General features: G+C 70.1%; 56 protein-coding genes and 4 tRNA genes (1 of these 60 only partly in view). 21 read left to right on the top strand and 39 right to left on the bottom strand.

Translation table 11 applies throughout. The annotated features are described in order from the left end of the window. Positions 1–222: 222 nt before the first annotated feature. On the top strand, positions 223–1,041 hold the full coding sequence (locus AB0O93_RS12680) for a site-specific integrase (protein WP_363343877.1): 819 nt from the start codon (positions 223–225) through the stop codon (positions 1,039–1,041). Between the two features lie 154 nt (positions 1,042–1,195). On the opposite strand, the gene AB0O93_RS12685 is transcribed toward AB0O93_RS12680, so the two are convergent. Together AB0O93_RS12685 and AB0O93_RS12690 are read right to left on the bottom strand one after the other, a co-directional pair. Beyond that, positions 1,196–1,286: transfer RNA gene (locus AB0O93_RS12685), tRNA-Ser, on the bottom strand. A gap of 101 nt (positions 1,287–1,387) precedes the next feature. Beyond that, a complete protein-coding gene (locus tag AB0O93_RS12690; protein ID WP_363343879.1) occupies positions 1,388–1,912 on the bottom strand; it encodes a pyridoxamine 5'-phosphate oxidase family protein in 525 nt (174 codons plus the stop codon). Positions 1,913–2,034: 122 nt separating this feature from the next. Between AB0O93_RS12690 and AB0O93_RS12695 the strand changes: the two genes are divergently transcribed. The 3 genes from AB0O93_RS12695 to AB0O93_RS12705 all read left to right on the top strand — a co-directional run bounded on the left by AB0O93_RS12695 (position 2,035) and on the right by AB0O93_RS12705 (position 5,247). After that, a complete protein-coding gene (locus AB0O93_RS12695; RefSeq protein WP_363343881.1) occupies positions 2,035–2,853 on the top strand; it encodes a universal stress protein in 819 nt (272 codons plus the stop codon). Positions 2,854–2,959: 106 nt separating this feature from the next. Continuing rightward, positions 2,960–4,606: a GAF domain-containing protein gene (locus tag AB0O93_RS12700; RefSeq protein WP_363343883.1), complete on the top strand. Its 1,647-nt coding sequence runs from the start codon at positions 2,960–2,962 to the stop codon at positions 4,604–4,606. Beyond that, positions 4,603–5,247, top strand: a complete 645-nt coding sequence (locus tag AB0O93_RS12705) for a response regulator transcription factor (protein WP_363343885.1) — start codon at positions 4,603–4,605, stop codon at positions 5,245–5,247. The genes AB0O93_RS12700 and AB0O93_RS12705 overlap by 4 nt, the downstream gene beginning before the upstream one ends. A 31-nt stretch (positions 5,248–5,278) precedes the next feature. Here the strand turns inward: AB0O93_RS12705 and pdxH are convergent, their stop codons facing one another. After that, entirely contained in the window at positions 5,279–5,929 is a 651-nt protein-coding gene (gene pdxH / locus AB0O93_RS12710; protein WP_363343887.1) for a pyridoxamine 5'-phosphate oxidase, read from the bottom strand. Positions 5,930–6,062: 133 nt separating this feature from the next. On the opposite strand from pdxH, the gene AB0O93_RS12715 reads away from it, so the two are divergent. Next, complete coding sequence (locus AB0O93_RS12715; protein WP_363343889.1) at positions 6,063–7,013, top strand: L-lactate dehydrogenase; 951 nt, start codon at positions 6,063–6,065, stop codon at positions 7,011–7,013. 46 nt (positions 7,014–7,059) lie between these two features. After that, positions 7,060–8,424 (top strand): DNA repair protein RadA, encoded by a 1,365-nt coding sequence (gene radA / locus AB0O93_RS12720; protein WP_363343891.1) that lies wholly within the window; start codon positions 7,060–7,062, stop codon positions 8,422–8,424. 22 nt (positions 8,425–8,446) lie between these two features. Here the strand turns inward: radA and AB0O93_RS12725 are convergent, their stop codons facing one another. From AB0O93_RS12725 to AB0O93_RS12745, 5 genes are all read right to left on the bottom strand, one after another. After that, positions 8,447–8,842 carry a hypothetical protein gene (locus AB0O93_RS12725; protein ID WP_363343893.1) on the bottom strand — a complete coding sequence of 132 codons (396 nt, stop codon included), beginning with the start codon at positions 8,840–8,842 and terminating at the stop codon, positions 8,447–8,449. A 194-nt stretch (positions 8,843–9,036) separates the two neighbouring features. Continuing rightward, positions 9,037–9,441: a dehydrogenase gene (locus AB0O93_RS12730; protein ID WP_363343895.1), complete on the bottom strand. Its 405-nt coding sequence runs from the start codon at positions 9,439–9,441 to the stop codon at positions 9,037–9,039. Positions 9,442–9,495: 54 nt separating this feature from the next. Then, positions 9,496–10,173: a hypothetical protein gene (locus AB0O93_RS12735; RefSeq protein WP_363343897.1), complete on the bottom strand. Its 678-nt coding sequence runs from the start codon at positions 10,171–10,173 to the stop codon at positions 9,496–9,498. A gap of 55 nt (positions 10,174–10,228) precedes the next feature. Further along, complete coding sequence (locus tag AB0O93_RS12740) at positions 10,229–10,732, bottom strand: amino-acid N-acetyltransferase (protein WP_363343899.1); 504 nt, start codon at positions 10,730–10,732, stop codon at positions 10,229–10,231. Between the two features lie 79 nt (positions 10,733–10,811). Beyond that, entirely contained in the window at positions 10,812–13,340 is a 2,529-nt protein-coding gene (locus AB0O93_RS12745) for an ATP-dependent Clp protease ATP-binding subunit (protein WP_363343901.1), read from the bottom strand. A gap of 205 nt (positions 13,341–13,545) precedes the next feature. On the opposite strand from AB0O93_RS12745, the gene AB0O93_RS12750 reads away from it, so the two are divergent. Together AB0O93_RS12750 and AB0O93_RS12755 are read left to right on the top strand one after the other, a co-directional pair. Further along, complete coding sequence (locus AB0O93_RS12750) at positions 13,546–14,166, top strand: hypothetical protein (protein ID WP_363343903.1); 621 nt, start codon at positions 13,546–13,548, stop codon at positions 14,164–14,166. Continuing rightward, positions 14,163–14,390 (top strand): helix-turn-helix transcriptional regulator, encoded by a 228-nt coding sequence (locus AB0O93_RS12755; protein ID WP_363343905.1) that lies wholly within the window; start codon positions 14,163–14,165, stop codon positions 14,388–14,390. The genes AB0O93_RS12750 and AB0O93_RS12755 overlap by 4 nt, the downstream gene beginning before the upstream one ends. A gap of 92 nt (positions 14,391–14,482) precedes the next feature. On the opposite strand, the gene AB0O93_RS12760 is transcribed toward AB0O93_RS12755, so the two are convergent. The 4 genes from AB0O93_RS12760 to AB0O93_RS12775 form a co-directional block, all read right to left on the bottom strand. Further along, complete coding sequence (locus tag AB0O93_RS12760; protein ID WP_363343907.1) at positions 14,483–15,421, bottom strand: hypothetical protein; 939 nt, start codon at positions 15,419–15,421, stop codon at positions 14,483–14,485. 182 nt (positions 15,422–15,603) lie between these two features. After that, on the bottom strand, positions 15,604–16,350 hold the full coding sequence (locus tag AB0O93_RS12765) for a hypothetical protein (RefSeq protein ID WP_363343909.1): 747 nt from the start codon (positions 16,348–16,350) through the stop codon (positions 15,604–15,606). 79 nt (positions 16,351–16,429) lie between these two features. After that, complete coding sequence (cls, locus tag AB0O93_RS12770) at positions 16,430–17,896, bottom strand: cardiolipin synthase (RefSeq protein ID WP_363343911.1); 1,467 nt, start codon at positions 17,894–17,896, stop codon at positions 16,430–16,432. A 51-nt stretch (positions 17,897–17,947) separates the two neighbouring features. Beyond that, on the bottom strand, positions 17,948–18,151 hold the full coding sequence (locus AB0O93_RS12775) for a hypothetical protein (protein WP_363343913.1): 204 nt from the start codon (positions 18,149–18,151) through the stop codon (positions 17,948–17,950). A 119-nt stretch (positions 18,152–18,270) separates the two neighbouring features. On the opposite strand from AB0O93_RS12775, the gene AB0O93_RS12780 reads away from it, so the two are divergent. After that, positions 18,271–19,440, top strand: coding sequence for a DUF4192 family protein (locus tag AB0O93_RS12780; protein ID WP_363343915.1), 1,170 nt, complete (start codon positions 18,271–18,273; stop codon positions 19,438–19,440). A 42-nt stretch (positions 19,441–19,482) separates the two neighbouring features. Here the strand turns inward: AB0O93_RS12780 and lysS are convergent, their stop codons facing one another. The 12 genes from lysS to tilS form a co-directional block, all read right to left on the bottom strand. Then, positions 19,483–21,009 carry a lysine--tRNA ligase gene (gene lysS, locus AB0O93_RS12785; RefSeq protein WP_363343917.1) on the bottom strand — a complete coding sequence of 509 codons (1,527 nt, stop codon included), beginning with the start codon at positions 21,007–21,009 and terminating at the stop codon, positions 19,483–19,485. 82 nt (positions 21,010–21,091) lie between these two features. Beyond that, positions 21,092–21,799, bottom strand: a complete 708-nt coding sequence (locus AB0O93_RS12790; protein WP_363343919.1) for a DUF2520 domain-containing protein — start codon at positions 21,797–21,799, stop codon at positions 21,092–21,094. After that, on the bottom strand, positions 21,796–23,544 hold the full coding sequence (locus AB0O93_RS12795; protein WP_363343921.1) for a PH domain-containing protein: 1,749 nt from the start codon (positions 23,542–23,544) through the stop codon (positions 21,796–21,798). Before AB0O93_RS12795 ends, AB0O93_RS12790 begins: the two co-directional genes overlap by 4 nt. Beyond that, positions 23,541–24,041, bottom strand: coding sequence for a PH domain-containing protein (locus AB0O93_RS12800; protein ID WP_363344221.1), 501 nt, complete (start codon positions 24,039–24,041; stop codon positions 23,541–23,543). The genes AB0O93_RS12795 and AB0O93_RS12800 overlap by 4 nt, the downstream gene beginning before the upstream one ends. 64 nt (positions 24,042–24,105) lie before the next feature. Next, positions 24,106–24,621, bottom strand: coding sequence for a DUF3180 domain-containing protein (locus AB0O93_RS12805; protein WP_363343923.1), 516 nt, complete (start codon positions 24,619–24,621; stop codon positions 24,106–24,108). Beyond that, positions 24,618–25,151 (bottom strand): 2-amino-4-hydroxy-6-hydroxymethyldihydropteridine diphosphokinase, encoded by a 534-nt coding sequence (folK, locus tag AB0O93_RS12810; RefSeq protein ID WP_363343925.1) that lies wholly within the window; start codon positions 25,149–25,151, stop codon positions 24,618–24,620. The genes AB0O93_RS12805 and folK overlap by 4 nt, the downstream gene beginning before the upstream one ends. After that, entirely contained in the window at positions 25,148–25,522 is a 375-nt protein-coding gene (gene folB, locus AB0O93_RS12815) for a dihydroneopterin aldolase (RefSeq protein WP_363343927.1), read from the bottom strand. The genes folK and folB overlap by 4 nt, the downstream gene beginning before the upstream one ends. Next, the gene (gene folP / locus AB0O93_RS12820) at positions 25,495–26,331 is read right to left on the bottom strand and encodes a dihydropteroate synthase (RefSeq protein WP_363343929.1); all 837 of its coding nucleotides are present in this window, start codon (positions 26,329–26,331) and stop codon (positions 25,495–25,497) included. Before folP ends, folB begins: the two co-directional genes overlap by 28 nt. Continuing rightward, positions 26,328–26,915: a GTP cyclohydrolase I gene (folE, locus tag AB0O93_RS12825; protein WP_301131944.1), complete on the bottom strand. Its 588-nt coding sequence runs from the start codon at positions 26,913–26,915 to the stop codon at positions 26,328–26,330. The genes folP and folE overlap by 4 nt, the downstream gene beginning before the upstream one ends. A gap of 9 nt (positions 26,916–26,924) precedes the next feature. Beyond that, the gene (ftsH, locus tag AB0O93_RS12830; protein ID WP_363343932.1) at positions 26,925–28,934 is read right to left on the bottom strand and encodes an ATP-dependent zinc metalloprotease FtsH; all 2,010 of its coding nucleotides are present in this window, start codon (positions 28,932–28,934) and stop codon (positions 26,925–26,927) included. Between the two features lie 135 nt (positions 28,935–29,069). Continuing rightward, a complete protein-coding gene (gene hpt, locus AB0O93_RS12835) occupies positions 29,070–29,621 on the bottom strand; it encodes a hypoxanthine phosphoribosyltransferase (RefSeq protein WP_053546537.1) in 552 nt (183 codons plus the stop codon). 59 nt (positions 29,622–29,680) lie between these two features. Further along, a complete protein-coding gene (gene tilS / locus AB0O93_RS12840; protein WP_363343934.1) occupies positions 29,681–30,676 on the bottom strand; it encodes a tRNA lysidine(34) synthetase TilS in 996 nt (331 codons plus the stop codon). Between the two features lie 159 nt (positions 30,677–30,835). On the opposite strand from tilS, the gene ppa reads away from it, so the two are divergent. Beyond that, entirely contained in the window at positions 30,836–31,369 is a 534-nt protein-coding gene (ppa, locus tag AB0O93_RS12845; RefSeq protein WP_363343936.1) for an inorganic diphosphatase, read from the top strand. A 96-nt stretch (positions 31,370–31,465) separates the two neighbouring features. Here the strand turns inward: ppa and AB0O93_RS12850 are convergent, their stop codons facing one another. Next, positions 31,466–32,959, bottom strand: coding sequence for a M23 family metallopeptidase (locus AB0O93_RS12850; RefSeq protein WP_363343938.1), 1,494 nt, complete (start codon positions 32,957–32,959; stop codon positions 31,466–31,468). 192 nt (positions 32,960–33,151) lie between these two features. On the opposite strand from AB0O93_RS12850, the gene AB0O93_RS12855 reads away from it, so the two are divergent. From AB0O93_RS12855 to AB0O93_RS12865, 3 genes are all read left to right on the top strand, one after another. Beyond that, positions 33,152–33,224: transfer RNA gene (locus AB0O93_RS12855), tRNA-Glu, on the top strand. Positions 33,225–33,252: 28 nt separating this feature from the next. Next, positions 33,253–33,326, top strand: a tRNA-Asp gene (locus AB0O93_RS12860). Positions 33,327–33,408: 82 nt separating this feature from the next. Then, positions 33,409–33,481 (top strand) — tRNA-Phe (locus AB0O93_RS12865). Between the two features lie 44 nt (positions 33,482–33,525). Here AB0O93_RS12865 and AB0O93_RS12870 read toward each other — a convergent pair. Together AB0O93_RS12870 and AB0O93_RS12875 are read right to left on the bottom strand one after the other, a co-directional pair. Continuing rightward, positions 33,526–34,575, bottom strand: a complete 1,050-nt coding sequence (locus AB0O93_RS12870; RefSeq protein ID WP_363343940.1) for an alpha/beta fold hydrolase — start codon at positions 34,573–34,575, stop codon at positions 33,526–33,528. Positions 34,576–34,648: 73 nt separating this feature from the next. Further along, positions 34,649–35,548, bottom strand: a complete 900-nt coding sequence (locus tag AB0O93_RS12875; protein ID WP_363343942.1) for an alpha/beta hydrolase fold domain-containing protein — start codon at positions 35,546–35,548, stop codon at positions 34,649–34,651. A 143-nt stretch (positions 35,549–35,691) separates the two neighbouring features. Here AB0O93_RS12875 and AB0O93_RS12880 point away from each other — a divergent pair, with 143 nt between their 5' ends. Next, positions 35,692–36,618 carry a LysR family transcriptional regulator gene (locus tag AB0O93_RS12880; RefSeq protein WP_363343944.1) on the top strand — a complete coding sequence of 309 codons (927 nt, stop codon included), beginning with the start codon at positions 35,692–35,694 and terminating at the stop codon, positions 36,616–36,618. Positions 36,619–36,635: 17 nt separating this feature from the next. On the opposite strand, the gene AB0O93_RS12885 is transcribed toward AB0O93_RS12880, so the two are convergent. From AB0O93_RS12885 to AB0O93_RS12920, 8 genes are all read right to left on the bottom strand, one after another. Then, entirely contained in the window at positions 36,636–37,523 is an 888-nt protein-coding gene (locus AB0O93_RS12885) for an ATP-binding cassette domain-containing protein (protein WP_363343946.1), read from the bottom strand. Beyond that, positions 37,520–39,490 carry a dipeptide/oligopeptide/nickel ABC transporter permease/ATP-binding protein gene (locus tag AB0O93_RS12890; protein WP_363343948.1) on the bottom strand — a complete coding sequence of 657 codons (1,971 nt, stop codon included), beginning with the start codon at positions 39,488–39,490 and terminating at the stop codon, positions 37,520–37,522. The genes AB0O93_RS12885 and AB0O93_RS12890 overlap by 4 nt, the downstream gene beginning before the upstream one ends. Further along, positions 39,487–40,428, bottom strand: coding sequence for an ABC transporter permease (locus AB0O93_RS12895; RefSeq protein WP_363343950.1), 942 nt, complete (start codon positions 40,426–40,428; stop codon positions 39,487–39,489). The genes AB0O93_RS12890 and AB0O93_RS12895 overlap by 4 nt, the downstream gene beginning before the upstream one ends. A gap of 144 nt (positions 40,429–40,572) precedes the next feature. Then, entirely contained in the window at positions 40,573–42,141 is a 1,569-nt protein-coding gene (locus AB0O93_RS12900) for an ABC transporter substrate-binding protein (protein WP_363343952.1), read from the bottom strand. A gap of 190 nt (positions 42,142–42,331) precedes the next feature. After that, positions 42,332–43,174 (bottom strand): fumarylacetoacetate hydrolase family protein, encoded by an 843-nt coding sequence (locus AB0O93_RS12905; RefSeq protein ID WP_363343954.1) that lies wholly within the window; start codon positions 43,172–43,174, stop codon positions 42,332–42,334. After that, complete coding sequence (locus tag AB0O93_RS12910; protein WP_363343956.1) at positions 43,171–44,046, bottom strand: fumarylacetoacetate hydrolase family protein; 876 nt, start codon at positions 44,044–44,046, stop codon at positions 43,171–43,173. The genes AB0O93_RS12905 and AB0O93_RS12910 overlap by 4 nt, the downstream gene beginning before the upstream one ends. Positions 44,047–44,080: 34 nt before the next feature. After that, complete coding sequence (locus AB0O93_RS12915) at positions 44,081–44,863, bottom strand: SDR family oxidoreductase (protein WP_363343958.1); 783 nt, start codon at positions 44,861–44,863, stop codon at positions 44,081–44,083. A 41-nt stretch (positions 44,864–44,904) separates the two neighbouring features. Continuing rightward, a complete protein-coding gene (locus AB0O93_RS12920; protein WP_363343960.1) occupies positions 44,905–45,690 on the bottom strand; it encodes an SDR family oxidoreductase in 786 nt (261 codons plus the stop codon). Between the two features lie 162 nt (positions 45,691–45,852). On the opposite strand from AB0O93_RS12920, the gene AB0O93_RS12925 reads away from it, so the two are divergent. Together AB0O93_RS12925 and AB0O93_RS12930 are read left to right on the top strand one after the other, a co-directional pair. Next, positions 45,853–46,389, top strand: a complete 537-nt coding sequence (locus AB0O93_RS12925) for a carboxymuconolactone decarboxylase family protein (RefSeq protein ID WP_363343962.1) — start codon at positions 45,853–45,855, stop codon at positions 46,387–46,389. Positions 46,390–46,432: 43 nt separating this feature from the next. After that, positions 46,433–47,227 carry an IclR family transcriptional regulator gene (locus AB0O93_RS12930; RefSeq protein ID WP_363343964.1) on the top strand — a complete coding sequence of 265 codons (795 nt, stop codon included), beginning with the start codon at positions 46,433–46,435 and terminating at the stop codon, positions 47,225–47,227. A 34-nt stretch (positions 47,228–47,261) separates the two neighbouring features. Here the strand turns inward: AB0O93_RS12930 and AB0O93_RS12935 are convergent, their stop codons facing one another. From AB0O93_RS12935 to AB0O93_RS12950, 4 genes are all read right to left on the bottom strand, one after another. Further along, positions 47,262–47,855, bottom strand: coding sequence for a TetR/AcrR family transcriptional regulator (locus AB0O93_RS12935; protein ID WP_363343966.1), 594 nt, complete (start codon positions 47,853–47,855; stop codon positions 47,262–47,264). 113 nt (positions 47,856–47,968) lie between these two features. Continuing rightward, positions 47,969–49,141: a cytochrome P450 gene (locus AB0O93_RS12940; protein ID WP_363343968.1), complete on the bottom strand. Its 1,173-nt coding sequence runs from the start codon at positions 49,139–49,141 to the stop codon at positions 47,969–47,971. Positions 49,142–49,151: 10 nt separating this feature from the next. Beyond that, a complete protein-coding gene (locus AB0O93_RS12945; protein ID WP_363343970.1) occupies positions 49,152–50,273 on the bottom strand; it encodes an FAD/NAD(P)-binding oxidoreductase in 1,122 nt (373 codons plus the stop codon). A 7-nt stretch (positions 50,274–50,280) separates the two neighbouring features. Further along, on the bottom strand, positions 50,281–50,481 hold the full coding sequence (locus tag AB0O93_RS12950) for a ferredoxin (protein ID WP_363343972.1): 201 nt from the start codon (positions 50,479–50,481) through the stop codon (positions 50,281–50,283). A 172-nt stretch (positions 50,482–50,653) separates the two neighbouring features. Here AB0O93_RS12950 and AB0O93_RS12955 point away from each other — a divergent pair, with 172 nt between their 5' ends. The 5 genes in view from AB0O93_RS12955 to AB0O93_RS12975 are tightly spaced (at most 30 nt apart) and all read left to right on the top strand, a layout consistent with a single transcriptional unit that may run on beyond the window. Beyond that, positions 50,654–51,190, top strand: coding sequence for a quercetin 2,3-dioxygenase (locus AB0O93_RS12955; protein ID WP_363343974.1), 537 nt, complete (start codon positions 50,654–50,656; stop codon positions 51,188–51,190). Next, entirely contained in the window at positions 51,190–52,023 is an 834-nt protein-coding gene (locus AB0O93_RS12960) for an alpha/beta hydrolase (protein WP_363343976.1), read from the top strand. The genes AB0O93_RS12955 and AB0O93_RS12960 overlap by 1 nt, the downstream gene beginning before the upstream one ends. A gap of 11 nt (positions 52,024–52,034) precedes the next feature. Continuing rightward, positions 52,035–54,389, top strand: coding sequence for an arylsulfatase (locus AB0O93_RS12965; protein ID WP_363343978.1), 2,355 nt, complete (start codon positions 52,035–52,037; stop codon positions 54,387–54,389). 30 nt (positions 54,390–54,419) lie between these two features. Then, a complete protein-coding gene (locus tag AB0O93_RS12970; protein ID WP_363343980.1) occupies positions 54,420–55,658 on the top strand; it encodes a family 1 glycosylhydrolase in 1,239 nt (412 codons plus the stop codon). An 8-nt stretch (positions 55,659–55,666) separates the two neighbouring features. Continuing rightward, positions 55,667–55,716, top strand: partial view of a sulfatase-like hydrolase/transferase gene (locus AB0O93_RS12975; protein ID WP_363343982.1) — the 5' portion only. 1,828 nt of this gene lie beyond the right edge of the window; 50 of the gene's 1,878 nt are visible here — the first part of the coding sequence; it begins with the start codon at positions 55,667–55,669; its stop codon lies beyond the right edge, outside the window.

Raw genomic sequence — 55,716 nt, forward strand, 5'->3', positions numbered from 1 at the left:
TGCTCATCCGTGAACACCCGAAACCGCGAACCCGTCGACCTCACCCCACCAGACTGCCGCGAGCCTCCCCGCGCATATGGGAGACACGCCCTAGAGGATCAGGCTGCGGTGCTCAAGCCCTCATCAATGCACCCACTGGGATCGGCCTGGCGCGTTCACGTGGAGCCGCGTTGGGGGAACGTTCGTGCGAGCGATGTGCGGTACAGCGACGTCCGCAGCTGGGTGACCGAACTGAGCGGTAAGCGCGGAGCAAGCACGGTGATCCGCGCGTATGGAATCCTCGCATCGATCCTCGACGTCGCTGTACGCGATCGGCGCCTTGGCGAGAATCCGATTCGCGGTATCAAACTGCCGAAGAAGACGCCCAAGCGTAGGGTCTATCTGAGCCACCGCCAGGTGGAACTACTCGCGCAGGAAGCGCGCTACCCCGCCCTCATTCTCTTTCTGTCCTATACCGGGCTGCGCTGGGGTGAGGCCACCGGGCTCCGAGTGCGGGATGTCGACCCTCTGCGACGCCGCGTGTATGTGCAGGAGAACGCGGTCATGGTCAACGGCGCGATACGCACGGGCACACCGAAAACTCACGCGAACCGATCCGTCCCTTACCCGGACTTCCTCGAAGGATTCGTGCGAGTCGATCTGCGCGGCAAATCACCCGAGCAGCTGATGTTCGGGGACGGCAACGATCACTTGCGGCTGCCAAACTCACAGGACGGCTGGTTTGCCCGCGCCGTCCGCCGCGCGCAGCGGACAGACCCCGACTTTCCTCGCGTCTCACCGCACGATCTGCGGCACACCGCGGCAAGTCTCGCGATCAGCGCCGGCGCCAACGTCAAGGCTGTGCAGCGAATGCTCGGTCATGCCAGCGCCGCAATGACGCTCGACACCTATGCCGACCTCTTCGATGACGACCTCGACTACGTGGCCGACGCACTCAGTCGAGCTCGCAGCGCGCAGCGAACTGTATTGATCGCCGAGGGTCCGACCACGGATCCCGGCGGCTTCCGAGAGCTTGATCGCGGTCGCACCCTCGACTCGTAGCGCCTTCGCGCCGAGGCCCGGCGCCCTTGGTCGGCCAAGCCCATTAACGCGCGTTCCGACACGGTTTTACTCGTTCTTTACTCACGAGCCCATTTCGGCGAAGACGAAAGCCCCGCGATCCCAGTGTTTACAAGGGACCTCGGGGCTTCGACGGTGGCGGTGACGGTGGGATTTGAACCCACGGTAGGGGGTTACCCTACACAACTTTTCGAGAGTTGCACCTTCGGCCGCTCGGACACGTCACCGCCGACCAGCTTACGACACACCGCCGGATGTCGCGAACTCGGACGCCCCGACCGCTCCGCCGGCGGCGTCCCGGGCCGCCGGCGGAGCGTCTTCGCGGGTGTCATCGCACCCGCGGGGACCCCGTGATCTGCTCTGCCCCCTGCGGAGCCGTCGCGGGGAACACGCGGAACCGGCGTCCCGATACCCGGTTCGGCGTGATGCGCACGAAGTCATGCTTCGGCGTCGGGGAGGAGGAGACGAGATCGAGGATCCCGGAGGCCTCGATCTCGTCGTCACGGTCGAGGCGTGCCGCCTGCCCCCGCACGACGACGCTCCAGCGGCATCCGTCGTCGGAGTCGTCCGTCTCGAACGCCACCTGCGGCCGTGCGGCGAGCGCCGCGAGTTTGGACCCCGGGCCGGAGCGGACGTAGAGACAGCCGTCGTGGACGGTGAAGTCCACCGGGTACAGGTCGGGCGCACCGTCGGCCGCGACGAGCGCCAGGCGTCCCACACCACCGCCCTGAAGCAGTGCCCAGCAGTCGCGTGCGCGCAGGATCTCCACGGCGTGCGCGGCGAGGCGAGCAGGCTGCGGCGCGGCGGCGATGGCCGCGCGGGCGGCGGGAGGGGCGGTGCGGGTGGCGTCCATGGCGTTCTCCTCGCCTCGATCGAACCGCAGAGCCGCACTGTCGAGAAGGGCCGAAGGTCCCCCCGCGCACCCGGGACCTTCGGCCCTCGGCAGGTGGATACACCGCGCGTAGCGTCGCGGACATGCGCACCATCACCCTCGGGTACGACGACGGCCCCGCCGCCCGCACCGCGCTGGACTGGGCCGCCCGTCGAGCCGCGCGCGACCGGTCCGTGCTGCACATCACGACCGTCACGAGCATGATCGGCGCGGACGCGCGGCGCGTCGATCGGATGCTGGAGGACGCGATCCGACGCGTCCACGACATCGCCCCGGGCGTCCACGTGGAACCCCACAGGATCGACGGGTCGATGCCGAAGGCCCTGGCCGAAGACGCGCGCAGCGCCGATCTCGTCGTGGTCGGCATCCGTCACGGCTCCCCGGTGAAGGCGGTCCTGGCGGGCAAACCGCTGCGGTTGATCGCACACGCGCACGGCCCGGTGGCGTTCATCCCCGAGGATTGGACGCCGAACGACGAACCGGTCACGGTGGGGATCGACGACGACGCGTCGTCGCAGACGGCGATCCTCCTCGCCGCGGCGGAAGCGAATGTCGCGGGCGCTCCTCTGCGCGTCGTCCACGCGTGGTCGATGCCGGTACCGACGCTCGAGGGGTCGGTGGCCCTGCTCTCCTCGCCGCTGCAGGTCAAGGATCAGCACCGGCGGATCCTGAAGGATGCCGTACAACGAGCGCGGGCCGCGGCATCCGGCGTCCGGGTCGAGGACGTCCTGGTCTCCTCCGCGCCGACGCCGGCGCTCGCGCACCAGGCGCCGCTGTCGTCGCTCCTCGTCCTCGGCACGCACCGGCGCGGGGTGGTCACCGGCGGTCTCCTGGGTTCCGTCGCGCAGGATCTGCTCGGACGCGTCTCGACGCCGATCCTCATCGCACCGAATCCCCGCTGACGCCCCCGCCCCGCGACAGCGCCCGGACCAGCGCGGCACCCCTGGCTAGACTCGCCCCACGAGGTCCCGACACGACACACGCCGAGACGCCGACGGGAGGCCGGGCATGGACGCCGCCGACGAGAGCTTCTCCCCGCGACGCCTCGGCGACCTCCTCCGCGTGAGCAGCTCGGTCGTCGAGCACCTCGACCTCGAAGAGGTCCTCGGCCGCATCGTCGAAGCGGGGATGTCCCTGGTCGGCGCCCGATACGGCGCGCTGGGGGTGCTCGGCGACGACGGCACGCTCACCCGCTTCGTCCACCGCGGCATCCCGGACGACACCGCACGCCGGATCGGCGATTTCCCGCGGGGCCACGGCATCCTCGGCGCGGTCATTGCCGCCTCCGAGCCTGTGCGTCTCAGCGATCTCGCCGCCGACCCGCGGTCGGTCGGCTTCCCCGCCCACCATCCGCCGATGCACTCCTTCCTCGGCGTCCCGGTGCGCGTGCGGGATGCCGTCTACGGCGACCTGTACCTGGCCGAGGCGGACACCGGGCGATTCACGGATGCCGACGAAAACCTCGTCGTGTCGCTCGCCGCGATCGCGGGAATCGCGATCGAGAACGCCCGCCTGTACGAGCGCGCCACGATCCGTGAGGAGTGGAGCGCCGCCATCGCGGACGTCATGGGCGCCCTCCTCGACGTCCGCGGCGACGACGCGCTGGAGGTGATCGTCGACCGGATCGCCCCGCTCGTGGACGCCGACCTCGTGACCCTCGCCGTACCGACGACGGATGCCGACACCCTCGGCATCGTCGCTGCGCGCGGCGCCGCGGCCGAGGCCCTCCTCGGCCGCGAACACGACGTCGGCGCCACCGCGGCGGGTCTCGCGATGACCTCGCGCCGTGCCGTGAGCGCCCCCACGCAGCCGGCGGATGCGGTCTTCCCCGGCCAAGCCGCGCAGGGCCCGACCGTCGCCGTCCCTCTGCTCGCCGGCGACGAGGTCCTCGGCGTGCTGACCGTGTCGCGCGCCCCCGGGGCCGCGGCGTTCACCGACGCCGACCTCGAGATGGCGTTCGTGTTCGCCGGGCAGGCAGGCGTGGCGATCGAGGTCGTCCGCGGCCGGGACGACCGTCGCCGACTCGAGCAGGCCGACGACCGCGCCCGCATCGCGCGGGACCTCCACGATCACGTCATCCAGCGCCTGTTCGGGGCGGGCCTTTCTCTGCAGGCCCTCGCCCACCAGCATCCGAACGCCGCGGACGACCTGTCGACGCAGATCGACACCCTGGATGCCGCGATCCGCGAGATCCGGACCGTCATCTTCGCGCTCGGCAGCGCCGGCGGCGCCGGACGCGGGGGCGCTCGCGACCGCCTCCTCTCGGTCGCGACCGAAGCGGGGCGCCCCTTGGAGACGAGCCCGCGCGTGAGTTTCCGCGGCCCGGTGGACAGCCTCGTCCCCGCCGCCCTCGTCGACGAGCTCACCGGCGTCCTCCGCGAGGGCCTCACGAACGTCGCCAAGCACGCGGATGCCCGCACCGTCGACGTCACCGTCTCCGCGGACGACGATGGGGTCCACCTCGAGATCCGCGACGACGGACGCGGTATCCCGCCGCACAGCCGCCGGAGCGGACTGGCGAACCTCGCCGAACGCGCCCGCCAGCGCGGCGGCGTATTCGACGTCACGTCGTCGGCGGCGGGCACGACGCTCCGGTGGAGCGCGCCGTTCGGAGGATCGCAGACCGCGCCGGAGAGAGAAGAGAGCACCCGATGACCCGTGTCTTCCTCGTCGACGACCACGAGATCGTGCGCCGCGGCATCGCGCAGCTCGTGGACGCCGAGCCCGACCTCGACGTCGTCGGCGAGGCGGGCGACATCGCCGAGGCCCTCCGCCGCATCGAGGCCACCGCCCCCGACGTGGCCGTGCTCGACGTCCGCCTCCCCGACGGCAGTGGCGTCGACCTCTGCCGCGAGGTGCGGTCGCGGCATCCGCAGATCGCCTGCCTCATGCTCACCGCGTACGACGACGACGAGGCCCTGCGCTCGGCCGCCCTCGCGGGCGCCAGTGGCTACGTGCTGAAGGACATCCGCAGCGCGGCGCTCGTCGACGCGATCCGCGCGAGCGCCGCGGGACGCACCGTGCAGTCGGCGCAGGCGCTGCGCACCGCCGCGCAGGCCGCCGCCGCCCCGGCCGTCGGCAACACCGCCGCATCACCGGATGCCGACCTCACCTACCGCGAGCGCCAGGTGCTCGACCTCATCGCCGACGGCCTCACCAACCGCGAGATCGGCGAGCGGCTCGGGCTGGCGGAGAAGACGGTGAAGAACTACGTCAGTGGGCTGCTGGCGAAGCTCGGGATGGTGCGGCGCACCCAGGCGGCGGTCTACCGCGCGGAGCACCGACGCGGGAGCTGACCGACGCGGGATGACCGGCGCGGGCGGAGCGTCACGGCTGCCGTCGGAACGACCTCCACGGCGCGTCCGCGGCGTCCCGCGCGAACACGATGCGGTCGTGCAGACGCGACTGTCGTCCCTGCCAGAACTCGATCTCCGTCGGCACCACCCGATACCCGCCCCAGTGCGGCGGTCGCGGAACCGTCACGTCCTCGGCGAAGCGAGCGGATGCCGCATCCATCCCCGCCTCGAGCTCCGCGCGCGAGCCCACCGGCTGCGACTGGTCGCTCGCCCACGCCGACAGCTGCGACCCCCGGGGCCGGGAGGCGAAGTACGCGTCGTCGCGGTCGGCGTCGAGGGGGGCCGCCTCGCCGAGCACGATGATCTGACGTTGAAGGGCATACCAGGGGAAGAGGAGCGAGACGCGCGGGTTCTCGGCGAGAGCGCGGCCTTTCCGCGAGGTGCGGTTGGTGAAGAACCAGAGCGCGCCGTCATCATCGACTCCGCGGAGCAGCACCGTGCGGGAGGTCGGCCGGCCTGCGACGTCGACCGTGGAGACGATCATCGCGTTCGGCTCGGGCAGGTCCGCGGCATCCGTCAGCCACCGCCGGAAGAGATCCAACGGGTCGGCGTCACGGGCGTCGTCGCCCAGCGCGTCGAGCGCGTAGTCGAGTCGGTGGGCGAGCGGATCCTCGGCGGTCATCCGGTGCGCTCCCTTCCGGCCGGCACCACCGTCGGGCGCGGGTGGACCCATCGTAGGGCCCGGCTCCGACGCGAGGGCGAGGAGGGACGTTCGTCCCGTCTCGGGCGCCCGTCGGCCCTGCCAGACTGGTGTCATGACTGTCATCGAGAACTCGAAGGTCACCGTCGTCGGAGCCGGCAGCGTCGGTTCGAGCACCGCGTACGCGGCGCTCATCCGGGGATCCGCCCGCCACGTCGCGCTGTACGACATCGCCACCGAGAAGGTGGAGGCCGAGGTCCTCGATCTCGCCCACGGGACCCAGTTCACCGGCACGAGCGACATCACCGGCGGCAGCGACATCTCCGTCGTCGAGGGGTCGCACGTCGTGGTCATCACCGCCGGCGCCAAGCAGCACCCCGGGCAGACGCGCATCGAACTCGCGGGCACGAACGCCGGCATCCTCGGCTCGATGATGCCCCAGCTGCTCGAGGTGGCCCCGAACGCCGTCTACGTCATCGTCACCAACCCCTGCGACGTGCTCACGGTGCTCGCTCAGGAGTCCACCGGGTTGCCGACCGAGCGGATCTTCGCCTCCGGCACGGTGCTCGACACCTCGCGCCTGCGCTGGAAGCTCGCTCAGCGGGCGGGGGTGTCGACCTCCAGCGTCCACGCCTACATCGTCGGCGAGCACGGCGACACCGAGTTCCCGCTGTGGTCCAAGGCCACGATCGGCACCGTCCCGATCCTCGACTGGGTGACCCCGCGCGGCGATCGCATGACGGTGGAAGAGCTGGACAGCATCGCCGTCGACGTCCGCGACGCCGCCTACAAGGTGATCCAGGGCAAGGGCGCCACCAACTACGCCATCGGGCTGTCGAGCGCGCGGATCATCGAGGCGATCCTGAAGGACGAGCACGCCGTCATGCCGGTCTCCCCCGTCCTGCAGGACTTCCACGGGATCGACGGCGTCGCCCTCTCCGTCCCGAGCATCGTCAGCGCCGCCGGCGCGCGCCCGGTCACCGAGACCGCGTTCGCGCCGAACGAGCTCGAGCTCCTGCACCGCAGCGCCGAGGCCCTGAGAGGCGTGGCCGACTCGCTGCGCTGACCCGCGGCATCCGCCCGGTGTCGGGGGCGCCGCCTACGCTGAGGGGATGGCGACCAAGCGCACCCCGACCGCTCCCTACCGGTGCACCGAATGCGGCTGGACGACCGCGAAGTGGGCGGGGCGCTGCGCGGAATGCCAGCAGTGGGGAACGGTCGTCGAGGCCGCCGAGCAGACCGGCATCCTCCGCGCCGTCACCCCGGTCGCACCCGGAGCGGCGCGCGCCGCCCAGCCCATCACGCGGGTCGAGACCTCCGACACCCCACGCCGCACGAGCGGGGTCGGCGAGTTCGACCGGGTCCTCGGCGGCGGCATCGTCCCGGGGGCGGCGATCCTCCTCTCCGGCGAGCCGGGGGTCGGCAAGTCGACGCTTCTGCTCGAGGTCGCCGCGCAGTCCGCGCGTTCCGGGCGGCGGGTGCTCTACGCCAGCGCCGAAGAGTCCACCGCGCAGGTGCGCCTGCGCGCCGAACGGACCGGCGCGCTCCACGACGAGCTGTATCTCGCCAGCGAGACCGACCTCGCGACGATCCTCGGGCACATCGACGACGTGCAGCCGCAGCTGCTCATCGTCGACAGCGTGCAGACGGTCGCATCGGGGCTCTCCGACGGCATGGCCGGCCAGCCGGCGCAGGTGCGCGAGGTCGCCTCCACCCTCATCCGCATCGCGAAAGACCGGGGCCTCCCCGTCATCATCGTCGGTCACGTCACGAAGGACGGGACGATCGCCGGCCCGCGCGTCCTCGAGCACCTCGTCGACGTCGTGTGCCACTTCGAGGGTGACCGGCAGACCTCGCTCCGGTTCGTCCGGGCGCTGAAGAACCGCTTCGGACCCACGGACGAGGTGGGATGCTTCGACATGACCGGAGACGGCATCGCCGAGGTCCCCGACCCCAGCGCCCTGTTCCTCGGCCACGGCCAGCCCGAGCCGGGAACGTGCGTGGCGATCGCCCTGGAGGGGCGGCGTGCGATGCCGGTCGAGGTCCAGGCCCTCACCATCAACACCGGTGCGCCGAACCCGCGCCGCATCGTCAACGGCGTCGATGCGGCGCGGGTGGCGATGGTGCTGGCGGTGCTCGAGAAGAAGGCCGACATCGTCACGTCGAATCAGGACGTCTACGTCTCCACCGTGGGCGGCATCCGCTTCACCGAACCCGCCGCCGACCTCGCCATCGCGATCGCCGTCGCAGGAGCCGTGCTGAACCACGCCACCCCGCGGACCCTCGCCGCGATCGGCGAGCTCAGCCTCGCCGGCGAGGTGCGCCCCGTGTCGCAGTCACCGCAGCGGCGCGGTGAAGCCGCCCGCCTCGGGTACACCGACGTCATCGACAACCGTTCCGGAACCCTGCGCGCCGCTATCGGCGACGTGCGGCGGCGTGTGCGATCCCGCCCCGGGGAGGCGTCGCCGAGCTTCTGAGACCAGGCCTCGGGCCGGGGCTTCAGAACGGCGAGACGACGAACAGCTCGAGGCCGCGGCATCCGTCGGGGAGGTATCCGTCGGCCGATGAGAACCCGCCGCCGAAGAAGACCTCCTCGCCGTCGACGTGGGTATCGTCGCGCCAGACAAGGGCGTCGCCGTCCATCTCGGCGTCGCCGGACGGGAACGTCAGTGCGACGTCCTCACCCGCTCCGTAGGGCGACTCGATGCGCACGCATCCAGCATCCGTGCGAAGCACTCCGCTGATGAGTGCTTCCATGCCGGCGTTCGGGCGGGGATGGATGCCGAGCGGCCCGTCCGAGGGGATCCCCGCGCCAGAACACCCGGCGAGGAGGAACGCACTCGCGGCGACGGCGACGGCGACGGCGAACGCCGCAGCGCGCCGTCGGAGAACCATCGGTGAGCGAATCAGCGCCGTGCGCGGTAGCGACGACGACGCTGGCTGGGCAGCGTACCGAGAGCGATCGGCACCGCGAGACCGGCGGCACAGACAAGAGCGACCATGACGAACTCCACCCCGAGAGAGTAGGCAACACCGGCGCCGTTGTCGAGTCCGCCGCGCGAACATGACGGTCGCGGGCGCGCCTCTGCTCAGGCCTCGAGGGCCGCCAGGAGGTCGGCCGGCGCCGCCTGCAGCGGATGGGGGCCGGCGATGTCGAAGAACACCGTCGTGATGACCTCGCCGTGGGTCGCGAGGAAATCGCGCAGCCACAGCGGCGAGTGCAGGCCGACGTGAGGAGGAAGGGTCGCGGGCTTGTGGGCGGCGTCGCTGAAGAGCAGGAGCGCGATGTCGCCCGTCGCGGGGTCGCGGTAGGTCCAGACCTCACCCGAGTCGCGCGGGTCGTCGCGGGACCCCGGACGCAGGAGAGGAACCACGGTCGGACCGTGGCGGAGGGCGAAGGCGACCGCAGCCATGTCCTGCGTCTGCAGGGCGTCGGTCAGCTGCGTGTTGCGGAACTCGGCCGAGACGTCCTTCGGCTTCTTCTTCTTGGCCATCCCACCAGCGTAGACGGCGCGGAGGCGGGTCCTCCAGGCGTGACGGCCGTCAGATCAGTAGAGCAGGAACTGCGCTGAGTCGGTCGACGGGATGCCGCCGATCTCGACGTCGAGGTGGTACGACGCCCCACCCGCGGGCGCCTGCGCGCGATCGGCGTCGCAGGTGTCCTGGGCCGACCGGGTGCGGTCCCACGCGACAGGCTCGGCGGAGGTGACGGTCTGATCGGCGGCGAGGAGGACCACCATGTTGCTGGGCTCGGCCTGGCAGTCGGTCGACCGCCACCAGACGTCCTCACCGCTGGAGACGGTGAACACCTGCGCGCTCGTCCCGACGTTCAGGATGCAGTCGTCGCCGGTGTTGGTGAGGCGGATCGACAGCTGCGGCTGCTCCCCCGAGCCGTAGGCGTCCCGGTCGGTGACCGCTTCGACCGTGACGTTGCGAGCGGCGCAGGCCGGGGCGACGGGTGTGCCGGACGGCGTCGGCGTGGCCACCGGATCCTCGGGAGCGGCGGTGGAGTCCTGCGCGTTCGATTCGGGCGCGGGGAGCGCGTCGGCGCCGTCGACGGACTCGCTCGCGGCCGGCGGCGTGCTCTCGGATGCGGACCCCTGCCACGGCTGCGCGATGAGGAGCCAGACGACCGCGACCACGGCAAGGAGCGCGAGGAGGACGACCAGGCGCCGCCGGCGGTAGACCGCGGGCGACGGACGCTTCCGAGGCTGCGAACCGCTCATGCCCTCCAGCGTAAGTCGGCGAGGCACGGCATCCCGCGCGGCGCGCGGCCGGCGGTCAGAGGCGCTTCAGCATCCGCGTGTTGCCGAGCGTGTTCGGCTTCACATGGGCGAGGTCGAGGAATTCCGCCACACCCTCGTCGGGGGAACGGACGAGCTGCGAGTACACGTCGGGATCGACCACCTGCTCGCCGATCGGGGCGAACCCGCGGCGCTGGAAGAACTCCACCTCGAACGTCAGGCAGAACAGCCGCGTGATCCCGAGCGTGCGCGCCGCGTCCTCGAGCTTCTCCACGATGACGCGGCCGACGCCGCGATGCAGCCACTCGTCGACGACGATGAGGGTGCGGATCTCACCGAGGTCCTCCCACATCACGTGCAGTGCACCGCATCCGATGAGCGTGCCGTGCTCGTCTTCGGCGACGACGAACTGCTGCACCGCCTCGTAGAGCACCACGAGGTCCTTGCCGAGGAGAATTCGGCGCTGCACGAACGGCTCGAGCATGCGCTGGATGCCGCGGACATCCCGGGTCGTCGCCGGCCGGACCGTGAAGTCGCTCATCCACCCAGCCTACGGTCCGCGTGCGCCGAACGAGGAAGGGGCGGATGCCGCAGCATCCGCCCCTTCCCGTGTCAGCGTGTCAGTCGCTCGTGATGGCGAGATCCGGCGTCACCGCGATGTCGGGGTTCGTTCCGACGCCGATCGCGACGCGGTCGCCGCGCGGGCCGTGCTCGAACGCGAACTCGCCGTTCTCGACGTCGACCTTCACGTGGTCGCCGGGCTCGAGCTCGCCGTGCAGGATCTTCTCGCTCAGACGATCCTCGATCTCGCGCTGCATCGCACGACGCAGCGGGCGGGCGCCGAGGGCGGGGTCGAAGCCGATCTCGATCAGCTTGTCCTTCGCGGCGTCGCTGAGTTCCACCGTCATGTCGCGGTCGAGCAGACGCTCGCCGAGGCGCTTGGTGAACAGACCCACGATCTCGCGCAGCTCGGGCTTGCTCAACTGCGGGAAGACGATGATGTCGTCGACGCGGTTGAGGAACTCGGGCTTGAAGTTGCGCTTGAGCTCCTCGTTGACCTTGCCCTTCATCCGCTCGTAGGTCGTGCCCTGGTCGCCCTCCACCTGGAAGCCGACGGGGCCCCCGGCGATCGCCGACGAACCGAGGTTCGTCGTCATGATGATCACGGTGTTCTTGAAGTCGATGACGCGACCCTGACCGTCGGTCAGACGACCTTCCTCGAGGATCTGCAGCAGCGAGTTGAAGATGTCCGGGTGGGCCTTCTCGATCTCGTCGAACAGGACGACCGAGAACGGCTTGCGGCGCACCTTCTCCGTCAGCTGGCCACCCTCTTCGAACCCGACGAATCCGGGAGGGGCACCGAACAGACGCGAGACGGTGTGCTTCTCGCCGAACTCCGACATGTCGAGGGAGATCAGCGCGCCCTCGTCGTCGAAGAGGAACTCGGCGAGCGCCTTGGCGAGCTCGGTCTTTCCGACGCCCGTGGGGCCGGCGAAGATGAACGAGCCCGAGGGACGCTTCGGGTCCTTGAGACCCGCACGCTGACGACGGATCGTCTTGGACAGTGCCGCGATCGCCTCTTCCTGGCCGATGACGCGCTGGTGCAGCGCCTTCTCCATGAAGACCAGGCGGCTGGACTCCTCCTCGGTGAGCTTGAACACCGGGATGCCGGTCGCCTGGGCGAGCACCTCCGCGATCAGGCCCTCGTCGACCACGGCGTTCGTGGCGACGTCACCGCTGCGCCACTGCTTCTCCAGGCGCAGACGCTCGGCGAGGAGGGACTTCTCCTCGTCGCGGAGAGAGGCGGCCTTCTCGAAGTCCTGCTCCTCGGAGGCGACTTCCTTCTGCTCGCGGACCTTGGCGATCTTCTCGTCGAACTCGCGCAGCTCCGGAGGGCTCGACAGGATGCTGAGGCGCAGGCGCGCCCCGGCCTCGTCGATCAGGTCGATCGCCTTGTCCGGGAGGAACCGGTCGGAGATGTAGCGGTCGGCGAGGTTCGCCGCTGCGACGATCGCACCGTCGGTGATCTGGACCTTGTGGTGCGCCTCGTAGCGGTCGCGCAGGCCCTTCAGGATGTTGATCGCGTGGGGGAGGCTGGGCTCGCCCACCTGGATCGGCTGGAAGCGACGCTCGAGCGCGGCATCCTTCTCGAAGTGCTTGCGGTACTCGTCGAGGGTGGTCGCACCGATCGTCTGGAGCTCACCGCGGGCGAGGAGCGGCTTCAAGATCGACGCAGCGTCGATCGCGCCCTCGGCGGCGCCCGCACCCACGAGGGTGTGGATCTCGTCGATGAAGACGATGATGTCGCCGCGCGTGCGGATCTCCTTCGTGACCTTCTTCAGGCGCTCCTCGAAGTCACCGCGGTAGCGGGACCCGGCGATGAGCGAGCCGAGGTCGAGGGAGTAGAGCTGCTTGTCCTTCAGCGTCTCGGGAACGTCGCCCTTCACGATCGCCTGGGCGAGGCCCTCGACGACGGCGGTCTTTCCCACACCGGGCTCGCCGATGAGGACGGGGTTGTTCTTCGAGCGACGCGAGAGGATCTGCATGACCCGCTCGATCTCCTTCTCGCGCCCGATGACGGGGTCGAGCTTGTTGTCGCGAGCGGCCTGGGTGAGGTTGCGGCCGAACTGGTCGAGGACGGCCGAGCCACCCTGGGGTCCGGATGCGCTCTGCTCGCCGGCGCCGGCCGCGACGCCCGCGGGCTCCTTGCCCTGGTAGCCGGAAAGGAGCTGGATGACCTGCTGGCGCACCTTGTTCAGGTCGGCGCCGAGCTTGACCAGCACCTGGGCGGCCACGCCCTCGCCCTCGCGGATGAGGCCGAGGAGGATGTGCTCGGTGCCGATGTAGTTGTGACCGAGCTGGAGGGCCTCGCGGAGGCTGAGCTCGAGCACCTTCTTGGCACGCGGCGTGAAGGGGATGTGACCGGTGGGCTGCTGCTGGCCCTGACCGATGATGTCCTGCACCTGCTCGCGCACGGCGTCGAGCGAGATGCCGAGGGACTCCAGCGCCTTGGCGGCGACACCCTCGCCTTCGTGGATCAGGCCCAGCAGGATGTGCTCGGTCCCGATGTAGTTGTGGTTGAGCATCTTCGCCTCTTCTTGGGCGAGGACGACCACACGACGGGCACGGTCCGTGAATCTCTCGAACATCGGCTTCACTCCTTCGGGCTCAGAGCCACAGGGGCGCACTTCCGGGCGCTTGTATCGAGGGTAACGAGCAGGCGGATGCCGCATGCCCGTGTTCGCCGTGGGCATACCGACGCGAGCGGATGCGGCATCCGAGGGTTGACTTCGTATCGAAAGTCGATAAGTTAACGATTGTCGTTAATAACGTTCATCGATATGGAGGTGCGAGATGTCCTCATCTGCAACGTCCGGAACGCTGTCCCGAGCCGATCGCGTCGGCGTGGTGGTGCTCGTCGGCGTCGGGCTCGTGCTGGCCGCGATCACCGTGGTGGGCGCGGTGATCCGGCTGGCCGAGACACTCGGCGGCGGGCCGATCCAGGTGTTCGCCGAGTTCGCCGGCACCCCCGCCGAGGCCCCCATCGGCGTGGACGGGGCTCCGGTGACGGTCGCGCTCGACACGGCGATCCTCAGCGTGTCCGACCTGCCCTTCGCCTCGGTGATCTCGCTGGTCGTCCAGCAGCTGATCCTCGTGACGGCGGTGGTCGTCGTCGCCGCCATGCTGGGGCTGCTGGCCCTCGGCATCCTGCGGGGGGTCGTGTTCAGCAAGCGGCACACGATCTACGTCGGGACGGCGTCGACGGCCGCGTTCTTCGGGATCGTGCTCTACCCGTTCTTCGGCAACATGGCCGCCAACGGCGCCTTCGCGGCGCTGTCGGACGGCACGTTCGAGAACGTGATCCTGACGGTCCAGCCCTTGACCTTCATCGTCGCGGCGTTCGTCGCCGCGCTCGCGACCACCGTCTTCTCGGTCGGGGCGCGGCTGCAGCGAGAGACCGAGGGCCTGGTGTGAGCCCCGCCGAAGACGAGGGTCCGAGCGGCATCCACTGCCGGCTCGACGAGCTGCTCGCCGAGCGCGGGATGACCCTCACCCGCCTGTCGGAGCTCGTCGGGGTGTCGGTGGTGAACCTGTCGGTGCTGAAGAACGACCGGGCCCGCGCGGTGCGCTTCTCCACCCTGGCCGCGATCTGCCGCGCCCTCGACTGCGAGGTCGGCGACCTCCTCATCCGCGCCTGACCCCCTCCCCTCCTCTGTCCCCCGGCCCCGTTGAGTGGCGCCTTCGCGTGGGTCCGCGCGCGCGACACCCGCACGAAGGCGCCACTGAACCCCTACTCACGCGCGGCCAGAGCGCGACGCACCCGCGCCACGAGCGTGCTGGGTGTCGAGAAGACGTCCCGTTTCGTCACACGGATGACGCGCCACCCCGCTTCGGCGAGCCGCTCGACACGCGCGATGTCCCGTGCCCATTGGGCAGGGTCCGTGAGGTGATACTCGCCCTCGTACTCGAGCGCGAGCCGATGCGCGGGATAGGCGAGGTCTACCTGCGCCAGCCACCGACCACCGACCACGACGTCGACGTTGACTCCCGGTGCGGGCATCCCCGCCTCGCGGAGGATGAGCCGAAGCCACGTCTCCGGCCGCGATCGAGCCCGCGGATCGATCAGGGGAAACGCGCGGCGGAGGAGAGCGATGCCTGTCCGGCGGCCCGCACCGAGCGCCGCGTCGAGCTGTGCCGGCGTCGCGAGCGCGGGCGGATCATTCGGATGCAGCGGCACACGAGTCACGGCATCACCCAGCGCCACGACATCCTCGATTCGCGGGAGGAAAGACGCCGACTGCGCCCAGAGGGAGGCCGGGGACGCCAGCGAGAATCCATGGCGCGGATGCGCCTGGGCATGGACCAGCTCGGCTCGAAGGCAGCGTCCGCGAACCGCGCGGCCGGCCGGTGCCCGACGTGGCCAATGCACTCCGACATCCAGTCGTTCTGCATCGAGGAGCGAGATCGGAATCGGAAGATCCCAGAGCACGGCAGCCGTGGCGTGGGTGAAGAACTCGTGCTCCGTCATGCGCTGGGCGTAGTGGTGCGCCCGCTCGCGGATGAGCCCCTCGGTACCGGGCGTCTCGACCCGCTCGCGCCGTGCACGAACGCCGCGGAACGGGATCTCGACGTCCTGCGCGCGCAGTCGAGACGCCGACACACCGGCGTCTCTCGCGTCGGCGAGCGAGAAGGCGGAGCCGAGGTGGACGGGAAGCGACGGGCGACGCATCGCGCCAGCCTGCGTCACCCCGCGCGCTCCCCGCGGTTGTCCACAGCTTCTCCACGAACCCGCCGTCGCAGCCGCGCCTGGGGAGGAGGCCGCCACGCCATTCGGTGGCGCCTGCGCGTGGGTGTCGCGTCTCCACACCCGCGCGAAGGTGCCACTGAACCGGGCGCGGGGGCCGGGGGGGTTTAGTTCGAGCCGAGGATGGGGGTGCGCACGTCGGTGAACTCGGGCGAGCCGGTGAGGACGAGCTCGACGCCGTCGTCCGCCTCCACCCCGTCCACGACGAGCACCGCGGCGCGCGGGGCCATGTCCATCGTGCAGACCTGGTCGGCGGGCGGCTCCTCGACGGTCGCGGTGACTTCGGCGGGGCCCGTCGCCACGACCTCCCGGAACACCGGCGGGCAGCTCGACGAACCCCAGGTCAGGACGACGAACTGTCCGTCCGTGTCGGTCCAGCCCGCGCTCGGCGCGTACTGCGTCTCGCCCCCGGGGCCGGCGAGCCCCGTCACCCCGTCGAGCTCGGTCTCGCCGCGGAAAGCCTCGCCGTCGACGACGATGTCGAGGTCTTCGGCGGGGTCGACCCCCTCGGGAACACCCACGAGACTCACGCGCGGCACGAGATCACGCGTGCATGCGGTGTCCTCCGGTTCGACGAGCGTCACCGTCAGCACACCGTCCGCGTACGTGGCGTCCTCGGCCATCGGGATGCACGTCGACGAGCCCTGCGTGACGATGCCGATCGACCGGCCGTCGTCGAGCCACGCGGCGTCGACCTCGACCGCGACCGGCGCCGACGCATCCGGGGTCGGCGCGGGTTCGGCCGTCCCCCCGCCGCCATCCCCGGAGCCCGCGGGCGTCGCGCACCCGGAGAGCGCCAGGACCAGAGCCGCGGCCACCCCGAACCCGGAAAAGACCATGCGCCGTCGCGTCATCTCGTTCGCCTCTCGATCGCGCCGGATGCCGCGGCCGCGGCATCCTCTCGGAGAAAGTGTCGCCCGCCGCCGGATCGTCTCACTGCAGTGCGGAGGTCAGTCGGGCGAGGTTGTCGAGGACGGTCGAGCGCAGCGGCTGCCGCATCCACTCCTCGAGGGTGAGCTCGCGCGAGAGCGAGCGATAGGTCGCTTCGACCTTGCGCATCTCGTCGATGAACTCCTCGCCGCGCACGAGCATGGAGATCTCCATGTTCAGACCGAACGAGCGCATGTCCATGTTGGACGAGCCGATGATCGCGACCTCGTCGTCGATGGTCATGGACTTCGAGTGCAGGATGTACGGCTTCTGGTACATCCAGATCCTCACGCCCGCGCGCAGCAGCGCCTCGTAGTAGCTGCGCTGCGCGTGATAGACCAGGGCCTGGTCGCCCTCCTCCGACACGAAGAGCTCGACGTGGATGCCGCGTTGGCACGCCGTGGTGACGGCGAGGAGCAGCGCCTCATCCGGGACGAAGTACGGGCTGACGATGATGATCTTCTTCTGGGCGGCGTAGAGGAGACCCGCGAAGAGCTTGAGGTTGTTCTGGAATTCGAACCCGGGCCCGGACGGGATGATCTGGCAGTCGAGATCGCCGGGTCCCGCCTCGACGGAGAACAGATCGATCTCGTCGGTGAGGATCTCATCGGTCTCGCTGTACCAGTCGGAGAGGAACACCGCGTTGATCGAGGCAACGACCGGTCCTTCGATGCGCGCCATGAGGTCGACCCAGTGCAGCCCGCGCTTGATGTTCTTCGGCAGGTTGTAGGTGGAGTCGGTGACGTTCTGCGATCCGGTGAAGGCGACGCGACCGTCGACGACCAGGAGCTTCCGGTGGTTGCGGAGGTCGGGCCGCTGATACTTGCCCTTGAGCGGCTGCACCGGGAGCATGAGCTTCCAGTGCGCGCCCATCGCGTCGAGCCGGCGGAGGGTCTGCTTGTAGAACGGCTTGCCCCGGTTGGCCCAGTGGTCCAGCAGCACGCGCACGACGACGCCGCGCGCGGCGACCTCCTCCAGGGCGCGGAAGAAGTTGTCGGTCGCGGAATCGGACTGGAGGATGTAGAACTCCACGTGCACGTATCGGGTGGACTCGCGGATCGCGTCGGCCATCGCGTCGAGGCTCTCCTGGTAGTCCGCGATCAGCGTCGCCCCGTTGTCGCCCGCCAGCGGCATGGCCCCGAGGTTGCGGTTCAGCGTCACCAGTGACGTGAACCACTCCGGCGCGCCGGGTCGGAGGGTGCCGAAGTCGAGCGAGGCGCTCGTGTCGTGGATGTACTCGTTGATGTCGCGCTGCTTGCGCCGGCGCTTGCGCGGAAGCCGCGGATTGCCGATGAGGAGGAAGAGGAACACCCCGACCAGGGGGATGAAGTAGATCGCGAGCAGCCACGCCATCGCCGCCGTCGGGCGCCGATTGCGCGGAACGATGATGATCGCGGTGACGCGGATGACGATGTCCACGACGAAGACGACGATGACCCACCAGGTCGCGTCGATGGTGACGTTGATCACCCGTGCCCCCTTCCGCGCCGCGCGCGTGTGCCCAGCGTAGTGGGCGGGGGCTCAGCTTTCAGATGCGGATGCCGGCGCCGGCGCCTCGCGCGGGGGCAACCCGCGCTTGGCGCGTTCCTGCGCCTCGATGCGGGCGTAGCTTCTGCGCTCGTTGCGGTCGGCGCGGATGACGCTGCGCAGCACGAAGAAGAACACTCCCGCGACGACGATGGTCGGCAGGAGCGACCAGGTCACCGCGAGCCAGAAGTTCTCCACCCGACCAGGATACGCGCCCGCTCCTCCCCAGGTACCCGGATCCGGCGGGATCGACCCGCACAGGCACGGATGCTGTGGACAGACCGATCGCTCTCGGCGGCCGCCCGCATCCTCGATCCATGACAACCACCGTGACCGTCGGCGACCCCGCCGGGTTCCTCTCCCTCGTCCCCCACCTGATGGGTTTCGCGCCGTCGCGGAGCCTGGTCGTCGTGCCCTTCACCGGCGGTCGAAGTCTCGGCGTCATGCGCGTGGACCTGCCGGGCGGCGAACACGACGCGGTCGACCGTGTCTCGGCGACGGTCGTCGGAATGGTGTGCCGCGTCGCCGGCGCCGACGGTCTCGTCCCCATCGTCTACACCGACGAGCGATTCGCGGATGCCGCGGGGATGCCGCACCGCGAGCTGCTCGATGCCGTCGCCCGCCGCGCCGACGCGTGCGGTCTGGCCCTGCCCGACGCGCTCGTGGTGGCCGCGGACGGCTGGGGATCCACGACGCTGGAGCCGCTGCCGCCCGAGGGTCTGCCGCTCGAGCGGATCGACGTCGATGCCGCCACACCTCGCAACGCTCCCGCCCTCCATGCGGACGGGGTGAGCGGCGCGGAGCTCCCCGAGGTGTCACCGGCCGAGCGCGCGCGCACCGCACAGGCCCTCACCGGTCTCCATCGCGCGCTCCGGATCCTGTGCGGCGGCGCGGCCACCGGCGACGACGGTCCGGCGACGACCGACGATCCGGACGATGTCGCCTGGGCACGCGTCGACCCGCAGTCGCTCATGGCCGCGTGCGCGCTCGACGACGTCCCGACGCTCTACGAGGACGCCCTCGACTGGGATCCTGCCGCGCTGGACGCCGTCCCCGCCGCGACGCTGCTGTGGTGTCTCGCGCGCCCCTCCCTTCGCGACGTCGCGCTGGTGCAGTGGTGCAGCGACATCGAGGGCGGCGACGAAGCCCTGGAGGCGCAGCGCCGGTGGGAATCGGGCGAGGAGTACCCGCCGCATCTCGCGATGCACCTGTGGGGCGAGGGCGCGCAGCCCCAGCCCCGCCGACTCGTCCGCGCGCTCGAGGTGGTTCGCCGGCTCGCGGCGTGCGCCCCACCGGACGCGCAGCCGGGAGCTCTCGCGGTGTGCGCCTGGCTCGCGTGGGCCCTGGGGCGCTCGACGCATGCTGAGGTGCACGCGCGCCACGCCCTCGACCTCGACCCCGAACACGGTCTCGCCGAGATCGTGCTCTCATTCGTCGCGGCGGGGCATCTGCCCGACTGGGCGTTCCGCGCCGTCGGGCAGCGTTGACCCGGAACCACGGGGCCGCGGAACCCCGGGAGGCCGCGGGTGCTACTTGACCAGCGGGAAGAGGATCGTCTCGCGGATGCCGAGGCCCGTGATCGCCATCAGCAGCCGGTCGATCCCCATGCCCATGCCACCGGTCGGGGGCATGCCGTGCTCGAGCGCGCGGAGGAACTCCTCATCGATGCGCATCGCCTCGAGGTCGCCCCGCGCGGCGAGCTTGGCCTGCTCGACGAACCGCTCGCGCTGGATGACGGGGTCGACGAGCTCGGAGTAGCCCGTGGCCAGCTCGAAGCCGCGGACGTACAGGTCCCACTTCTCGACCACGCCGGGGATCGAGCGATGCTCACGGACGAGCGGGCTGGTGTCGAGCGGGAAGTCCATGACGAACGTCGGCCGCGTGAGCGTCGGCTTGACGAAGTGCTCCCACAGCTCCTCGACGAGCTTGCCGTGGATGGGGTGCGGCGGGAGCTCCACGCCGTGCTCCTCGGCGAGGGCGACGAGGGCGTCGTACGGCGTCTCGGGCGAGAGAGTCCGACCCACGGCCGCCGACAGCGAGTCGTACATCGAGAGGCGATCCCACTGACCGCCGAGGTCGTACTCGGTGCCGTCCGCCCACGTCACGGTGGTGGATCCGGCGACCGCGATCGCGGCGTTCTGGATGAGCTCCTGCGTCAGGTCGGCGATCCCCTGGTAGTCGGTGTACGACTGGTAGGCCTCGAGCATCGCGAACTCCGGGCTGTGGGTGGAGTCGGCGCCTTCGTTGCGGAAGTTGCGGTTGATCTCGAAGACTCGGTCGATACCGCCCACGACGGCGCGCTTCAGGAAGAGCTCCGGCGCGATCCGCAGGTACAGGTCGGTGTCGAACGCGTTGGAGTGCGTGATGAACGGGCGGGCCGAGGCCCCACCGTGCTGCACCTGGAGCATCGGCGTCTCGACCTCGACGAAGTCGTGCGCGGCGAACGTGGAGCGGAGACTGGCGTTGACGGTCGAGCGGGCCACGACCGTCTCCCGCGCACGGTCACGGACGATCAGGTCGAGGAAGCGCGAACGCACGCGGCTCTCCTCGCTCAGCTCGCTGTACATGTTCGGCAGCGGCAGGATCGCCTTCGCCGCGATCTGCCATGCGGTGACCATGATCGACAGCTCGCCGCGGCGGCTGGAGATGACCTCGCCCGTGACCGACACGTGGTCGCCGAGGTCGACGAGCTCCTTCCACGCCTGGAGCGACTCCTCGCCCACCTGCGCGAGGGAGACCATCGCCTGGATGCGGCTGCCGTCGCCCGACTGGAGCGTCGCGAAGCAGAGCTTGCCGGTGTTGCGGCTGAACACGATGCGGCCCGCGACGGACGCGGTCTCGCCGGTCTCGGCGCCCGCCTCGAGGTCGCCGAAACGAGCCCGCAGGGCCGGGATGGTGTCGGTGACCGGGACGGTCACCGGGTACGCGCCGCCCGCGGCATCCGCTCGTTCGCCGATCAGGCGCTCGCGCTTGGCCAGGCGCACCGCCTTCTGCTCGAAGACGTCCTCTTCGGTCGGCTCAGGCGCGGGGGCGGCGTCGGGTGCGGTGTCAGACATATGGGGGCTCCTCGGAAGACCGGGCAAGTCTACCGGCGGACGGTCCGCGGACCCGCGCTGACGGATGCCGCGGCCCGCGCGTTCAGGGCTCGCTCGGCGGCTCGGCATCCCGCGCCGCACGCGAGCCGGCGAGAGCGTGATCGATCGTGGAATGCACGAGGGAGGAGAGGTACAGACCCGGCTCCGGCACTCCGGCACGGGAGAGGAGGCCGGTGGACTGCCGGACGATCTCGCGCGAGAACGTCGTCGCCGTGGCGATCCCCTCGGCGTAGGCCGCGCGGTCCTCCTCGGCGATGACGACGGGTTCGCACCCCATCTCGACCGCGAGGGCCTGCGCGATGGGCAGGACGGGCCCCGGTGCCGTGACGGCGGCGAACGCGCCGTGCAGCTGCCGAAGGTCCATCGAGGTGCCGGTGAAGGCGATCGCGGGGTGGATGGCGAGCGGGATGGCCCCGCGTGCGGCCGCGTCGGACAGGATGCCGGCCCCCGAGGCCGGGTCGGTGTGGAGGACGAGCTGCCCGGGCTGCCAGGCCCCGGTCTCGGCGAGCCCGCGCACGAGCCCGGGAAGCTCGGCGGTCGGCACGGCGAGGACGACCAGCTCGCTGCGCCGCACGACCTCCGGGGCGTCGAGGACCGGCACGTCGGGGAGGATCGCCTCGACGCGTTCGCGGTCGGAGCCCGAGGTGATACCCACGAGCGCATGCCCCGCACCCGCGAGCGCGGCCCCCAGGACGGGCCCGACGCGGCCGGCACCGACGATCCCGACGCCGAGGCGGCCGTCGCGGTTCACGACCCGCGCTCCGGCTCGACCGGGGTCGGCGGGGCGACCGAAGCCTCCGGATCGACCGCGACCGGCGCGACCGGGGCCTCGAGGTACTCCGCCCATCGGTGCGACCGGTCATCGCCCGCCGCGGCGACGGCGGCGTGCGCGATGTCGTCGAAGGCGGCGACGGCGTCGTCGCGATCGATCGCGCCGAGCGAGGCGTAGACCGGGCCCGACACGATGTGCGCCCGGAGCCCGGCCACCCGCAGCGCACGGTCGAGGGGGCCCTGATCGATGCCGATCGACTGCAGGCGCGCCAGCGGCACGATCGCGAGGCGACGCCAGATGAATCCGCGACGGAGGAGCAGCAGGTCGGGCGTAACGCGGAAACCGTTGCGTCGCCATGACAGGGGGCGGAGCGGCCACGCGCGACGCGGGGAGGTCCGGAACCCGTCCGCTGCGGCATCCGTCGCTTCGGCATCGTCCTGACCGCCACGAGCCGGTCGCCGGCCGGGCCCGACCATCCCCTGCGTGGCGATCATGCTCCACTCGTCCGCCGGCACGCCCGGCTGCAGCAGGCGCAGAACGCGCTCGACATCGGCGGCCGTGCCGACCGGAAGCGCGGTGGTGAACTGATCGGCCGAGGTGTCGGCGGCATTGCGTCCGCTCAGGCGATTGATGCGGATCGCCCACCAGCCGAAGGGGCGCCACAGGATCGGCTGGGTGATCTCGACCGCGTGGATCCGCCCCGGCGGCACCGTCTCGGTGATCGTGGTGAGCAGACCGAAGGTGATCCGCACGCCGTCGGGGGTCGGGGCGATCGAGTACCGCAGCGAGCGGATGATCGAACGCACCCAGTACGCCCCGACACCGATGAGACCCGGCACGATCGCGAACAGCAGCCACGGGGTCCCGCGGACCGCGCCGATGGACACGGCGACGACACCGAGGATCACCATCACGGTGGTCGTGCTGACCACGTGCGAGAGGATCAGCCGGGCCACCGGGATGTCCACGACCGATTCCGGCTCCGCGACGGGGGCCTCGTCACCCTCGACGAGTCCGGTCAGCCCTCGCGAGACCGTCTGACCGAGCGCCGCGACCCGCGATCCGGCCGCCTCGCGCCGCGCGCTCTCCTCCGCCAGCCGCTGCCCCGAGGCCAAGCGCAGGATGTCGGCGCGGACCGCCTCGGAGTTCTCGGTCGAGAGGTACTCCAGGCGGACGTTGCCGTCGGCTCCGGCGCCGATCACCTCGAGCTTCGCCATCCCGAGCAGGCGGGCGATCATCGGCCGTGTGAGGTTGACGCCCTGCACGCGATCCAGCGGAGCCCGGCGCTGCGTGCGGAACAGGATGCCGCTGCGCACCTCCACGTCGTCATCGGTGATGCGGAAGGTGTGGAAGCGCCAGGAGAGGTAGAAACCGCCGACGAGGACGGCGAGCACTCCGACGACGATGAGGAGCGCGACGAGGTAGAGGTTGTTGTCGATGACGAAGTCGACCGGGTCGCCCTGCATGTCGACATCCACGCCGTCCTCACCGGACCACGGGAAGAAGATCGCGATCAGCCGGTCGCGGAGGTTCGCCACGACGATGCCGATGACGACGAGGAGGAACAGTCCGCCCCGCAGCAACGGGGTGAGGGGGTGCAGCCGGTGCCACTCGCCGTCGCTGAGCGGGGAGCGCACGAGCGCGGGCGGCGGGGCGCCGGGACCCGCGCTCGGTGCCCCGCCCGGACCGGCGTTCGGATCGGCGTTCGGGTCGGGAGCGCTCATAGGCCGGTGCGCCGGCTCTCGGCGACCTCGACGAGGTGGTCGCGCAGGGTGTCGGCGGTCTGCTGCGGCAGGCCCGGAATCGTGACGCCGGTCGCGGCGGCCGCAGTGACGAACTTCAGCTGCGCGATGCCGAACGCGCGGTCGAGCGGACCGTGCGTGATGTCGACGAGCTGCATGCGACCGTAGGGGACGGCGACGAAACGCTGCCACAGGATGCCCCGGCGGAAGACGAGGTCGTCCTCGCGCAGCCGGTAGCCGATCGCCCGGGCCTGGCGGGGGAGGATCGCGAGGGTCCACACCATGATGAGCGTGAAGATCCCGCCGGGGATGTACGCCCACACCTGCCCGAAGGCGAGCGCGAGGACGAGGGTCGCCGCCACGGCGAGGAGGAGGACGATGCCCGACGAGAGCAGCTGCACCCACACGTAGCGGGGTGAGATCTGGTGCCAGACGCCCTCGGCGAGGACGAGGCGCGACGCCGACCGGGACTCGACGATGCGGTCGAACGTCGCCCGCTCCGCGGTCGTCTGCGGCTCCGCGGTCGTCGCCGACTCCGCGGTCTCAGTGGGTCGGCTCGCCGGGTCCGGCTCCGAGGGGGTCGTGGGGACCGGGGCCTCCGGCTCCGGGCTGTTCGTCATCGTCGTCCTTCCGGATGGTGCACAGGTGCTCGGCCACGAGGGCCGCCGCGATGAGGACCGCGCCGCAGACGGCGGTCGCGATGAGCGTGCCCACCGAGCCTACCGACGGCGTCACGGGAAGCGTCGCGCGAAAGGCCAGGAGCCCCAGCCCGAACCCGCCGATCGCGGCGCCCACGATGCTGGACGCCTTGGCGAGCATGGCGATCCGGAGCGCCCGGAACGGATTCACCGCCGCCCGCCCGCGCCCGCGTGTCGCCTGGCGGATCGGCACGGCGAGCACCACCACGACCGCACCGAGGAGGAGCAGGAGGATCGGGAGCGACACCATCGGGGTGAAGGTCGGCCGCCCGGTCGCGGTCAGCACCTGGTTCAGCACGAACCCCGCGGCACCGCCGAGCACCGCGGCGACGACCAGCACGCCCGCGCCCGTGCGGTTCATCGACGGTTCCGGAGATCGGCCAGGAGGGCGTCGACCCGACCGCGACCGGGGAGGACGGCATCCGGATCCAGAGCGAGCCACGGCTCGAGTACGAAGTCGCGTTCCGCGGCGCGCGGGTGCGGCAGGAGGAGGGCGGGGGCGTCGCTGCGGACGTCGCCGTACGCGATGAGGTCGAGGTCGAGGGTGCGGTCGCCCCACCGCTCGCGGCGGACGCGCCCGTGGCGCGCCTCGATGGCGTGGAGGTACCCGAGAAGCACCGTCGGAGCGAGGCGTGTGCGGACGATCGCGACGGCGTTGAGATAGGCCGGGGCCGCGGCATCCGGCCCGTCCAGCGTGACCGCGACGGACTCGATCGCCGGCGAGACGCGGATCCCGTCGACCAGCGGCAGGCGACGGATGTCGGCCACCGCGGCCTCGAGCGTCGCCACGCGATCGCCGAGGTTGGCGCCGAGCGCCACGACCGCCGTCTCGACGGGGCGATCCGGATGCGGCGGATCCGCCTGGATGCCGTCGGCCAGGCGCCGGCTCATGCCGCGGCCCGGGAGCGCGTGATGGTCACCGAGACGTCGTCGAACTGCAGGGCGATGGGCGCCTGCGGCTTGTGCACCGTGACCTCCACCCGCGCGACGCGGTCGTCGGCGAGCGCGACGTCGGCGATGCGCTGCGCGAGCGTCTCGAGGAGGTCGACCGGGTCGCCCGCGACGACCGCGGCGACGGATGTCGCCAGCTCGCCGTAGTGGACGGTGTCGGCGACGTCGTCGCTCGCGGCGGCGGGGCGCGTGTCGAGGTCGAGCCGGAGATCGACGACGAAGTCCTGTCCGTCGCGCTTCTCGTCGTCGTACACGCCGTGGTACCCGAAGACCCGGAGCCCGCTCAGCGTGATGCGATCGGCGACGTCCATCGGTGATCTCCCTTCCAGCGTTCGGCGATGAGGAGCGCGTCGCGGGTGGCGGCCACGTCGTGGACGCGCACGCCCCACACCCCGACCTGGGCGGCCAGGACGCTCGTGACGGCGGTGGCGAGGTCGCGCCGCTCGATCGAGGCGTCGCCGGGGTCGTCGGCGAGCGACTCGGCGAGGAAGCGCTTGCGGCTGGTCCCCACGAGGACGCGAGGGCCCAGCCCGACGATGCGGGACAGTCCGCGCAGCGTCGCCCAGTTCTGCTCGCCGCGTTTGCCGAATCCGATCCCGGGATCCACCAGCACCCGCGCGGGCGGGATGCCGGCGTGGGTCGCGGCCTCCATCCGGGCGCCGAGTTCGGCGACGACCTCGCCCACGACGTCGTCGTACCGGGCGCGGGCGTACATGTCCGACGAGGGGCCGCGCCAGTGTCCGAGCACGACGTCGGCACCGGATGCCGCGACGGCGGCGAGCATGTCCGGATCGGCGAGCCCGCCCGAGACGTCGTTGACCAGCCGCGCTCCGGCGGCCACGGCGGCGGCCGCCGTCGCGGCGTTGAGCGTGTCGATGCTGACGACCGCACCCTGCCGCGTCAGCTCCGCGATGACCGGCAGCACCCGCTCCTGCTCGACCTCCGGGGTCACCCGCTCGGCGCCGGGTCGGGTGGATTCGCCGCCGACGTCGAGGATCGCCGCGCCCTCGGCGCGCAGACACAGACCGTGCGCGACGGCCGCTTCGGCATCCAGGAAGCGTCCGCCGTCGCTGAACGAATCGGGGGTGACGTTCACCACGCCCATGACGAGCGCGGTCACGCGCGCGCCCCGAGGAGGAGGACGACCTCCGCGCGGGCGGCCGGCTCGGCGAGCGCGCCGCGGGCGGCGATCGTGACGGTCGAGGCGTCGGGCTGACGCTCCCCCCGCATCGTGAGGCATTCATGGGCGGCGTCGAGGACGACGAGGACACCCCGCGCGTCGAGCTTCGCGGCGATGACGTCGGCGATCTGTTCGCCGAGGCGCTCCTGCACCTGCGGGCGGGCGGCGAGGATGTCGACCACCTTCGGGAGGGCGCCGAGCCCGACGACCTGCTCACCGGGCAGGTAGGCGATGTGCGCGTGTCCGCGGAAGGGCAGAAGGTGATGCTCGCAGACCGAGCGGAAGAGGATGTCGCGCAGCATCACCGCGCCCGAAGGCAGCGTCTCGGGCGCAGGGCCGCGCGAGACCGAGATCGTGTGGGCGAGAGGCGCCGCGGGGTCCTCCCCCACGCCGCCGAAGAACTCGGCGTACGCGTCGGCGACCCGCTGCGGCGTGTGCTTGAGCCCGGGACGATCGGGGTCTTCCCCGATCGCCTCCAGCAGGTCCCTCACCAGAGCGGAGACCCGTTCACGATCAACGGCCACGCACCGAGCCTATGCGGTCGCCGGACGCGCCTGACCGGACGGCTGCCGCGTGGCGGCCTTCTCGGGCTCGCCCTCCGGCGCCGCCTCGACGGATGCCGCGACATCGACGGGCACGGCGCGCTTGGGCACCTCGACCGGCGGCTGCTGCGAGACCGGACGGTCGTTGCTGGAGAGCCACTGCGGGCGCGGGGTGAGCTTCTGCACGTCGGTGAAGATCTCGGCGAGCTCGAGGTGGTCGAGCGTCTCCCTCTCCAGGAGCGCCAGGGCGAGGCGGTCCAGGACGTGGCGGTTGGCGTTGATCACGCGGTAGGCCTCGTCGTGCGCCTGCTCGATGAGGGCGCGGACCTGGGCGTCCACGCGCTCGGCGATGCGCTCGGAGAAGTCGCGGCCGTGCCCCATGTCGCGGCCCATGAAGACCTCGCCGGAGGACTGCCCGAGCTTCACGGGTCCGACATCCGTGGTCATGCCGTATTCGGTGACCATCTTGCGGGCGATGCTCGTCGCCTTCTCGATGTCGTTCGACGCCCCGGTGGTGGGGTCGTGGAAGACGATCTCCTCGGCCACACGGCCGCCCATCGCGTACGCCAGCTGATCCTGGAGCTCGTTGCGGGTGACGGAGTACTTGTCATCGAGCGGCAGCACCATCGTGTAGCCGAGCGCCTTGCCGCGCGGAAGGATCGTGACCTTCGTGACCGGGTCGGTGTGGTTCATCGCGGCCGCCGCGAGCGCGTGACCGCCCTCGTGGTACGCGGTGATCAGCTTCTCGCGGTCCTTCATGACGCGGGTGCGACGCTGCGGGCCGGCGAGCACACGGTCGATCGCCTCGTCGAGGGCGCGGTTGTCGATGAGCTGGGCGTTGGAGCGCGCCGTCAGCAGGGCGGCTTCGTTGAGGACGTTCGCGAGGTCGGCACCGGTGAAGCCCGGCGTCTTCCGCGCGACGACCTCGAGGTCGACGCCGTCGGCCAGGGGCTTGCCGCGGCCGTGCACCTCGAGGATCTGCTTGCGGCCCTTGAGGTCAGGAGCGTCGACGCCGATCTGGCGGTCGAAGCGGCCCGGGCGCAGGAGCGCGGGGTCGAGGATGTCGGGGCGGTTCGTCGCCGCGATGACGATGACGTTGGCCTTGGGGTCGAAGCCGTCCATCTCGACGAGCATCTGGTTGAGGGTCTGCTCGCGCTCGTCGTGACCGCCGCCCATGCCGGCACCGCGGTGGCGACCGACGGCGTCGATCTCGTCGATGAAGATGATCGCGGGAGAGCTCTCCTTGGCCTGGTTGAACAGGTCGCGGACGCGGCTCGCGCCGACGCCGACGAACATCTCGACGAAATCCGAACCCGAGATCGAGTAGAACGGCACACCGGCTTCGCCCGCGACCGCGCGGGCGAGGAGCGTCTTTCCGGTTCCGGGAGGGCCGTACAGCAGCACGCCCTTCGGGATGCGGGCACCGACGTTCTGGAACTTCGTCGGGTCCTTGAGGAAGTCCTTGATCTCCTCGAGCTCCTCGATCGCCTCGTCGGAGCCGGCGACGTCGGCGAAGGTGACCTGCGGCATCTCCTTCGTCACGAGCTTCGCGCGGGACTTGCCGAACTGCATCACCCGGCTGCCGCCGCCCTGGGCGGAGGACAGCAGGAACCAGAAGAGCAGACCCAGCAGCAGGATCGGCAGGAGCAGGGAGAGGAAGCCGTCGAACCACGTCGCGCGGGGGACGACGTCGTTGAAGCCGTCGGTCGGCGAGGCCGCGTCGATCGCGCGCACCACCTCGTCGGCGCGGGCGGAGACGTAGTAGAACTGCACCTCGGTCGCGCCGTCGTACGCGCTCGAGAGGGTCATGTCCACGCGCTGGTCGCCGTCTGTGTTGACCACCTCGGTCACGGTGTCGCCGCGGAGGAGCTCGAGACCTTCCTGCGTGGTGATCTGCTTCGCGCCCCCGAGGCTGGAGATGAGGGAGAACCCGACGATCAGCAGGAGTCCGATCACCAGCACGTAGAACAGCGGGTTGCGCGCGATCTTCTTGAAGTCCATAGTCGGGCGTGTGCCCGGTCCCTTCGTCGGCCGACGTCCTTCCGGGGGCACCACGCCCCGGCGACGGTGCGTTCAGGGTATCCCGCGGCGCCTATGCCCGGCCTGAACATTCGCCGGTGGCGAAATCGCCGTCCGTCAGGAGTAGACGTGCGGGGCGAGCACCGCGACGTCGCGGAGATTGCGGTAGCGCTCGTCGTAGTCGAGGCCGTAGCCCACGACGAAATCGTTGGGGATGTCGAAGCCCACGTAGCGGCAGTGGACCTCGACCTTGGCGGCATCCGGCTTCCGGAAAAGGGCGAACACCTCCACCGACGCGGCTCCGCGGGAGGAGAAGTTCTCCAGCAGCCAGCTGAGGGTGAGGCCCGAGTCGATGATGTCCTCGACGATCAGGACGTGCTTGCCCGACAGGTCGGTGTCGAGGTCCTTCCGGATCTGCACCACGCCGCTCGACTTCGTGCCGGCGCCGTAGGACGACACCGCCATCCAGTCCATGGGCACGAGGGTCGGGAGGGCCCGCGAGAAGTCGGCCATCACCATGATCGCGCCCTTGAGGACGCCGACGAGCACGAGGTCCTTGCCCTCGTAGTCGGCCGCGACCGCGGCGGCCACCTCGTCGAGCTTGGCGAGGATCTCCTCCTCGGTCGCCAGAACGTCGGTCAGGTCGTCGGAGATGTCGGCCGCGCGCATCCCCCGAGTCTAAGGAACGGATGCCGGTTCGGCGACGGGGTACGCCGCGCCGAACCGGCTCAGTGGGCGGTGACCTCGATGCGGCCGCCGACGCGGGCGGCGCGGCATCCGGGGAGATCGATGGGACCCTGACCCGTCCAGTGGGTGACCAGGCGCGCGACCTCGAGGGTCTGCGCGCGGGTGAGGCTCTGGTGGAATTCGGCGGCCACGACATGGCGGATGATGCGATGGCGGAGCGCGGCCGGGTTGGCCGCGAGCGCCGCCACCGAGACCGCGATCCCGGCTTCGGCCGGCTCGACGATGTCCTCGATGGTCTCGGCGATCATCTCGTCGAACGCCGCGGCGTCCTCGCGCAGCTGCGCGGCCGTCCGGGCGAGGGCCTCGGCGATCCCCGGGCCGATCTCGGCCTCGAGCGCCGGCAGCATCCGCTCGCGCACGCGCACCCGCGCGAAACGGTCATCGGTGTTGTGGGGGTCGTCCCACCACGTCAGTCCCTGGGCGGTGCAGGCGGCGCGGGTGGTCTCGCGGCGGATGTCGAGGAGCGGGCGGACGAGGGGGACGCCGTCGAGGTCGGAGACCGCCGCCATCCCCTGCAGGCTCGCCGCACCCGACCCGCGCGCGAGCCCCAGCAGTACCGTCTCGGCCTGATCGTCGAGGGTGTGCCCCGTGACGATCACCGCGGGCGCGCGTTCGACGGCCGCGGCGCGAAGCGCCCCGTAGCGCGCCGTCCGGGCCGCGGCCTCCGGGCCGCCCTCCTCGCCGACGTCGACGCGGACGACATGGACGCTGAGCCCGAGGCCGCGGGCCGTCTCGGCAGCGGATGCCGCGACCGCCGCGGAGTCGTCCTGTAGACCGTGATCGACGATGACGGCCAGGGCATCGCGCTCCGCGCGCGGGGCCTCGAAGGCCACCGCGGCGGCGAGCGCGAGGGAATCCGCCCCGCCGGACAGCGCGACGACGATCGTCGCGGTCGGGTCGACGTCGGCGAGAGCCGCGCGCACCGCCCGCCGGATCTCGGCGACGGCGGGGGGAAGGCTCGGTCGTCGCTCGTCCATCCGCTCACGGTAGCGGGCCACGCCGTCGAGAACGCATGACGAGGCCGCCTTCCGGCCGCCGGCCGCGCGCTGAAGCCCCGGGATCTCCCGCATCTTCGACGGATCGGGGCCGACGGTAGGCTGATGCGCGGCATTCACCCCTCTTCGAAGGAGACCAGCATGGGCGCATACGACGCCGTCATCGAGATCCCGCGCGGCAGCCGCGTGAAGTACGAGGTCGACCACGGCACCGGCCGGGTGTTCCTGGACCGCGTCCTGTTCACCCCCATGGGCTACCCCAGCAACTACGGGTTCTTCGAGAACACCCTCGGCGAGGACGGCGACCCGCTCGACGTGCTCGTGCTGCTCGACCGCGACATCTACCCGGGCGTCCTCGCCAAGGTCCGCCCGGTCGGCGTGCTCAAGATGAGCGATGAGGCCGGCGGCGACGACAAGGTGGTCGCGGTCCTGGCGAAGGACCCCCGCTGGAACCACATCCAGGACGTCGACGACATCGACGAGTGGACCCGCAACGAGATCAACCACTTCTTCGAGCACTACAAGGACCTCGAGCCCGGCAAGTGGGTCAAGGTCGACCAGTGGGCGAACGCCGCCGAGGCCGAGCGCCTCGTCGCCGAAGCCTTCGAGCGCTTCGACGAGCACGAGGGTCGCACCAAGACCCAGGGTGAGGGCGAAGCTCCCACGACGCTCTGATCGGCATCCGATCAGGGAAGGGGCGACCGGCGCGAGCCGGCGCCCCTTTTCCGTGCGCCGGCGTCGTCTGTCGGCTGGTCTCCCCTCGCGAGGGGATCAGACCCAGATGCCCCGGGCGGCGAGGAAGTCGATGGGGTTCACGGTGCCGCCGTTGACGTACGCCTCGAAGTGCAGGTGGCAGCCGAACGAGTTGCCGGTGTTGCCCTCTGCGGCGATGAGCTGCCCGGCGCCGACGCGCTGGCCGTAGCCGACGAAGAGCCCGCCCGAGCGGATGTGGGCGTAGCCGGTGCTGATGCCGCCGCCGTGGTCGATCTTGATGTAGTTGCCGTAGCCGCCGTTGTAGCCGGAGTAGACCACGGTGCCCGCCGCGGCGGCGTAGATCCCCGCGCTGCAGCCGGCCGCGAGGTCGACGCCGTAGTGGAAGCCGCTGGAGCAGTAGCCCGATCCGCACTGGACCGACCGAGGTCCGTACCCGGAGGTGCGCCCTCCGGCCGACGGGCGGGCCCAGCCGTTACCGCCGCCTCCTCCGCCACCGCCGGAGTTGCCTCCGCCGCCACCGCCCGAGTTGCCGCCGCCGCCACCGCCACCACCGCCGGAGTTGCCACCGCCGTTGTTGGCCGCCGCCTGCTCGCGCTCACGCTGCTCGCGGGCCAGACGTTCGCGCTCGAGGCGGGCGAGGCGCTCCGCCTCCTCCCGCGCACGGCGCTCGGCTTCTTCGCGGGCCTTGCGCTCGGCCTCTTCGCGGACGCGGACGCCCTCTTCGTACTCGGCAACGGTCTTGCTCGTGGTGTCGCGGAGCGCCGCAAGCTGCGCCTCGAGGCGCACGCGGTTACTCTGCTCGGCCTGGAGCGCCGCCTCCGCGGCCGCGGCCGCCTGTTGCGAGGCGACCATCTTCTCTTCGGCGATGCGCTGCAGACGGTCGCGCTCGGCGCGCTGCTCTTTGGCGAGCTCGAGGAGGTTCTGCGCGGAGTCCCGCGCCGTGATCGCCTCGGCGTACACGGCCTGGTTCCGCTGGATGAGCTTGTCCATCGTGCCGAGGCGCGACAGCAGATCGTCGGCGGATGCCGCAGACCCGGCGAAGAAGAGCTCGAGGGAGGTGTCGTCGCCGCCCTGACGGTACAGCTGCGCGGCGACACGCCCCGCCTTGTTGGCCGCATCGACGGCGGCCGCCGCCTGCGTGTCGGCCTCGGCCTGGAGCTGGTCCGCGCGGTACGCGGCGGCGAAGTACTCCTGCTGCGCGACGTAGAACTCGTCGGCGAGGCGCTCGGCCTCGGCGCGCTTGGCGGTCACGTCATCGGCGAGCGAGCGGATGAGCCCCTCGATGCGGGAGATCTCGCCGCGCTTGGCCGCTTCGTTCGCGCGCGCACGCTTGACGTCGTCCCACGTCGGATAGTCGGCGGCGAAGGCGGCCGGCATCATCGGTCCCGCGAGGGTGCCGAGGGTCGCCGCGCCGATCAGGCCGAGCCCGAGGGCGTTGCGGCGGTTGACCACGGGCCAGAGGCGCGCGCGTTCGGCGGCAGTGGGGGCGCAGCCGCAATCATCTGATGCGTCGTCGGAGTGCACAGCAACCTCCCTCCCGCGTCGCAACATCGATCACACTAGCAACACACGTCACTTTCGCAACGGTTTTTTCCGGCACGACCGACGTCGGGACGCGGCATCCGCGGGCTCAGTGTGCGCCCTCGACCGCTCTCTTTCCGGGTGCACACGCCCTCGATTGGCACATCGGCCGAAGATTACGTATGCTTGGGCGTCGGTAAGCGTGAGCCTCCGGGTTCGCTCGGCCCCATCGTTTAGCGGCCTAGGACGCCGCCCTTTCACGGCGGTAGCACGGGTTCGAATCCCGTTGGGGTCACTCTCCGCACATATAATTGAAAACGTATGGCCCTGTAGCGCAGTTGGTTAGCGTGCCGCCCTGTCACGGCGGAGGTCGCGGGTTCAAGTCCCGTCAGGGTCGCTCCGAGCGACAGGCCCTTTGTGAAAAGAGGGCCTTTCGTCTAGGACGTGGCATCGCGTCGTTCACGATACGGATGCCGCGCGGCTCTGTAGCTCAGTTGGTAGAGCGTTCGACTGAAAATCGAAAGGTCACCGGATCGATGCCGGTCGGAGCCACACGGATGACCGTTACAGTCATCCCAGGAACCCTCGCGTAGCTTCTACATCGCGGGGGTTTCGTCTTTCCCGGGAGGACCCCCCGCCGCCGTCCCCGTCTCGACGCCGGCGGCGCGTCGCGGGTCCCGCCCGGACCGCGAGTAGGCGCGCCACAGGATGCGTGCGTGCCGCTCCTTCGCGCGCTCGACACCTTCCTCGTCGCCGCGCGCGGCGGACCACCACTCCGCGATCCGCTCGCGCAGGGCGCTGAGGACGATGTCCAGCCCCGCGTGGGGCGGCGGTGGAACGACCGCCTTCTCAGCCGGCATCCGTCCCTTCGGAGCGATCGCGTCGTTCGCGTGTCGCACGATGAGGTCGGCCGCGCCGATCGCGTGGGCGTTGATGATCGAGTGCGCGGCTCCCCGAATTTCCCACCGGCGGGCGTCCCGGGCAGCCGCGACCAGGCGCGAGTGGAATCGCCGGGGCGACGTCGGGTCGAACTCGCCGCGGATCAGCAGGACGGATGCGGCGACGAGCGGAAGCCGCTCGATCAAGCGGTACCGCAGGAGATGCGGAAGCACCCGCGCGAAGTACACGACGCCGCAGAGGACGTACGCCGACAGCGCCGTCATCGCCAGATGCAAGGTCTCGCGCGTCGCCGACTGCGCGAAGCGCAGGGCGACGAGCGGCAACGACGCCTCCCGATCGTTGACGACGGGGCTGACGAGGACGGCGTGACGCACCTCGGGCCGACGGATCAGCACCTCGGCGACCACCTGCGTCCCCATCGAGTGACCGATGATCACCGGATCCACCAGACCGTAATGGTCGAGGACCTCCTCCACCCGGTCGGCGAAGAACGCCGCCGTCGGCCGATCGCCGGGCCGCGGCATCCCCGCGAAGCCCGGCAGATCGAGGGCGAACACGTCACCGCTCTCGGCGAGCGTCGGCGCGAGGAACTCGAAGTACGTCGCCGCGACACCGACCCCCGCCACCAGGACGAACGGCCGGCCGCCGACGCCGGACGTCGCCTGCACGCGCGTCACACGCGTGACGCGGCGACCGTCGCCGACGTGCTCGACGTCGACGTCGGGGGCGTCCTCTGTCGCGGGCATGCGTCCAGGATGCCAGGAGCGCCGGCCGCTGGGCGGCGGCGGACCGCCCCGGGCGGAGAGGCTCCGGCGGGTCTCACGCCTGCGAGATCGCCTGCTCCAGTAGCGCCAAGGTCCGTTCGGCCGCCGGAGCGCCGATCTCGCTGAGGTATCCGTGCATCGCGCCGTGCTGTCGCACGACCCGCACGTCGACGCTCGCCCGCGCGAGCTCGGCCGCGAACGCCTCCCCCGACGGACGCAGGCTGTCACGCTCGGCGTTGACGATGAGCGTAGGGGGCAGGCTCGTCAGATCATGGCCACCCGGAAAGGCGTACCCGTGGGGGTCGTCACCGTCGGGCAGGTAGTTGCGGTTGATCACCGAGCGGATCTCCGGCGTGAAGAGCCGGCCCGCGGGGACATCACGCAGGATTCCGGCCGTCTCGTCGTTCGGCTCGAGGATGCCGTCATGCAGCGACGGATAGACCAGCGCGAGGAAACGAGGCGAGGTCGCGCCGCGGTCGCGCCGGGCGCGGTCGCGCAGACGCATCGCCGCGCCCGTCGCGAGGTTCGCGCCTGCGCTCGCGCCGCCGAGGGACACCCGGGCGGGGTCGGCTGCGTAGCGGACGGCGTTCTCCACCGCCCAGTCGAACGCCGCGACGGTCTGCAGCGACGGCACCGGGAAGCGTGCGCGGGGCCCTGCCGCCGCGGCTTCGGCGCGAATCTGCTCGGGCGAGACGTCACTCTCCTCGGGCGGCGGCCCGAACGCGTCGAGGGCGCCCAACGGAGCGAGCGTGTAATCGACCGAGACGACGGTGATGCCCCGCTCGCTCAGCCGCCGACCGACCTGATCGGCCTCGGGCATGTCGAGCGTGCCGAACATGAAGGCGCCGCCGTGGAGCCAGACGAGCATGGCCCCGCCGGGATCGGGCGCCGGGTACACGCGCACTCGGAAGTCGTGCTCCGCCGAGGTCAGCGCAACGTCGTGGGTCTCGATCATCTCGGTCCTCCCGGGGTATCGAGAACACCCTGCCAGACGCGCCTCGCACCGGCCGACCCACAGGTGCTCGCCGACGTCCCGCGCGCGGTGAGAACCGCACGAGTACGCGAGCCCGTCCCGTCGCATGGGCTACCGTCGAGACCATGGACGTCCCGATCCATTCGATCCGGTATTTCTGCGTGCTCGCCGAGGAGCTGCACTTCGGCAAAGCCGCCGAGCGCCTGCGCATCACTCCACCGTCGCTCAGCCAGCAGATCAGCAAGCTGGAGAGCCAGCTCGGCGTGCCGTTGTTCGATCGAAGCCCGCGAAAGGTGTCGATGACACCGCAAGGTCTCGACCTGCTGCCCCTGGCCCGGCGGGTCCGGGACGACCATGATCAGATCCTGGCCTGGGCACGGTCGGTGCGTGGCGCACGGGAGACCCCGGGCATTCGCGTCGGCATGGTCGCGTCGGGCACGGCGGGCCTCTCCACCGCCATCATCTCCTCCGTGCTGCACCGCGCGCCCGACGCTCGCATCGAGATGCGCCGCCTGGGGTTCTTCGACGTGGAGTCCGCGCTCACGAGCGGTCAGGTCGATGTGGTGCTCGCGCCCTGGCCCATGAAGCTTCCACCGCGCATCCGCGTGGAAGCGCTGTGGGAGGAGCCGCGCGTCCTCATCGTCCCGGACACGCATCCGCTGGCGTCCCGCGAGGTGATTTCGATCATGGAGACCGCCGACGAGGTCTTCCTCACTGCCGCCGGCGGTGACCCCGACATCGTGAACTGGTGGGTCGTCGATCCGCGGCCGGACGGCTCCCGGCCCCAGCGTGGGCCGACGGCCGACAGCGTGCAGGGGCTGCTGGACCTCGTCGCCGCCGGCGCCGGCGTCAACATCGGCGGCGAGGGCGGTGTGCTGAACTACCTCCGCGACGGCATCGCGTACGTGCCGCTGGCCGATGTCTCCCCGGCGATGATCGTGCTGTGCACCCTCACGGATGCGACCAACCCGATGGTTCCGGTCTTCCGCGAGACGGCACGGTCGATCTCGCCGTTGGTGGACACGGATCTGCCGCCGCTCGGCGAGAGCTGACCCCGCATCGCGCACGCTCAGATCGGCAGCTTGACCACACCGGTCTCCGCCCGCCACGACTCGCGCATCCGTCGCCACTCGTCACGCCGACGCGCCTGCTCGTCGGGGTCCGGTACGGGTGACGCGGCCATGAGCACGCGCGTGTAGGCGTTCTGCGGGTCGTTCATCACCTGCTCCGCGGATCCCTGCTCCATCACCCTGCCGCGGTACAGGACCACCACGCGTTGGGCGAGGAACTCCACCACGGCCATGTCGTGCGCGATGAAGAGATAGCCGAGGTCCTTCCCCCGGCTGAGCTGCGCGAGAAGGTTGAGCACCTGGGCCTGGGTCGAGAGGTCGAGGGCGCTGACAGCCTCGTCGCACACCACCAGCCGCGGGTCGGTCACGAGCGCACGGGCGATGGCGATGCGCTGGCGCTGACCCCCCGAGAACTGTCGTGGATACCGCTCGCCGGAGGTACGGGGCAGGCCGACAGCTCCGAGGACGTCCTTGACCCGTTCCGTCCGCTCGGCCTTGGCGACTCCGGCCACCCGCAACGGCTCGGCGATGGCGTCGGCGATGGGACGACGCGGATTCAGAGACGAGAACGGGTCCTGGAAGACGGCCCGAAGATCGCCCTGCAGCTCACGACGTTTCGCGGCGCTGGCATGGGTGATGTCGACGCCCTCGAACAGGATCTGACCGCTGGTGACGGGCTGCAGACCGAGGATCGCCTTCCCGATCGTCGTCTTGCCCGACCCCGACTCCCCCACGAGCCCGAGCGTCTCGCCTCGCGCGATCGAGAAGGACACGCCTTCCACGGCCGGGGGCGCCTTCTTGCTGTACTGGACGACGAGATCTCGGACCTCCAGCAGCGGAGTGTCCTGGCTCGCCTGCCCGTTTCGTGTCGAATCCGGCATCGTCATGCGCTCTCTCCTCCGATCGAGACCGGCATGCGCCACTCCTCCTGGCGGCCCTTGACCTCATCACGCCGCACGCAGCGGACGAGCCCTTCGCCCTCCGCTCGCGGATCGAGCGGCACGGTGCCGAGGCAGTCGTCGGTGGCGAAGCGGCAGCGTTCCGCGAATCGGCAGCCGCTCGGCCATTCGGCAGGAGCGGGGACCTGCCCGGGGATGGACGCGAGGGTGTCCGCGTGCGCGAGCTGCACAGCGGCATGCGGGTCCGCGGCGAGCAGCGCCATCGTGTACGGGTGCTCGGGGCGGACGAGGACATCCCGGACGCCACCGGTCTCGACGAGTTCGCCGGCGTACATGACGGACACCTCGTCGCAGATGTCGGCGACCACTCCGAGGTCGTGCGTGACGATGACGATGGCCATGTCGCGCTCGGCGACCAGCGCACGCAGCAGCGCGAGGATTTCGGCCTGCACCGTGACGTCGAGGGCCGTGGTCGGCTCGTCCGCGATGAGCAGCTTCGGGGTCCCCGCCAGCGCGAGTCCGATCGCGACGCGCTGCGCCATACCGCCCGAGATCTGATGCGGGTAGCTCTTGAGCACGCGCGGAGGGTCGACGATGCCCACATCGGTGAGCAGCTGGAGCGCGATCTCCTTCGCCTCCGAGCGCGAGACGCGGCGGAGGCGCTTGATGGCCTCGGTGAGCTGCGTTCCGACGGTGAACATCGGGTCTAGAGCACGGGTCGGCTCCTGCGAGATGAACGCGATCTCATGACCGCGCACCTTCTTCATCGTCGCCTCCTTCGCCGTCGACAGGTCGACGCCGTTCCAGCTGATCGTGCCCGACCGCACCGTCAGGCCGGGGGTCAGCAACCCGAGCATCGCGTGCGAGGTGACCGACTTTCCGCAGCCGGACTCACCCACCAGGCCCATGACCGTGCCCGGACGTACGCGGAAGGACACGCCGGTGACCAGATCGGGGCCGCCGTCGACCGCGATGACGAGGTCCTGGACGACGAGCCCCTCGCCGTCGCCGCCTGCCGCGGACGTGCTCCGATCGTCCGCTCCCTCGGGCCCCGGCGCACTCGTCGCCTTCTTCCGACGCCGCAGGGCGATGAGGGGCGGCGGCATCGCCTTGCCGCCGGAGGCGACGTCGGCGAGCGTGTTCGCCGCGATGATCGTCAGCGCCAGGACGACGCCCGGCGGGATCATCATCCACGGCTGCTGGAAGATGAACCGCGAGGCGGTATTGATCATGCCGCCCCAGGTGGGCTCAGGCGGCTGCGGACCCAGGCCGATGAACGCGAGCCCCGCCTGGATGCTGATCGCGGCACCGAAGAGCAGCACGAACTGCACGATGACGGTGGTGGACATGTTCGGAAGGACGTGGCGAAGGCTCGCCCGCATCGGCTTCACGCCGTCCACGGCTGCCGCCTCGACATACAGCTGCTTGTGCAACGACATCGCCTGCCCGATGAACACCCGGTAGAGGGCGCCGAAGAGCAGGAGGCCGAAGATCGCCATGATGATCGGCATGTTCGTGCCGACCGCGGCGATCGCGGCGAGGATGATGATCATGCCGGGGAGTGCCCAGATGATCTCGCTCGCGCGACCGACGAACGACTCCGCCCGCGCGTAGCGAGCGGCCCACAGAGTGAGCGGCACGGTCACGAGAACCGCGACGACCGGCGCGATGAGGGCGATGAGCAGCGTCGGAGCCGCGGCGGTGACGATACGGGAGAGCAGGTCGCGGCCGAGCTCGTCGGTGCCGAGCAGGTGCTCGGCGGACGGGCCCTGCAGCACCGCGGCCAGGTCTTGCTCGAGCGGTCCGTATCGCAACCACAGCGGCCCCGTCAGCGAGGCGACGACGAGCCCGACGAGGAAGACGATCGAGAGGATCGCGGCCGGCGAGCGCAGGATGCGGGAGTTGAGCTTGGGCGCCCGGCGCGGTTGCAGGATGGCGGTGGTGGGAACGGTCATGAGGCACGCAGCTTCGGATCGAGGGCGCGGTTGACGAGCTCCAGCGCGAGGTTGACGATGACGACGACAAGCGTGGCGATCAACACCAGAGCCTGGACGAAGGGCAGATCCGACGAGCCGACGGCGGCCTGCATGGCTTGGCCGATACCGGGCAGCGCGAAGAGGACCTCGATCACGACCGAGCCGGAGAAGAGGATGATGAACTGGATCGCGATGCTCGCCACGATGGGCAGGCTCGCGCTGCGCAGCGCGTGCACATAGATGATGCGATTCATCGGCGTGCCTGTGGCCCGCAACGTGCGCATGTGCTCCTGGGTGAGGGCCTCGGCCATCGACGCCCGGGTCTGGCGCGCGATTCCGGCGGCGGCGGTCAACGCGATCGTGAGGACGGGCAGGACGAGGCTGCGCGCCCACGCTTCGGGATTCACGTCGAAGGGCACGAAGCCCGTGGCGGGCAGGAGCCTCAGCTGCACCGCGAAGACGAAGACGAGAAGGACGCCGACCCAGAAGGCCGGGAGCGAGATCATGATGCCGGCGGTCGCCGTCACCCCGCGGTCGACCATCCCGCCCCGCACCGCGGCGACGACCCCCATGACGATACCGAGAACGGAGCAGAACAACGTTCCCAGCAGCGCCAGCGCCGCCGTGACGGGCAACCGCTTGGCGATGTCGGCCGCGATGTCGCGGCCATCGATCAGGGAGACGCCGAGATTGCCCTGGAGAACCTGCCAGACCCAGTTGGAGAACTGCACGATCCACGGGTCGTACCAGCCGATCTCCTGGTTGTACGCCTCGATCTGCTCGGCGGTTCCCCCCACGCCCAGAACGACGCCGCCGGGGGTCGAGCCGGACAGGTGGACCAGGGCGAACGCGAGGAAGGATGCGATCAGCAGCGTGAGGATCGCGAAGCCGATCCGTCTGAGGATGAACAGGGTCATGACGCCGCCCGGGGCGTGGCGCCATGGCGGTCGCGGGTGCGGGGCGCAAACCAGGACATCTGATCTCCAATGATCATGTGCGGTGTGAAAGGCGACTGTCCGGGGCGCCGACAGCGCCGACGCCCCGGACCCGTTCGCCTCGCCTTACGAAGCCGGCTGGACGTCGCCGAGGATCGGGTACGGCTCCGCACCCGGGAAGGTCGGTTCTGCGATCTTCTCCTGCGCGAACGCCCAGGGCACGAACTCCTCGTAGAGCGGTCCCAGCCATCCGGCCTCGACGATGGCGCGGTTCAGGTTCTGCAGCGCCTCGGCCCGCTCTTCGTCCGTCTGGGCCGCACCGTATTCGGTGGCCGCCGCCTGGATCTCGGGAGCCTCGCCGCCGTGCTGGTTCGCGAAACCGAACAGCACGCCGTTGACCACGCCGAGCGGGTTGCTCCAGTTCGCCTGGAAGGGTCCGCCCATGTAGTTGGTGCGCGTGGCGGCGAACCGCTGTTCGTCCGAGGCCGCCGTCGTCAGCACCACGTCGACGCCGATCGCCGCCCAGTAGGGCTGGAGGGCCTCGAGGTCGCGCTGGCTTCGCGGGGAGATGATGAACTCGAACTCGAACCCGTCGGGGTAGCCGGCCTCGGCCAGCAGCTCCATCGCTCCCTCGGGGTCGTAGGCGTACTCCTCCTCGAGCTCGGGAAGGTATCCGGGACTGTCCTTCGGCATGACGTTGGCGGTCGGCTCCTGACCGGGGTGGACCGCGTTGACGTAGGCCTCACGGTCGATCGCGATCGACAGCGCCTTGAACACGCGCGGGTCGGCGAACGCGGGGTTGACCGCCCCGGTCTTGTCGAAGCGGATCAGGTTGTAGATGTTGCCGCCGTTCTCCACGAGACCGGTGCCGCTGCCCTCGATCTGCTCGGTCGTGTCGGCACCGACGATCGCCAGGTCGACCTCGCCGGAGATCGCGGCGTTCGTGCGGGCCTGCGGGTCGAGGATGGGGCGGAACTCGTACGCGTCGAACGGGTACTCGTCGCCGCGGTCGGTGCCTTCCTTCTTGACCTGCAGGTAGGTGTTGCCCTTGACGGTGGCTCCCTCGTCGATGGTGAGGGGACCCGAGCCGTCGGGAGTGGTGTCCAGGCTCGCGCGGTCGGCGAGGCCGGCCGGGCCGATCAACGCGCCGCCGGGGAAGGTGAGGTTGCCCTGGAACCCGGGTTGGGGTGCGCCGAACACCAGCGTGACGGTGTCGTCGTCTACGACGACGACCTCGCTGATCTCGGCCTCGCCGCCGATGACGAGCTCGCGGTAGGCGCCCAGTTCGGGGTTGTCGCGCTGGTCGAGGTTCTGCTTGACCAGATCGGCGCTCAGCGCCGTTCCATCGTCGAAGACGATCGAGGTATCGAGGTCCATCGTCATCTCGGTGAAGTCTTCGTTGAACTCGAAGGAAGTCGCCGCGCCGGGCGTGGGAAGGCCTTCCTCGTCGAGGGTGAACAGGCTGTCGTACATCCCCTCGAAGAAGAACCGCTGGCCGGTGCTGTACCGCAGCGGGTCGTAGCCGTTGGGAGCCATGTCCGCCTCGAGGGCGATGACGACCTTCGACGTGTCGGCGTCGCCGCCCTCTTCGTCGACGGAGCCGCCGCTTCCGGAGCAGGCGCTGAGTCCGAGCGCGGTGACAGCCGCCACGGCGAGGGCTATCCCCCCTCGGCGGGGTGCGGTGTTGAGAGCCATTCAGATCTCCAATGATCGAGTGCTGTGGTCCTGCACGCTGTTGTGCAGCGCGGGTCTGCGGCGACCCTAGAGCCCTATTGTCTCTAATGAAAGTTGGTTTTGCTATTCGGAAGTTGTACGCATGCCGTTAGGCATTCCCTCACGTGCGTTTCGTCGCGATCGCGTCGACCCGCATCGCCGGGGCTACGGGTCACCCTGACGAGGCGAATCGCGTGGTGAGCTCTCCCACGCCTTGGATCGTCGAGGTGAGCGTTTCTCCCGGCCGGAGGAATCGCGGTGGCGTGCGGCGATTGCCGATTCCGGACGGCGTGCCGCTGAAGATGAGGTCACCCGGGAGCAGGGTCGCGACGGCGGACAGCCGGACGATGAGCTCGGGGATGTCGTAGATCATCCTCGAGGTTCGGGAGTCCTGCATGATCTCGCCGTCGATCGCGCACGAGATGGCCAGGTCGGCGGGGTCGTCGAGCTCATCGGGCGTGACGACCCAGGGGCCGGTCGGAGAGAAGCCGGGGTGCGACTTCGCCAGGCTGAACTGCGGCATCGTCCCCGCCAGCTGAGCGACGCGCTCGGAGAGATCTTGACCGACGGTGAACCCGGCGACATGCCGCCAGGCGTCGTCGCGGGTGATGCCGTGTCCGCCGCGTCCGATGACCACGACGAGCTCGACCTCCCAGTCGATGTTCCCGTCCGGCAGCGCGACGGTCGTGTCGGGCCCGGTGAGGCTCGAGACGAACTTCGTGAACGTCACCGGCAGGCTGTCGGGCGGGTAGCCGGCCTCGTCGGCGTGCTCGCGGTAGTTCACCCCGATCGCGAAGATCTGCGGGGGGCGCGGCACCGGCGCGCCCAGCTGCGCGCGATCGAGGGGAGCGCCGCTCACGTCGGCGGAGCGAGCCCACCGCGCGAACGCATCCCAATCCTCGTAGGCCGACATGGGGTCCGGCCCGAACCGCCCTTCGGAGGCCTCCGCGACATCGAGGGCCGTCTCGTCTCCAACGACGAGGACGAGACGGCCGTTCAGATTGGCGACCCTCACCAGTCGACCCGCTGCGGGGCGGGCTCGCCGTAGCGGTCCTCCCACGAGATCACCCGGTTGCGGAGGACTCCGAGCCCCTCGATCTCCGCCTCGACGACGTCGCCGGGGTTGAGGTAGAAGTCGAACGGGTTCTTCTGCACCGCCGCGACTCCCGAGATGGTGCCCGTGGTGAGGAGGTCGCCGGCGGAGAAGATCTGCGGCGAGTGATAGGCGACGAGGTGCGGCCACTGGATGCGGGTCTGGTTGGTGTTGCCCTGCTGGCGCACCTCACCGTTCACCCGGAGCTGCATCGCGAGGTTGTGCATATCGGGGATCTCGTCCTTCGTGACGATCCACGGGCCGATGGGGCAGAAGGTGTCGATGCCCTTCGAGAACGAGAACACACCCGACTCCATCTCCTTGCGCTGGATGTCGCGCGCGGTGATGTCATTGAAGATCGTGAAGCCGGCGATGTGCTCCTCCGCCTCCTCGGGGCTGAAGAACTTGCCCGCCTTCCCGATGACGATCGCCATCTCGAGCTCGTAGTCGAGCTCCTTCGTCAGCCCCTCCGGGTAGACGATGTCGTCGTCCGGACCGATGATCGCGTCGAGGTTCTGGAAGAACACGATGCCCTTGTGCACCGGGTGCGACCAATCCACCGCCTCGAGCTCGTTGTGGTGGTCGATGAAGTTGCCCGCGGTGTGGAAGAACTTCTTCGGACGGATGGGCGCCTCGAGCTTCACGTCGGCGTAGTTCAGACGCTCGCCGGTCTCCCGCACGTCGCCGCCGCGCTCGAAATACTCGCGCGTGGAGGGAACGTCGAGCTCGATGACGGTGCCCTCTTCGAGCTCCAGACGACCGACACGGCCGCCGTCGAAGGTGATGAGTTTCATGGTGTGTCTCCTCAGTAGATTCGGATGCCGACGCTCATGCGCCGACCATGTTGAAGCCGCCGTCGGCGAGCATGTAACTGCCCGTGAGGTGCGCGGCTTCGTCGGTTGCGAGCCACAGGCAGGTGCCTGCGACGAACTCGGGCGGGGGGATGTGCCCCATCGGCGTCTGCGAGATGAGCACCTCTCGGCGACCGCTCTTCCAGTCTTCGCGCTGGAGCAGTCGCTCGGTCTCCATGAAACCGGGTGCGAACGTGTTGACACGCACCTTCGGCGCGAGGACCTTGGCGTAGGACTTCGTGATGCCCAGGATCGCGTACTTCGCCGCCGCGTACTGCGGCGCGCGGGGCGAGCCGCGCACGATGACGGTGGAGCCGACGTTGACGATGTTGCCACCGCCCGGCTGCTCCAGCATGCGCTCGCCGAACTCATGGGTCATCAGCAGCGTGCCCTTGACGTCGATGTCGACCACGGCATCCAGGGCCTCCTGGGTGAGCTCACGCCACGACATCTGCTCGCTCGAGACGTCGCCGACGTTGTTGACGAGCACATCGAGCGTGCCGAACGCCTCCCACACCTCGTCGGCCATCCGTCTGATCTCGTCCCACGAGCCGATGTCACCCTGGACGAGGATGCCGTCACTGCCCGCCTCGCGGATTCGCTCGAGCGTCTTCTCCGCGCCGGCGCGCGACGAACGGTAGTGGACCGCGACCTTCGCTCCCTCCTGCGCGGCACGCACGGCGATCTCAGCACCGAATCCGGTGCCGGCGCCGGTGACGAGCACGGTCTTCCCCTCGAAGCGGGGGTAGATCTGTGTCATGACGACCTCTCTCTTCGTTGTGGTCTGTCGGAGGCGGCCGCTCACACGAGCGTGCGGCCACCGTCGATGTACTGGATGTGTCCGGTGATGAACCCCGCGTGCGCGGAGGAGAGGAACAGCGCCGGCCCCGTCAGCTCGTCGGGCGTGCCCAGTCTGCCCGCCGGCACCTGACTCTCGAGCTCGGCGCGTTTGCCGGGCTTGGCGAGATGCGCGGCGGTGAGCGGCGTTTCGATGTACCCCGGCGCGAGCGCGTTGACGGTGACGCCGTAGGGCGCCCATTCGCGCGCCATCACGCGGATCAGCTGGTTGATGCCCCCCTTGGAGGCCGCGTACGGGCCGTGCGAGTGGTGCGCGAGCAGACCCGAGACGCTCGACAGCGCCAGCACACGCCCGTATCCCTGCGCCACCATGTGGCGACCGGCGGCCTGCGCGAGGCCGAACACCGAGGTGAGGTTCACGCGGAGGATGTGGTCCCACTCCTCCTCGGTGAACTCCAGGATGGGACGCCGGTCGTTGATGCCCACGGCGTGCAGCATCACATCGAGTCCGCCGAGTGACACGACGGCGCGACCGACGACGTCCGCTCCGGCACCCCGCGCCGTCAGGTCCGCCTCGAGGAGGACAAACTCGACGTCGGGATGGGCTGCCGCGAGTGCCGCGAGTGCGGCGGGGTCGCGATCCACGACCGCCACCCGAGCACCTTCTCCGGCGTATGCGGCGGCGCAGGCGCCCCCGATGCCGCCCGCACCGGCGACGAGGACGCGCGCCCCGCCGAGCCCCAGCCACGACGGCGGTGCGGCCACGCTGTGATCAGCAACCTGCGACATCCGGTCTCCTTCGACCCTCGCGGAACTTTCGTTCTTCAAAATCTGCTTTTGCTGGTTGTAAACTACGAGCGACCGGCGCCGTTGTCAAACGGTGCTCGCTTCATGGCCGGCCCGCAGCGCGGTTCGGCGGAAAGGAGAGTCGTGTCCGCTCGACTCGCTCCGATGACCCCTGCCGAGCTCGACGGCCCGCAGCGCGCCCTGTACGACGCGATCGCGGGGGGTGCGCGCGCCACGGGCCCTCAGCACTTCGCCCTCACGCGCGACGACGGGTCGCTTCGCGGCCCGTTCAATGCGCTCCTCCTCTCACCCGGACTCGGGGAGGCGGTGCAGCAAGTGGGCGCCGCCATCCGCTATTCGGGCAGCCTCGACGCCCGCAGTCGGGAGATGGCGATCCTGCTGGTCGCCGCACGATGGGACAGCGCGTTCGAGCGCGAGGCGCACGAGGCGGTGGGGCGGGCGGCCGGGCTGAGCGACGACGAGATCGCCGCGCTCCGACGCGAGGACACGCGCGCGTTCGACGGCGCGGAGCGTGTCGTGGCCGAGACCGCGCGCGAGCTCGCCCACGGCGACCTGAGCGACGACACCTGGACGCGGGCGGTCACGATGCTCGGGCGCGAGCAGGTGTTCGAGCTGACGGTGCTCGTGGGGTACTACGCGATGCTCGCTCTGCAGTTGCGCGCATTCCGCGTCGCGCCGTGATCCCCGTTTGCACCGCACGAGCGCACGAGTTAGGTTTCACCGCATGAAAGCAGATCCGCCCGAGGAAAAGTCGGCGAACCGTTATCGCATCGAGGCGCTGGCGAAGGGCCTCGATGTGCTGCGTCTGTTCGACGAGAGCGTGACCTCGCTGAAGCTGCGCGAGATCTGTGACCGCACCGGTCTCCCGATGCCCACCGCGTTCCGCGTCGTGGCCACCCTCGAGCAGGAGGGATTCGTGGAGCGGCTCACCGACGGCGCGATCCGCCCGGGCGTCTCCGTGCTCACCCTGGGCTCGGCCGCGTTGCGCGGCTCGAGCATCGTGCAGATCAGCGAGCGACCTCTGCGGCAGCTGGCGGAGGCGACCGGCGAGACCGTCAACCTCGGCGTCCTCCGCGGTGCCGAGGTGCTCTACCTGGCACGCATCCGCAATACCGACATCGTGACCGCCAACATCCAGGTCGGCTCGACCCTGCCGGCGCCCCTCACGTCGATGGGCAAGCTGCTGCTCGCCTATCTCGACGAGGACGACGTCCGCGAGCGCCTCGCGCGATTCGATTTCGCGAGAGCGGGAGGGCCCAACGCGGCGCGCTCCGTCGATGACCTCCTGCCGCGCCTGACCGAAACCCGCGCGCAGGGCTTCGCCCTGCAGGACGAGGAGGTCGCGGCGGGTCTGCGGTCGGTCGCCGTGCCGGTGTTCGGCCGCGAATCGCAGCCCGCCGCGGCGATCAACATCGCCGCGGCGACCACGCGCCACACCGTCGACGACCTGCGCACCCGGCTGCTGCCGCGACTACAGGCGACTGCTGAGGAGATCACGCTCCGGCTGCGCGCGGCGTGAGTCCGGACGCGCTCACGACGACGTGGACGGAACGTCACCCGCCCGTCGTTCCCGCGCGACGGACGAGGTCGACGAGTCGCTCGAGATCGCCGAGGACGTCGATCGACGGGTCGAGCAGCGAGTGCATGCGCAGTCCGTCCCACGAGGCGTTGAGGAAGCGTGCGATCGACAGTCGGCGAGCCGGGTCGGGATCGAGATCGCTCAGTCCTGCCGACAGGGCGGACGCGATGCGCGATGTCCGCTCGGCGAAGTACGCGTGAGCAGGATGATCCGGAGCCAGAGACTCCGCCATGAGCACGGATGCCAGCCGCACCCATTCCGGGTCATCGAGGTTCTCGTCGGCGATCTCCCGCAGGGTCGCGAACACCGCCTCGGATCCGTCCTCGGCGGCGCGCTCGACCCGGGTCACGCCGGGAACGAGGTGGCGGTCCATCACCGCGAACAGCAGCTGCTCCTTGTTCGGGAAGTGATAGAGAAGTCCCGGGTGCGTCAACGAGGCCGCCGCCGCCACAAGCGCCATGGTGGTGCCCCGGTAGCCATGGTCCGCGAACACCGTGGTGGCGGCGCGGAGGATGGCCTCCTTGCTGCTTCGACCCTTGATGTTCGATCCCACCCGGTGCGCCGGCACGGCATCCTCCCGTCAGCGATCCTCTCCACTGCAGTCATCGGCGATCGTGCGTGAGGCGCGCGTGCGCCCCGGATCCGTTCGCAGTATACGGCGGCGGCACGAGCGGACATCGATCACGCGAAGGACACCGCCACGGGCAGCGAGGCGAGCCCGCGCACCGCGTTGTTGAGGTGGGGGAACGGCACGCCCGTGTCGAAGGAGTCCACCCGATCGGCAAGAGAGGACAGCAGCGACACCGCCTCGATGCGCGCCAGTCCCTGCCCTGCGCAGCCGTGGCGGCCGTGCCCGAATCCGAGGTGCCCGGAGGTGTCGCGCCGTATGTCGAAGGTGTCCGGGTCCGACCACTGACGCGGATCGCGATTGGCCGACCCGAACAGGGTGAGCACACGCGCCCCCTCCGGAATCCGCACTCCGTCGATCTCGGTCGCCGCCACCGCACCCCGGGTGAACACCTGGACGGGCGACTCGAACCGCAGCACCTCCTCGAACGCGGCCGGAATGAGCTCCCGATTCGCGCGGATCATCTGCCACTGCTCCGGATGCCGCCCGAACAGCCAGATCGCGTGCCCGATGGCGTTGATGGTGGTGTCCATGCCCGCGAAGAGATAGGTGATGAGCAGACGCCACCCCTCGGGCTCCGTGACGATGCCGGCGTCGATGGCTTCGTAGATCGTGGCGCCGAAGCTCCCCGGCGCGAGGTTCTCACGCTTGCCGATCATGCTGACGTACGCGTAGCTCTCGTCGTGGACGCCGAGGGATGCCCGTGCACGCGCATTGTCCGGACCGAAGAGATTGAAGTTGCGGTCCGCGCGATCCAGGAAGTGCTCGCGCCCCTCCTCGGGCACGCCCACGAGGTCGGCGACGACGGTGACGGGGAAGACCTTGGCGAAGTCGGTGACCGCGTCGAAGGATCCCCGCGCCACGATCCCGTCGACGAAGCGATCCGCGCGCTCGGCTATGTCCGCTCTCAGGGATCGCAGCGCGCGCGGCGCGAGGCGGCCGGACAGGACCGAGCGGAGCCGCGAATGCTCCTCCCCGTCCGAGGCGATGACCGCCCCCTCGTAGAGCTTGTTGAACGCCGGGTTCACAGAGATGCTCGCACGAGACGAGAAGACCGTGTCGGTGGCCAACACGTGGTGGACGTCCTTGTAGCGCGGAATGGCGTACGCGTCGCACGTCTCCATGTACACGGCGGCTGCCGTCTCGCGGAGCTCTCGGTGCGCGGCGTACGGGTCGGCGAGGACGTCGTCCGAGAAGAGATCGATCGATGAGGTGGGTGCGTTCACGGGTATCTCCTTAGTCAGAGGTGGTCTCGGGTGCGGTGACCATCGACCTCAGTCGGGGGACACTGATCTTTCCGTCGATCGCGACAGCGCTGCGGACGATGCCGCCGGCCTCCCAGACGAAGAGCCCCGAACCCTCTGGCCCCGCGTCGACGACCCGGGTGGGAGGACCCGTCGGAACCTCGCCCGCGAGCTTGACGAGGTGGCCGAAGCACTCCGTCCACAGGTATCGCGTCGCGGCGGGACGATCCGGTTCGCGCCCCACGAGGGTGTGTGCGGCGATCCGTCCCTGATCCATCGCGGCGTACCAGTGCGGATCGCGAACGTCCCTGCCCTCGGGCGTCCGGCGGAATCCGGCGTCGCCGGCGACCACGATCCCGTCGGCGACGGCACCGACGGAATCGGCGAGCACACCTCGCCGCGGGACGCCGAGGGGCGTCCACTCGACGTTGGGCACGTCGCCGATCGCCGTCACGAGCACATCGCCCGTGAGCACGTCACCCCCGACGACGACGACGTTTCGAGTTCCCTCGGCGAGCCTCGCCCGCGCGGTGGTGCGGACCACGTCGACGCCGGCATCGAGCGCCCACTGCTCGATGCGCGAGGAGATGAAGTCGCCGAGGACTCGAAGACCGAGCGGATCCATCGTCACCACCGTCACCGCGCAGCCCAGCTCGCGGCATCCCGAGGCGAGCTCGATCCCGAGGAGTCCTCCGCCGACGATCAACACCTTGCTGCCTGCGACGAGTCGCGCGCGGAGCGCGTGGACGTCGTGGAGGTCGCGGACGAGCAGCTCGTCGTCTCGCTCGGCGCCGCCCAGCCGTATCGCCCGGCTTCCGGTGGCGATGACGAGCCCGTCGTAGCCGAGGACGTCATCATCGTCCAGGGTCACGGTGGCGGCATCCGGATCGTGGTCGACGACGCGTCGACCGCGCAGCCAACGGACCCCGTCCCCGTCGTCCAGGGGCATCACCACGTCCTCGCCGCGCATGGCCGCCTTGGAGAGGCTCGGGCGAGAGTACGCGTGAGGGTCCGGCTCGACGATGGTGATCCGGCCATCGAAGCCGAGGGTGCGCAGCGTCCTGGCCGCCGTCGTGCCGGCGATCGAGCCTCCGGCGATGATGATGTCGCGCATGGCGCGCTCAGGCCAGCTTCAGCGCAGCCACCGGGCATACGCGAACGGCGTCGCGCGCTGCCGGCAGGTGGTCGGCGATGTCGTCGACCAGGAGTTCCGGCTCGTCGTCGTCGTTCAGGCGCAGGATGGCAGGCGCTGCTTCCTGGCACAGTCCGTGCCCTTCGCAGCGGGTGAGGTCGATGTGAAGCTTCATTGCATTTTCTTTCATCGAGTTAAGTAAAAGTGGGACGAATGTATATCGACCCGAAGCGTCCGCGCAACAGGCACGACGCGCTCCAGCGTTAGGACAAACCTCATGTGCGTTGCCGGATTGACCCTCACACTCCGGTACGCCCGCCCGACACCATCGAGGGACCACGCTTTACGAGGAGGTAAAGACAATGACCGACACCACGTCGATCCCCGAGACCCGCCTGGATCTTCCCGGACGCCCCACGCCGTATGTCCTGCGCAAGGGGGAAGGGGAGAAGTCCCTGCTGTTCGACAACGCGTTCACGATGCTGCTGTCGGCCGATGAGACGGAAGGTCAGTACAGCGCCGCCATCCTGCAGGGCGGCAAGGGCGACCGCATCCCCGCGCACCTGCACCAGCGGACTCATGAGTTCTTCTACGTGATCGAGGGTGCGATCACCGTCTGGACGGACGACCAGGAGGAGCACCACGCGAAGACCCTCATCGAACCGGGAGACTTCGCCTTCATCCCCGCGAACATCGTCCACGCCTACCGCGTGGAGTCCGCCACGAAGGTCTTCGGCGCCGGTACGGGCGACTTCTTCCGCTTCTTCCGCGCCGCAGGCGCGCCGACCGGCGAGACGGGCCTGCCCCATGAGGTGTACGTCCCCCCGATGGAGCAGCTCATCGGGGCCGGCCAGCAGTACGACGTGCACTTCATGCCGGAGTTCCAGTTCCGCGACTGATGACTTCGAGCGAAGCGACACCACGGTCCCCCGCAGTCACCCGCGAGCGCGACCTCATCTTCGACGAGGTCATCGGCTACCGGCCGCTCGCTCTCGACCTCTGGGTTCCCGAATCCGACGCGCCGGTCCCCGTCCTCGTGCATGTGCACGGGGGCGGGTTTCGCCGGGGCCATCGACGCGAGTTCAGCCCCATCCACACCGTCGACCAGACCTTCGGACGCATGACCGCGGCCGGGCTGGCCGTGGCCTCCATCGACTACCGCTTCAGCGGTGAGGCGGTGTTCCCCGCACAGCTCGACGACGTGCGCGCTGCGCTCGCGTGGGTCCAGCGGCACGGCCCGGAGCACGGCCTCGACCCTTCGCGCATCGTGCTGTGGGGCGGATCCGCGGGGGGCACACTGGCGGCGCTCGTGGGTCTCGAGGAGGACTCCCCCGTCCGTGGAGTGATCGACTGGTACGGCGTCGCGGACGTCGCCTCGATGGCCGATCACGACGACGCCCACGACGCCCCGGGCACCTCGCGGCTGGACCAGTGGCTGGGAGCCTATGTGCGCACGATCCCCGAGCGCGCCGCAGAGGCGAGCCCCGTCACCCACGTGCATCCGGACGCGCCGCCGTTCCACATCGCGCACGGTATCGCCGACACGATGATTCCGCCCAGGCAGAGCGAGGTGCTCGCCGAGGCCCTGCGGCGGGCGGGAGTCGACGTGGAGCTCACACTGGTTCCTGACGCGGGACACTTCTGGCAGGGACTCGACGCCGACCAGATCGCGCCCGTCTTCGCCGCCGCAGCCGACTTCGCCCTCCGCGTGACGCGCACACCTGAGACCTGAGAAAGAGCATCATGAGCAGCACCGACCCCACAGCCCCCGACCTGATCGGCGCCGAGCGAACCGACCCTCGCGGCTACGACGGCTTCGCCGGAACCGTGGGACCGCGTTCGTCGCAGTCCACGCCCTGGTATCCGGCACCGAAGCGAGCGCCCGAGAAGGCGCCCAACGTGATCGTGATCCTCATCGATGACATGGGCTTCAGCGATGTCGCACCGTTCGGCAGCGAGATCGCCACCCCCGCGCTCACGGCTCTCGCCGAAGAGGGGTACCGCCTCACGAACTTCCACGTCGCGCCGGTGTGCTCACCCACGCGCGCAGCCCTCATGACCGGGTGCAACCCCCATCGCGCGGGCGTGGGGTCGGTGGCGAACATGAACCCCGGCTACCCCGGCATCCGCGGCGCCCTGCCCCAGGACATGCCGACTCTCGCCGAGACGTTCCGTGACAACGGGTACGCGACGCTCATGGTCGGCAAGTGGCATCTCACGCCCGAGTCGAGCATGCACGACGGCGCTGACAAGTCGACCTGGCCGATCCAGCGCGGATTCGACCGGTATTTCGGCTCGCTCGAGGGCTTCACGACCATGTACCACCCGCACCGGATCCTTCGCGACAACTCCCCCGTCATCGAGGAGTTCGCCGACGACGACTACCTCACCGACCGGCTCACCGACGAGGCGATCGCCATGATCCACGGCGTGCGCAGCGGCAGCGCCGACCGGCCGTTCTTCCTCTACTTCGCCCACAACGCCGTCCACGGGCCGGTGCAGGCGAAGCCCGATGACATGCAGCGGCATCGCGGGGTATACGACGCCGGGTGGGATCGGCTGAGGACAGAGCGATTCGCCCGCCAGAAGGAACTCGGGTTGTTCGAACCGGATGCCGAGATCTCGCCGTCCGGACCGCAGAACACACAGGGCGTCCCGCCGTGGGAGAGCCTCGACGCCGACACGCGGGAGCTGTACGCGCGTCACATGGAGGTGTACGCGGGCGCCGTGTCGGGCATCGACACCTCCGTCGCTCGGCTGGTCGCGCATCTGAAGGAGATCGGCGAGTACGAGAACACCCTCATCGTCTTCGCCAGCGACAACGGCGGCACAGCAGAGGGCGGCGTCACCGGCACGCGCAGCTACTTCAGCCAGTTCCACTTCGAGGTGGGCCTGCCCGAGGACTGGGTGACCGATGTGCCGCGTCCGCTCGACGAAATGGGCGGACCTCGGGTGTTCGGCCACTACCCGGCGGGGTGGGCGCACGTGTCGAACACCCCATTCCGTCTCTACAAGGGGTCGGTGCACGAGGGCGGCATCCGCAGTCCCCTCATCGTCAGCTGGCCCGCGGGGCTGCCCCGTCACGACGGAGATGCGGGCATCCGACCCGACTTCGCGTTCGTCGCCGACATCGCCCCGACGCTGGAAGAGCTGTGCGGCGTCACGAGGCCGACCAGCATCCGCGGTGTCCCCGCTGCCGACGTCGACGGCGCGAGCTTCGCCGACGTGCTGCGCTCCGGGGCGGTCGCGCCGCGCCCGGAGGGTCAGCACGTGACCTTCATGGGGGGACGCTCCTACTTCGAGGGGCGGTTCAAGCTCGTGGGGATGGGATGGGAGAAGGACGGCGGGAACGGCCCGGCGTTCTGGCGGCTGTACGACATCGTCGCCGACCCCGCCGAGGTGCACGACCTCTCGGCCGAGAATCCCGACGTCGTCGCCGACCTCGCCGAGAAGTGGCGGCAGGCCGCCTGGCACAACACCGTCTTCCCCCTCCCCGACGAACCCACGTTCACCGCGAAGGTCCCCTCCACCGACCTCGAACTCGAACGCCCCCTGCAGCTGCGGCCGGGCGCCCCGACGGTGGAGCGCATTCGCTCCTACCGGCTGATCGCCGTGCGCTCCTTCCTGATCGACGCTCGATTCGACGACGGCGACCTGGGCACGGGCGTCGTCGTCTCTCACGGCGACCAGGGGGGCGGGTACATCCTCTACGCGGAGGACGGTGAGCTTCGCCTTTCGTACAACGCCTTCGGTGAGATGCACCGCGTCGTCGTGCCGACCTCGGGCGCACCGGCATCCGTCGCACTCTCCTTCGACGCGATCGACGGATTCGCGTGGCGGATCAGCGCAGATGTCGACGGCACGTCGACGACGCTGCTCGACCGCGTTCCCATGCTGATCGGCATGGCACCCTTCACCGGGATCAGCGTCGGATACGACGGCGGCGGCCCCGTCGACTGGGACCTCCACGAGCGGCACGGGTGGTTCCGCTACGAGGGCGGACTGCGTTCCGTGCGATACGAACCCGGCCCGAAGGCGCCGTACAACCACGAGATCATCGTCGCGGTCGACGATGTGAGCGCGCGGCTCATCGACTGACCCATCTCACCATCCCGAACGAGGGGTTCCATGCCTGCAGCATCCTTCCCATCCGACTTCCTCTGGGGCGTCGCCACCGCCGGTCACCAGAACGAGGGCGACAACGTCGACAGCGACACGTGGTTCCTCGAGAACGTGACCCCCACCGTCTTCCGCGAGCCTTCGGGCAAGGCGGCGAACGGCTGGGAGCTGTGGGAGTCCGACCTCGACCTCGTCGCCGCCATGAACCTCACCGCCTACCGGTTCTCGGTCGAGTGGGCGCGGATCGAGCCGGTCGAGGGCGAGTTCTCCGACGAAGCGCTGGCGCACTACGAGGCGATCGTCGACGGATGCCGCGCACGCGGCCTCGCCCCGATCGTGACGTTGAACCACTTCACCTCCCCGCATTGGTTCGCCGCGAAGGGTGCGTGGCTCCACCCCGAGGCCCCGAAGCTGTTCGCCCGCTATTGCGGCGTCGTGACGGAGCGCTTCGGTGACCGCATCGAGTTCGCCGTGACCTTCAACGAACCGAACCTGCCCGAGATGCTCACCTGGGGCGACCTTCCCTCCTTCATCGCCGATCTGGAGCGCGCGACGCTCGACGCCGCGTCCGCCGCCGCCGGGGTCGAGCGCTACCGGGCCGCGAACGTGATGCTGCCGGAGGATTTCGCCGGGATGCGCGAGGGCATGACGGCTGCGCACCGGGCGGCGACATCCGCGATCAAGGCGCGGCGCCCCGATCTGAAGGTGGGACTGTCCCTGGCGATGTGCGACGACGTCACGGCGCCGGGAGGGGAGGAGCTCGTCGCCCGGAAGCGCGGCGAAGCCTACGACCACTGGCTCGGACTCGCCCGCGACGACGACTTCGTCGGCGTGCAGAATTACGTACGGCTCGTCTACGGTCCGGAGGGGATGCTGCCGCCGCCGGAGGGCGCCGTCGTCAACGGGATGGGGAGCGCCGTCGAACCGGATTCGCTTCGTGGCGCCGTGACGTACGCGCACGAGGTCAGCGGGGTCCCCGTCCTCGTCACCGAGCACGGGATCATGACCGCGGAGGACGGCATCCGCGCCGATTTCATCCCTCCCTCCCTGGACGGGCTCGCCGCTGCCATCGCCGACGGCATCCCGGTGATCGGCTACTGCCACTGGACGTTGATGGACAACTTCGAGTGGATCTTCGGGTACGGTCCGAAGCTCGGCCTGCACGAGGTCGACCGCGAGACGTTCGAGAGGACGCCGAAGCCGAGTGCGGGTGTCTACGCGACGTACGTGCGCGATCACGCCCGATGAGTGCGCCCATGACCGACCGGCCGAACATCGTCTGGATCATGTCCGAGGACTTCCCCCC

It is taken from the genome of Microbacterium sp. NPDC077184 (assembly GCF_040687055.1).
GTDB lineage: Bacteria > Actinomycetota > Actinomycetes > Actinomycetales > Microbacteriaceae > Microbacterium.

Coding starts and splice junctions, on each gene's coding strand:
- AB0O93_RS12690 (WP_363343879.1), bottom strand. CDS start 1,912: ATGGACGCCACCCGCACCGCCCCTCCCGCCGCCCGCGCGGCCATCGCC.
- AB0O93_RS12695 (WP_363343881.1), top strand. CDS start 2,035: ATGCGCACCATCACCCTCGGGTACGACGACGGCCCCGCCGCCCGCACC.
- AB0O93_RS12700 (WP_363343883.1), top strand. CDS start 2,960: ATGGACGCCGCCGACGAGAGCTTCTCCCCGCGACGCCTCGGCGACCTC.
- AB0O93_RS12705 (WP_363343885.1), top strand. CDS start 4,603: ATGACCCGTGTCTTCCTCGTCGACGACCACGAGATCGTGCGCCGCGGC.
- pdxH (WP_363343887.1), bottom strand. CDS start 5,929: ATGACCGCCGAGGATCCGCTCGCCCACCGACTCGACTACGCGCTCGAC.
- AB0O93_RS12715 (WP_363343889.1), top strand. CDS start 6,063: ATGACTGTCATCGAGAACTCGAAGGTCACCGTCGTCGGAGCCGGCAGC.
- radA (WP_363343891.1), top strand. CDS start 7,060: ATGGCGACCAAGCGCACCCCGACCGCTCCCTACCGGTGCACCGAATGC.
- AB0O93_RS12725 (WP_363343893.1), bottom strand. CDS start 8,842: ATGGTTCTCCGACGGCGCGCTGCGGCGTTCGCCGTCGCCGTCGCCGTC.
- AB0O93_RS12730 (WP_363343895.1), bottom strand. CDS start 9,441: ATGGCCAAGAAGAAGAAGCCGAAGGACGTCTCGGCCGAGTTCCGCAAC.
- AB0O93_RS12735 (WP_363343897.1), bottom strand. CDS start 10,173: ATGAGCGGTTCGCAGCCTCGGAAGCGTCCGTCGCCCGCGGTCTACCGC.
- AB0O93_RS12740 (WP_363343899.1), bottom strand. CDS start 10,732: ATGAGCGACTTCACGGTCCGGCCGGCGACGACCCGGGATGTCCGCGGC.
- AB0O93_RS12745 (WP_363343901.1), bottom strand. CDS start 13,340: ATGTTCGAGAGATTCACGGACCGTGCCCGTCGTGTGGTCGTCCTCGCC.
- AB0O93_RS12750 (WP_363343903.1), top strand. CDS start 13,546: ATGTCCTCATCTGCAACGTCCGGAACGCTGTCCCGAGCCGATCGCGTC.
- AB0O93_RS12760 (WP_363343907.1), bottom strand. CDS start 15,421: ATGCGTCGCCCGTCGCTTCCCGTCCACCTCGGCTCCGCCTTCTCGCTC.
- AB0O93_RS12765 (WP_363343909.1), bottom strand. CDS start 16,350: ATGACGCGACGGCGCATGGTCTTTTCCGGGTTCGGGGTGGCCGCGGCT.
- AB0O93_RS12780 (WP_363343915.1), top strand. CDS start 18,271: ATGACAACCACCGTGACCGTCGGCGACCCCGCCGGGTTCCTCTCCCTC.
- lysS (WP_363343917.1), bottom strand. CDS start 21,009: ATGTCTGACACCGCACCCGACGCCGCCCCCGCGCCTGAGCCGACCGAA.
- AB0O93_RS12795 (WP_363343921.1), bottom strand. CDS start 23,544: ATGAGCGCTCCCGACCCGAACGCCGATCCGAACGCCGGTCCGGGCGGG.
- AB0O93_RS12805 (WP_363343923.1), bottom strand. CDS start 24,621: ATGAACCGCACGGGCGCGGGCGTGCTGGTCGTCGCCGCGGTGCTCGGC.
- folK (WP_363343925.1), bottom strand. CDS start 25,151: ATGAGCCGGCGCCTGGCCGACGGCATCCAGGCGGATCCGCCGCATCCG.
- folB (WP_363343927.1), bottom strand. CDS start 25,522: ATGGACGTCGCCGATCGCATCACGCTGAGCGGGCTCCGGGTCTTCGGG.
- ftsH (WP_363343932.1), bottom strand. CDS start 28,934: ATGGACTTCAAGAAGATCGCGCGCAACCCGCTGTTCTACGTGCTGGTG.
- hpt (WP_053546537.1), bottom strand. CDS start 29,621: ATGCGCGCGGCCGACATCTCCGACGACCTGACCGACGTTCTGGCGACC.
- tilS (WP_363343934.1), bottom strand. CDS start 30,676: ATGGACGAGCGACGACCGAGCCTTCCCCCCGCCGTCGCCGAGATCCGG.
- ppa (WP_363343936.1), top strand. CDS start 30,836: ATGGGCGCATACGACGCCGTCATCGAGATCCCGCGCGGCAGCCGCGTG.
- AB0O93_RS12850 (WP_363343938.1), bottom strand. CDS start 32,959: ATGTTGCGACGCGGGAGGGAGGTTGCTGTGCACTCCGACGACGCATCA.
- AB0O93_RS12870 (WP_363343940.1), bottom strand. CDS start 34,575: ATGCCCGCGACAGAGGACGCCCCCGACGTCGACGTCGAGCACGTCGGC.
- AB0O93_RS12875 (WP_363343942.1), bottom strand. CDS start 35,548: ATGATCGAGACCCACGACGTTGCGCTGACCTCGGCGGAGCACGACTTC.
- AB0O93_RS12880 (WP_363343944.1), top strand. CDS start 35,692: ATGGACGTCCCGATCCATTCGATCCGGTATTTCTGCGTGCTCGCCGAG.
- AB0O93_RS12885 (WP_363343946.1), bottom strand. CDS start 37,523: ATGACGATGCCGGATTCGACACGAAACGGGCAGGCGAGCCAGGACACT.
- AB0O93_RS12890 (WP_363343948.1), bottom strand. CDS start 39,490: ATGACCGTTCCCACCACCGCCATCCTGCAACCGCGCCGGGCGCCCAAG.
- AB0O93_RS12895 (WP_363343950.1), bottom strand. CDS start 40,428: ATGACCCTGTTCATCCTCAGACGGATCGGCTTCGCGATCCTCACGCTG.
- AB0O93_RS12900 (WP_363343952.1), bottom strand. CDS start 42,141: ATGGCTCTCAACACCGCACCCCGCCGAGGGGGGATAGCCCTCGCCGTG.
- AB0O93_RS12910 (WP_363343956.1), bottom strand. CDS start 44,046: ATGAAACTCATCACCTTCGACGGCGGCCGTGTCGGTCGTCTGGAGCTC.
- AB0O93_RS12915 (WP_363343958.1), bottom strand. CDS start 44,863: ATGACACAGATCTACCCCCGCTTCGAGGGGAAGACCGTGCTCGTCACC.
- AB0O93_RS12920 (WP_363343960.1), bottom strand. CDS start 45,690: ATGTCGCAGGTTGCTGATCACAGCGTGGCCGCACCGCCGTCGTGGCTG.
- AB0O93_RS12925 (WP_363343962.1), top strand. CDS start 45,853: ATGACCCCTGCCGAGCTCGACGGCCCGCAGCGCGCCCTGTACGACGCG.
- AB0O93_RS12930 (WP_363343964.1), top strand. CDS start 46,433: ATGAAAGCAGATCCGCCCGAGGAAAAGTCGGCGAACCGTTATCGCATC.
- AB0O93_RS12945 (WP_363343970.1), bottom strand. CDS start 50,273: ATGCGCGACATCATCATCGCCGGAGGCTCGATCGCCGGCACGACGGCG.
- AB0O93_RS12950 (WP_363343972.1), bottom strand. CDS start 50,481: ATGAAAGAAAATGCAATGAAGCTTCACATCGACCTCACCCGCTGCGAA.
- AB0O93_RS12955 (WP_363343974.1), top strand. CDS start 50,654: ATGACCGACACCACGTCGATCCCCGAGACCCGCCTGGATCTTCCCGGA.
- AB0O93_RS12960 (WP_363343976.1), top strand. CDS start 51,190: ATGACTTCGAGCGAAGCGACACCACGGTCCCCCGCAGTCACCCGCGAG.
- AB0O93_RS12965 (WP_363343978.1), top strand. CDS start 52,035: ATGAGCAGCACCGACCCCACAGCCCCCGACCTGATCGGCGCCGAGCGA.
- AB0O93_RS12970 (WP_363343980.1), top strand. CDS start 54,420: ATGCCTGCAGCATCCTTCCCATCCGACTTCCTCTGGGGCGTCGCCACC.